This window comes from Halapricum salinum (genome assembly GCF_004799665.1).
GTDB lineage: Archaea > Halobacteriota > Halobacteria > Halobacteriales > Haloarculaceae > Halapricum > Halapricum salinum.
Window position 1 is genome coordinate 2,078,778 of record NZ_CP031310.1, and the last position, 54,949, is coordinate 2,133,726.

Sequence of the window (54,949 nt, forward strand, 5' to 3'; positions counted from 1 at the left end):
TGTCGACGTGTACGCCTGCCTCACGCAAGGCGATCGCGATGCTGGCGGTGGCCGCTGTCGCCAGATCGATCGCGCCGGCAGTCGCGCTGGTCGCGATCGTGACCGATCCCTCCGACTCGCGGCCGGAGAACTCCGTCACCATCAGGTCCTCGGGCCGTTTGGCCGTCGCCTTCCAGTCGACGTCCCGGAGGGAGTCGCCGGGCGCGTACTCCCGCAGCGAATCGAACTCCTCGCGCTCTGCGTTCAGCGCCTCGGCGAGCAGCCGCGAGAGGTCGCCGCCACCGCCGAGGGTGTACACCTCGGGATAGACGACGACCGAGGCCGCGGTGTCGACTGTCACTGTCCGTTCGAACAACCCGAGTACGTCCCGAACGCGGACGGTCGTCGGCCCCAGATCGTGTTCGCCTCGCCGCAGGTACTCGAGGTCGTAGGTCATCGTCGCCGGCGGCGCGACGCTGCCGTCGTTGCCGTCGGCCTCGAACCCCTCGCCGATCGCGTCGCGGACGTCGACGACGGTACTGCCCCCCTCGATATCCAGTGCGACTGTTCGGGTCTCGCCGGGGAAGCCGGGCTCGACTGGCCCCCGTTCGACCGTCGGATCGCTGGCGACTGCCATCTGGACGACGCCTGCTGCGAGCGCGACCAGCGCGGGTGCGGCGACGGCGTTCAGCGCGCGGTCGCCGAACAGCCACGCCAGCCCCGCCGCGACGAGCACGACGAGGACGAGCCCGACACCACGTAGCGTCGGCCGAATCATGGCACGGGGATCGTATCGAGCGCCGAGAGCACCAGCTGTGTCGGTGTCTGGTTCGTCGAACCGGTCTGGATCCGATGGGGGAAGACGACCGTCACCTCCTGCTGGACGTCGTCCGGCGTCACGTACTCGCGCCCTTCCAGGAGCGCGCGGCCTTGCCCGGCTCGCAACAGTGCCAGCGACGCGCGGGGACTCGCGCCGAGCTGGGCGTGTTCGCGCGTGTAGTTCGCCAGCTGTGTGACGTAGCGCTGGACCGGCTCTTCGACCGTGATCGCGGCCGTCGCCTCGCGGGCCGCTCGGAGATCCGCCAGTGTCGCTACGGGTGAGAGGTCCTCGATGGGGTGGTCACCGACGACGCGATCGAGCATCGCAACCTCCTCGTCGATCCCCGGATAGCCCAGGTGCAGCTTCGTCATGAAGCGATCCAGTTCGGCCATCGGCAGGTCGTAGGTCCGGTCCTGCTCGACGGTGTTCTGGGTCGCGATCACGGTGAAGGGCGTCGGGAGGGCCCGGGTCTCACCGTCGACGGTGACCTGCTGTTCTTCCATGGCTTCCAGCAGTGCCGACTGGGTCTTGGGCGGCGCGCGGTTGATCTCGTCGCCCAGGACGACGTTAGCGAAGATGGGGCCTTCGCGGAACTCGAAGCTCTGGCTCTGCTGGTTGTAGACGTTGACGCCTGTGACGTCGGAGGGAAGGAGGTCGGGCGTGAACTGGACGCGCTTGAACGTACCGTCGACGGACGCGGCGACGGCACGCGAGAGCATCGTCTTGCCGACGCCGGGGACGTCCTCCAGGAGGACGTGCCCGCGGGCCAGCATGGTGATGAGGAGGTGTTCGATCTCGTCGTGATGCCCGACGATGACCTGTTCGACGTTGTCGATGATGCGCTGGGCGGTCTCGCCGGCTTCGGTGGCGGCCGACCGCGACGTAGGTGGTTCAGTGTCCGTCATGGATTGGCTGTCGTCTGCGTCGTTCGAGCGGCTCGACCGAAACCCGGGTGAACGCGCCGAGACGCCGGGTCGACATCCCTCTGCGAGGAGACAGGAGGTCTAGCGGCTACAGTGACGTAACGTTGCTGGCTGTGAGCGCGGACCATACACACTGGTCGGCGATTAGCAGTCGTGGTACTTGTCAGTCACGGAACCTACAACGATCGTTTGTCTCTCTCACCAGGACTTGCACTCGACGCAGACGAACGTGTCCTCGCTTTCGTCCGCCGCCGTCTCGCGCCAGCGCCGCGTCACCGACGCTCCGCAGGCGTCACAGACTCCTCCCGCTGGATCCCAACGGCCGGTCGACCGCGCCGGCTCGACCGTCTGCGTTTCGGGGACGGCGTCTCCGTTTCCACTCTCGGTTTCGGGATCGGCGTCTCGGTCAGCCACTCCCCCTTCGGTTTCGGACGCGTCCGTCTCAGGCGTCTCGTCGGGCTCCTCGCTCGACGTAGTGTCGAGAAAGTCGTCGAGGGAGGCGTCTCGATCCATGGTGGTATCTGCGGGCCCAGAAATGAAAGGTCTGTCTCTCGGGACGAACACACACAAGTACTACCCGCCAGTACGGACGGACATGGTTTCACTGGAAACGCTCTTCACCCAGCTCGTCGACAGCATCGCCGATGTCGGACCGGAGTTTCTCGACGTCGCGACGCGAGACCCGATCTCCGCCGTCCTGATCGCGTTCGGCGCACTGTTCGTATTTGCGTCGGTCGGCGCGTTCGGCGCGCTCACGCTCGGCGCGCTCGTCGACCTGCTCACGCCGAGTCGAGTCGGCCGAAAACCGCCCCGAGAAGCTCGATAGCGCTCTCCAGGTCGGGCCCGAGCGGCGACCCAGCGACGAAGCTGTCGGCGTGTTCTAGCACGCCCTCGATCTTTTGCTCGACCGCGTCGGGCGTCCCGGCGATACAGAAGGCGTCGATCATCGCCGGCGTCACAGTCGAAAACGCCGCCTCGAAGTCCCCACGCGAGATGGCGTCGCCGATCTCGCTCGCCCGGTCGTGATCGAGGTCGTGTCGATCGAGCAGCGGCGGCGCGGCGCTCCCTGCAATAAAGGCGACCGGGGGCCGAGCAGCCTCCCGGGCCTCGGTCTCGTCCTCGGCGACGCTCACGCTGGCGTAGGCCGCGAAGTCGAACGCTCCGCGGTGATCGGGCCGGTCGCCCAGCCCGTGAGCCACCTGTTCTGCGGCCCACTCGTAGTCGCGCGGATGCGAGCCGTTGAACAGCACGCCGTCGGCGTGTTTGGCGGCCATTCTGGTCATGTGCGGTCCCTGTGCGCCGACGTAGACGGGGATCGACCCGACCTCGTAGTTCAGCGCCGCGTCTTCGGCCTGGAAGGTGCCGTCGTGGTCGACGCGCTCGCCGGCCCACAACTGCTGGGCGACCTTGAACGTCTCCAGCGTCCGTCGGAGCGCGCCGTCCTGGTCGAAACCGAGGTTGGCGAGCGTCGACTTGTCGCCGGGCCCGACGCCGAAGAGGCCGCGACCGCCCGAGAGCTCGTCGAGGGTGGCCATCCGGGAGGCCAGCGTCACGGGATGGGTCTCGTAGGGATTGGCGATGCCCGGGCCGACGAGCAGGTCGTCGGTCTCGCGGGCGACGTCCGTGAGGCTCATGAACTGGTCGCGGTTGTTGTAGTGGTGGCTGACGAACGCGGCGTCGAAGCCGGCTGCTTCGGCGTCCGCGGCGAGGTCAGAGAGCGTTTCGACCGGGTGTTCGGGGGTGAGTTCGAGTCCGTACATCAGTAACTCCACTGTCGCAGTGCCTGTCGAACGAAGTCCGATTCGAGATCGCGAAAGAGCAGGTCGTGGCCGTCGTGGTCGCCGAACTCCCACTCGCGAACTACGGCGACTGGGGTCCCGCCGTCGCCCTCGCCGGTGACGAGATTTGCGGTGCTGGCGAGTTCGTCGACCACCGACTGGACGGTGACACCGAGTTCACGGCCGTCGCGGTCGCGCTCGCCGCGCCAGTCGCGGTTGGCGTACATGCCAGCCCAGCCGAGCGCGACGGCCTGCTGGCCGTGGCGGAACGGCCGTCCCGAGGTGTCGGTGACGACGACCGAGACGTCCGCTGACAGGCCCTGGCGGATCGCCTCGGCGCTTGCCGTCGGGTCCTCGGGCAGCAGGAGCAGGTCGGCGTCCGGGACGTTCGAGCGGTCGATCCCGGCGTTCACGGTGATGTGGCCGAACCGCGTCACGGTGAGCAAGAACGGTGCGGTCATCACCAGCTCGTCGCTCTCTTCGAGGACGGCCTGGGCGAAGCGGGGATCTTTCTCGTCGCCGGAGATTCCTTCGAGTCGCCGAGCGATCGCCCGTGCACGGTGACCGGCCTCGAAGTCCGCGAGATCGTAGGCGCGGCCCTCGGCTTTCGAGACGATCGTGCTGGCGACACAGACCACGTCGCCGTCCCGGAGGGCGGCCTGCTCGTCGATCAGCGCGGCGACGTCGTCGCCGGCCTCGATTTCAGGTAACCCCGGGACTGCGAAGACCTCCATGCTCTGCCCTCGGGGAGGCCACACAAAAAGGAGTCCGATAGGAGCAGGCCCTGCCGACCGTGCGATATCGACACACACCTGACTACGATCTGTCCGGCGGGTTCTCGTCGGGTTGTTCGTCGAGTTTCCCGTACTCTTCGAGGTGTCGCTCTGTTGTGTAGCGACTGTTGTACGCCGGGTCGAGGTAGACGTCGCCCTCACCTTTGATCCGTTCGTCCGGATCTTCGACCGCCCACCACGACCGGAGGCGTTCGAGCAGGGCTCTGATCATATCTAGTCGTTCGGCGAGGACCCACAAGGAGTCTACCGTCGAACCGTTCCGACTGTGTCGATAGTTGTGAGAGTACGTTACTTTCTGTACCGGACGGCCGCTCACTCCCGGTGGACGGTCACGTCCAGGTCACCGTCGCCGACCTCGGCAGTCAGCATGGTGGCCTCGTCTGCGGGCGCGGTTCCGGTCACGCTGCCGGGATTGAGCAGCCGATGGCCGTCGACGACGTCGTCCAGTAGCTGGTGGGTGTGCCCAGAGACGCCGACTGTCGGGCCGTCGGCGGCGTGGTCGGCGACGATACCCGCGACGCGCTGCTCGTAGTTTCGCTTGCTCCCGGTTCCGTGGGTGACGACGAACGTCACGCCGCCCAACCGAATCGTCTCGACCGCTGAGAGCCCGACCCCGCGAGGGTCCATGTTGCCGGCGACGGCCGTCAGCCGGGGTGCGAGCTGGCGAACGTCTGCGAGCGCTTTCGTCGAGTCGAAGTCGCCCGCGTGGATCACGTGGTCGGCCTCGCTGATCCGCCTGCGGGCCCAGGCGGGGATCGACTGCGCCCGGGAGGGGATGTGCGTGTCGCTGACGATGGCAACGTCCATACCCGAGGATCGAACGCCAGCACCAAAAACGTCGGAAATACACACGTATATGTTGTTGGGGGACCTACACGTTGTGCTGGGTCCGCGGATCCAGTACAGTCAGAGGCGAAATCCGGCTGCGGCCGGATTTTGGCCGCACAGATGCGAAGATCCGTTTCGGTATCGGCGGCGCTTTTTCGTCGGTGGACGTGGTAGCGACGGTATGGACGAGACGGGTGTCGTGACCTGCTTCCTGCGCAACGACGGCCAGGTGCTTCTCTTTCGGCGGAGCGAGCCGGTCGGTTCGTATCCGGGCAAGTGGGGAACCGTCACCGGTCATCTCACACCCGAACGCGGCGCGCCGCCCGACGAGTCCGAGACAGCAGCGCGACGGGAGATTCGCGAAGAGACAGGGCTGGCAGACGCCGTGACACTGGTGCGAGAAGCCGAGCCGTTCGTCGTCGAGGACGCCGACAGGGGAACGCACTGGCGCGTCCACCCGCTGTTGTTCGAGTGTTCGCACCGAGAGATCGAACCGAACTGGGAGACCGACGACTGGGAGTGGGTCCATCCGACCGCGATTCGCGAGCGCGAGACTGTTCCTGACCTCTGGGGGTCCTACGACCGGGTGCGGCCGACGGTCGAGACGATCGCGACCGATCACGAACACGGGTCGGCCTGGCTGTCGATCCGCGCCCTGGAGGTGCTGCGCGACGAGGCCGCGCTGGCGGACTCCTGGGCGGACGCGGCAGCGATCGCACGCGAACTCAAGTCGGCTCGACCCTCGATGACCGTCGTGAAGAATCGGGTCGACCGCGCGATGTCGAGCGCGAGCGAGCAGTCGGCGGCGGCCGTCGAGACCGCGGCCCGGAAGACGATCGAGTCGGCCGTCCGCGCCGACCGCGAGGCCGCTGCTGTCGCGGCCGAACGCCTGGAGGGCCAGCGAATCTGTACGTTCTCGCGATCGGGGACGGTGCTGGACGCGCTCGAACGGGCCGACCCCGAGGCCGTCCTCGTCGGCGAGTCCCACCCCGGGAGCGAGGGTGTCGGCGTCGCCGAGTCGCTCGCGGAGAGCCACGACGTGACGCTGAGCAGCGACGCCGGGCTGGTGGGTCTGCTGGGTGAATGGGACGCCGACGCCGTCTTCGTCGGGGCCGACACGGTCCTCTCCGATGGCGGGGTCGTGAACAAGGTCGGAACGCGCGGGCTGGCGCTGGCGGCCGCTCGGGAGGACGTGCGGGTCTACGTGGCCACCGCGGCGGACAAGATCAGCCCCGACGAGGACGTCGAGATCGAACCGTCACCGGCGTCGATCTACGAGGGGACGGCACCGCTGAGGGTTGCAAATCCGTTGTTCGACGTGACACCGCCTGATCTGCTCGATGGAATCTGTACTGAGAAGGGAGTGCTCGACGCAGCCAGTGTCACGAGCGTCGCAGCCCGCCATCGCTCGAATCAGGACTGGTAGTCCCGACTGTCCTCTTCGAGGGCGTCACGGCGATTCTCGAACTCCTCGTCGGTGAGGTCGCCCCGGGCGTAGGCGAGACGAAGTTCTTCCATCGCCGCGTCGGTCGAGTCCTGGCGGCCGGTCACAGCCCTGTACAGCAGGTACGCGCCCAGGCCAAGCAACCCGAGGAACGCGAGCTGGCTGAGCGCCGCCAGCAGGAACACCCACGTGGGGAAGCCGCCGTCACCCCAGCCACCGCCGCCGCCCCACATCCCACCGCCCCACATGCCGCCGCCCATGTGGCCGGTCCCGAACAGCCCCATCGCGAGCGTCGGCAGGACCAGCAGGGCTGCGAGCAGGACGATACCGAGCACGACGAGTCGATTGTCGACGTTGGTCGCCATACGCGAACGTACGCCGGCCACGTTCATTGTGGTTGTCGTTTGGAAACCGAAGGCAAACGACGCAGAGACGACGATATCGAAAGTCGATCCCGTCGAATCGACATCGACGCTGGACTCGAACGATGGCGCTGGCGGAAGACTTAGGCGGCTCGTGGTTTCTGTTTGCAACAGTGACGGAGACGACCGGACAGCAGGCCCACGAGCGGTTCGGAACAGCCGTGCGTCGGCGGGTCGCGATCGACCTGCGAGCGCTCGCCGCCTTCCGGATCGCCCTCGGGCTGCTGTTACTCACAAATCTCCTGACACGGGCTCGCTATCTCGGCGTGTTCTACACCGACAGTGGCGCGTTCCCGCGCTCGACGTTGCTCGCGACCCACCCCGGTGCGAATCAGGTGTTTACCTATCTACCCGATCCATGGGGGCCGATCCTGCTGTTTCCGGTCGCGGGGGCGTTCGCGCTCGCGCTGGTGGTCGGCTACCGGACGCGACTGGCGACGGCGATCTCGCTGGTCCTGCTCGTGCTGTTGCACTTGCGCAATCCGCTGGTACTCAACAGCGGCGACCTCCTCCTTCGGTCGCTGCTCGTCTGGGCGCTGTTCCTGCCGCTGGATCGCCGCTGGTCTATCGACGCCCGGCGCTACGATCCCGGAACCGACACGACCGCGAACGTTGCGACCGCGGCGGTCCTGATCCAGGTCGTCCTCGTCTACGTGATCAACGCGACCTACAAGGTCGACGGGGAACTGTGGCGCTCGGGCGAGGCCGTCGCACACGTGTTTCAGGCCGACCAGTTGACCTACCTGCTGGGCGATCTCCTCGCCGAATTCCCGATGGTGCTGATGGCGGCCACGTACCTCTGGATGGTGCTGCTAGTTGCCTCCCCCCTACTGCTCGTGACGACCGGCTGGCGACGCACGCTGTTGACGTCAGTCTTCGTCGCGGTGCACGCCGGCATGCTGGTCTCGATGCCGATCGGGCTGTTCCCGCTGATCTCGATCGCGGGTCTGCTGTTGTTCTCCCCGCCGAGCGCCTGGACTACTGCGGGGCGTCTGGTCGGCGATTCCGCGCTCACAGACCGGGTCCGGAGATGGACAAATCGAGTCGAAGCGGCCGTCTCGCCGTCGGGGCGGCTGTGGCCGCAGTGGCCGGGAGTCGACCGGGTGGTCGGGGGAATCGCGACCGTGCTGCCGGCGATCCTGCTCGTACTCGTGTTGCTCTCGGCGGGGTCGATCGCGACCGACACTGCCCTCCCCGAGCCAGTCGAGAAGAGTCTCGACACGACCAATCTCCAGCAGCGCTGGCAGATGTTCGCGCCCTACCCGACCAGTACGACTCGATGGATGGCGTTCCCGGCGAACACGACTGCCGGGACGAGCGTCGACGCATTTTACGGCGGTCCGCCGGATCTGGACCGTCCGGCCAGCGTCGACAGCACCTATCCCTCGAATCGCTGGCGAAAGTTCTTCCAGTCTGTCCGGGAAGACGACGGCGGCCCGTATCGGACGGCGTTCGCGGCGTATCTCTGTGAGCAATGGAATCGCGAGCACGAGACCGACCTCTCTCGGGTCGCGATCTACGCGGGCGACGAGCGGACGGACCCGTTCGGTGGGGGGACGACAGACAGTGGTGGCCGCTATCTCCTGCGGCACGAGTGTCCGTGAGCACGGCTGGCGTGGATCTCGCGGTCGTCCCGACTCCCGGCGTGGGCGTCTCGGGGTAGCGCTTATCGTCGACCGTCGCGGCTGTGAGTGATTCAGATACTCGAATCAGATCAGGGCCAGAGACCACGAGCGTCGTGGGCCTCAGCGACCCGCGAGAGCGCCACGATGTAGGCCGCATCTCGCCAGGTCACTTCTCGAGCGTCGAACTCGTCTCTGACGACTCTCCAGGCGGCCAGCATCTCGTCTTCGAGTTCGTCGTAGACGCGCTGGAGCGACCACGCCCGGCGGTTGATATCCTGCAGCCACTCGAAGTAGCTCACCGTGACGCCACCGGCGTTAGCCAAGATGTCCGGGATGACGGGCAGTCCTCGATCTGCGAAGATTCGATCGGCCGCACTCGTCGTCGGTCCGTTCGCACCCTCGACGACGAGACCCGCCTGCACGTCCCGAGCGTTCTCGGTCGTGAGGACGTTCCCGACCGCAGCCGGAATGAGGACGTCGACGTCGAGTTCGAGCAACGCGTCGTTGGTGACGGTCTCCGGTGCGTCACGGTTCATCACTGCCTCCGGTTTCTCGTGATGTGATGGGATCGCGTGCGTGTCCAGCCCGCTTGGGTCGTAGATCCCGCCGTTCACGTCGCTGACGGCCACGACGTTCGCCCCCCAGTCGTCGAGGAGACGGGCGGCGTTCGAGCCGACGCTGCCGTACCCCTGGATCGCGACGGTCGTCTCACCGATCTCCTTCCCGTAGTACTCCAGCGCCTGGCGGGCGATGATTGCGACGCTCCGCCCGGGTGCACTATCGCGGCCCTTGCTGCCGCCGACGACGGGTGGTTTCCCCGTCACGACGCCGGGGATCGTCTCGCCTTCTTGCATCGAATAGGCGTCCATCAGCCACGCCATCGTCTGCGGATCGGTTCCCATGTCCGGCGCGGGAATATCCAGCGTCGGTCCGATCACGTCTCGAACCTCCTCGGCGAACCGTCGCGTGAGGCGTTCGATCTCTTCGTCGCTCAGTTCTTTCGGATTCACCGCGACGCCCCCTTTCGCACCGCCGAAGGGGAGGTCCATCACTGCGCACTTCCAGGTCATCCACATTCCGAGTCCGACACATTCGTCTCGAGAGACGTCCGGATGGTAGCGGAGACCGCCCTTGTACGGACCACGAACGCTATCGTGCTGGGCGCGATAGCCGGTGAACACCTCGACCGTTCCGTCGTCGCGCTCGATTGGGACCGTGACCTCGTGGACTTTCTTCGGATGTGCGAGTCGTTCGACGATGTTCCGATCGATGTCGACGAGGTCGGCGGCTCGAGAGAGCTGGCGACGCGCCGTTTCGAGCGCCGATTCTGACGTTCTCTCGTCCGTCACGTCGCCTGAATCGTCGTGGGCGCCGTCTGTTGTGGAGGCCATCGTCACTCTAGTGGTGTTCGACGATTCCGCATCGGCCCACCGCAATCGGGGCATCGATTGGGGCTGTCCGCGGTGATGAGTATTTTGCCACACTCGAAGCATTCGTACGGCGTTTCGTCGTCGGAGACTGGGTCGACATCCCTCATGATGAATTCACGAGTGCCACTGGCTGAACCGCGACACTCTGCTTTACACATAATGATTGTATAAGGGTATATCGAGAAGTTCACTACAGAACAACCCCCTCGATCTGTGGTTCGTTATTTAACCCTCTTCAGAACTAGGTTCCGTGGGGAGGTTCGTCTCTTCGAAGAGTGTCGCAAACAGCTTTCGCTGGACGGTCCGGGCGTGGGTGTAGAACGCGGGCGGAGAGATTCCGAGCGTCTCGGCGACGTCCTCGCCAGTGTTCTCGCGTGGGGATTCGAAGAAGCCGCTGTAGTACGCCGTCTGGATCACTTCGAGCTGTCGCTCGGTCAGCTTTTCGAGGAACGTCGAATAGAGGTCGTGATCTGCGGTCTGATCCAGTGTCTGCTTGGCGCGGAGTTCGACAGCCCGAAAGGTCTCGCGGACGAGCTGTGTGATCGTCCGGACGTCGCTGCTATCTGGAATATCGATCACGAGCGTCGCGGTCGTCGGATCAGCTGTCGCTTCTCTGAAGACGGCCCCGTGATCGGCCAGCTCCAGCGCGAGAAACGGCTGTGTCAGTCGCAGTCGCAAGACGCCGCGGTCTCTCTCTGTACTTATCTGCTGGACGTCGTCGATAGCGACCAGGTCTGTGGCGGCTTCCGTAACGGCGTCCGGCGAGGCGCCTTCGGCGGTGACGAACACGTGGTTCCCGTCCGCGGATTGCTGAACGCCACCCTGATACGAGAGTTGGCAGTCTGCCTCCCGGGCGAGTCGCGAGAGGACGAACGACGGGTCATCGATCTCGAACTCGACCCGCGTCATCGACGTCGTGAGCAGCGCGTTCTTTCGCTCGATCGCACTGCGTGCAGAGGCGATCGTTTCACCGAGTTCGGCCAGGACGGCCTTCGTCGTGTCGTCGAAGGCGTCCTGGGTCGGCGCGTAGACCGTCAAGACACCGTGTGAGAGGTCGTTATACACGAGAGGGATACTCAGGATGGACAGATAGTCGCGAGTGAGTGCTTCCTTGCGCCACGGTTCGTCCCGGAGACCGGACGCGACGTTTCGCACCATCGTCACGTCGCCGGTCGCTGCAGTTCGCCCAGCCGGCTCCGTCGCCGACGGGTCGACAGCGAACGACTGGCTATCCAGATACCCCTGTTCAGCACCGTTCCACGCCCGGGGGTCGACGGTCTCGGTCGCCGGGTCGACCGTTCCGATCCAGGCGAACTGGAACCGGTCGTCGCCGGTCAACAGCTCACAGACGGTGTGGTCGATCTCGTCTTGTGTTTCGGCTTGCACCAGCGCCTGATCGATCTCTCGGATCGTCTCGTTGATCCGATTCAGCGCGGTGAGCTGCTCGTTTTGCTGTTGCAGCGTCCGATCCTGTTCCCGGAGCTGTGATTCGCGCGTAACACGGTCGAGGGCGGCCTCTGCAGTCGCAGCGAGGAGATCTGCCAGCTCTCGGGTCACGTCGTCGAAGATCCCGACGCGGTTCGAGCCGGCGACGAACACGCCGTGATTTCCCAGGGGGATGTACGCCGCGCTGCGGAGGTCGGTCGCTCGGTTTTCGAGCAGGTCTGCCTCGTGGACGTCATCGAAAAACAACGCTTCGTCCTCGACGAAGGCGTACCCGGGGAGGGTGTCGCCGTCGGCGTGGACGGTGGGTAGCGGGCCGTTGCGTTCTCGCATCGTCACCGAGCGTGCTGCGGGTCGAAGATCGTTCGCATCGTTATCGAAGAGATAGACGGCACTCGCGTCTAGATCGAGAACGCCGGACGTATCGTCGACGACGTGCTGGGCGATCTCCTGGTGGGTCTCAGCGTAGAGGAAATCGCGAGCAGTCTCCTGGAGCGTCGCGAGCGCCTCCTCGCGCTGTTTCCGTTTCGTGATGTCCCGACAGCTGAACAGGAGTGTCCCGTCCTGAATCGAGACTTTCCGGACGTTGACCAGCAGCGTGTGCTCGCGACCGGCCTTGTCTGTCGCCGTCGCCTCGATATTCTTGAGGACGCCCGCTGTCGCGAGTTCCGAGCGGTCGAAGAGGTCCTCGCCGAGGAGGTCGCCGATCGTCCCTAAGTCGCGGATCTCCTCGGCCGTGTAGCCGAAGATGAAGTGCACGTTCGGGCAGACGTAGGTGTACTCGCCGTCCTCGTCGGTGATGAGGACCGTGTCGGTCATGTTGTTGAGCGTGACGCGGTGGAGTTCCTCCGATTGCCGGAGATCGCGTTCCAGACCGACGCGCTCGGTGATGTCGACGCCCTCGACGATGATCGAGACGAGTTCACCGCGTTCGTCCTCGACTGGATGCACGGACAGATCGATGACGCGCGGGTCCTCGACGTGTGGTGGCTGCTGAAAGACCGCGTTGACGAACGCTCCGTCGAGTGCTTTCGACACGATCTGTCGGATATCATCGTTCGAGCCATCGGGCTGGGACCAACACGAGAACGTCCAGAACGGCTCGCCGACGAGTGCTTCGACGGTTTCGTCGGTCATCGCCCGCGCTGTCTCGTTCGCCCGGGTGAGCGTCCCGGCCGGATCGAGCACCCACGTCGCAGTCCGCGAGTCGTCGAATATCGCGTCGAACTGCCTGGCACGCTCTCGCCGTGTGACCGATCGCTGTGCCGACCGGATCGCGCGTCCTGTCCGTTCGAGGAGCGCTTCGGCCGTCTGGTCTCCCGACTCCGTGAGTGCGATATAGTCGGTGACACCGGCCCGGATGGCCTCGCTGGCGAGGGCTTCGCTCCCCTCGGCAGTCCCGAGGAGTACTGGAAGCGTCGTGGTCTCGTCGCGAATGGCTCTGACGAGTTCGAGCCCAGTTGCCCCTTCGAGCGTCTGTCCAGTGACGAGACAGTCTACCGTTCGCCCGTGAACGATATCCATCGCTTCCGCGTTGCTCTGAGCGCGTTGGACCGCTGCGTCAGTCCGGGATTCCAGTGTCGTCGCGAATCGTGAAACCCAGCCGCTCGTCCCGACCAGCAACACCGTCGACGAATCGAGGACCGTCGGTGACGCGGACATCATTCCACTCCAGGGATCCAGCGAACGGAACTTCCGATACCGATCCGAGAAAGCGTCGGCTGGGTGATCAGGTCAGTATTCGAGGGCATAGCTAGTTTACTATCAAACCATCTGGGGATATAGGTGTTTGCTGTATAACCATCAGGCGTGCGTAGGGTGCGATGGGCCGTCCCACGCCACTGTGGATTCGAGCCCCGATCGCTCGAACCGCTGGCAGGCCGTTGCGGTCAGTGAACGCCTTCGAATCTGGGGGCTTTTCACGAACGAGCACATACGATTCGACGGTGGCGATGACGAGCCGTTACCCCCGCTCAGCCCCTTGTGATGATAGGTTTCGACCGAGCCACCCCATCTAGAGGAACAGCGCAGGGATCGTGTTGCGGAAGATGTTCAGCGAGATAACGAACAGCAGTGAGACGACGAACCAGTTGAACTTCGTCTCGTCGATCTCTAGCCGGCGGAGATAGGTTCCGATCAGGAGCCCGACGATCGTGACGACGGCGATGACCGACCCCAGCCAGATTCGATAGGTCGTCAGCAGATCCGTAAAGAGCGCCATCTGGAGGAGACGGATCGTGAAGACGACGCCGAGCACCATCGACAGACCACCGATGTACCGTTCGGTGTCCCGCTCGAACGTGTGGAAGTACGCCGGTAGTAGCGGCCCCAGGTTCGCGGCCGCCAGCAGGAATCCCTCGAGAAAGCCGGCCGTGCTCAGGCCCAGCGGATGGTGGGCCTTCTCGACGGTAACGAAGTTCTGGACGAGCTGGAAGACGACGTAGCCGAAGATGATCACCCCGATCAGGAACGGGACGATCGGTCCGGCGTCGAACTCCGCCAGGAAGACCACGCCGACGATCGTCCCGACTGCCGCAAGTGCGATCAGCACCCACTCTTCGCGGACGAAGGTGAGTCCGGTGTCGGTCTCACCGATCTGGAACATGTTGAGCATCCACGGCGGGATCGCCAGCACGACGACGGCCATCGTCGGATCGATCACCGACGCGAAGATCGGCGTCGTGATGAGCGCGTATCCGAACCCGATCATGCCCTTGACGACGCCAGCGACGACCGCGACGCCGACGAACAGCACGAGCAGTTCGACCGTCACCGTCGACTGGACTCCGGCAGTGAGATTCTCCCGACCCGGATAGAAGACGATCGACCCGGCGACGACCGCGAGCGTCGCGGCGACCATCATCAACTCCCGGTAGCGGAACTGCCGCAGATTCTGGACGAACTGTGCTGGATCGACCTGTGATTCGTTTGTAGCCATAGTAACGCCAGACGTTCGCGTATTTCCAGCGACGGTCTCGGGCGAGTAGTGTCTGTCTTCTGCGGACAGTCGTGCGGAGAGAGCTGACACTCCTGAACGACGATATCGACTGGCTCGCGGCCCGAACTCCCGAATCGACCCGAAGACGCGCGTCTCACGATGTCATCGATAAAAGAGGTATTCGCCGGTATCGAAAACCCCGACACTCACGGTGTGATGACGGCGCGCCCGTCGATCTCGCGATGTTCGAGTCGTTCGGCGACCGTGTTGACTTCGCTCAGCTCGTAGCGACTCGTGTGAAGGTCGACGTCACCCTGTTCGACGAGCGCGACGAGCTCCTGGAGTTCGGTATACTGACCGACGATGTTCCCGACGTAGGAGAACTCGCCGTTGACCAGCGCCTGCGCTGACTCGTGGATGTGACCGCCGTAGCCGATGATGTGATGATCGCCACCCGCGGCGGTGATGTCAGGTGCGTACTCCGTCGTCACGTCCGCACCCACGAAGTCAAGCACCTGCGTGGCCCCGTCGCCGTCGGTGATGCTGTCGACCGTCTCCCGGACGTCCTCGTCGTCGGGGTTGACGAGGTGGTCGGCACCACCCTCGGCGGCGAGTTCCAGCGCCGAATCCTTGAGGTCGACGGCGGTGATCTGTGCGGCGCTCATCGCGTCGAGACACTGGACGCCGATATGCCCCAGTCCGCCGATCCCGATGACGACGGCGTGATCACCGGGGTTCAGCCGGTCGACGGCCTTCTTCGCGGCGTGGTAGGCCGTGATCCCGGCGTCGGCGTGCGGGGCGATGTCGATGGGTTCGACGCCGCTCGGGAGCGGGATGACCGCGCGCTCGTTGGTGTGGAGGTACTCCGCGAACCCACCGTCGGTCGTCAGCCCGTTGAACGCCTGGTTCTCGCAGTACATCGTCTCGCCCTGTCGACACGCCCGGCACGTCCCGCAGGTCTGGACTGGATGGCAGATCACGGGGTCGCCCTCCTCGACGAGGTCGACCTCCGGCCCCATCTCGACGACCGTCCCGGCGTTCTCGTGCCCCAGTGTCATCGGCAACGGCTGCTCGACGTACTCGGCCCACATCCCCTCGATGATGTGGTTGTCTGTCTGACACCAGCCCGCGCCTTCGACCTCGACGATCACGTCGTCGGAACTCTCGACCGCCGGCCGGTCGATCACCTCGATAGTCAGCCCCTCGCTCATGTCGTCCGTGTACTCGTGAAGTCTCGCTGCTTCCATGGTACCACTAGACACTTGGTTCTGATCTAACAAATAGATCGGTCCGCGCGCGAGCGTCGCTTCAGAACGGTGCGTCGGGATCTGCGGGGGCGTCGCTCGTCTCGATCGGGCCGTCCCAGCCGGTGAGCCCCTCCGCGAGACTCTCGACCGGTGTCTCCTCGATCCCCTCGTAGGACTGAATGAGCCGGGCGGCCTGGACGCTGGACTTGCCGTGGGGGCAGACCGTCACGATCCGCTCGGGGTCGTCGTCGAGTTCGTCGACGCGGTCGACAAGCTGTGGGAAGGGGATGTTCCGGCTGCCGGGGATGTGTCCTCGCTCGAACGCCGAAGACGCTCTAATATCTACGATCTCGACGTCGTCGTCCTCGTCGAGGAGCGACTGGAGTTCGTCGACGTGAATCTCGCCGTCCATACGAGACAGTGCGAACTGCCCGGATAAACCTCCTCTGGAATCTCTGCCCGCAGCCACGAGCGTCACCCGCGAAAGACGCGGTCGGTTGTCGGCTCCTCTCATCTCGCGCTGGGACTGGCTATCTGCTCGAACTGCTCGTGCTCACGGTGTTCAGCTACGGCCTGTACCGGATCGTCAAGGCCCTGGTCGTCCATCAGCTTCCGAAGTCGCTGGACGAACTCGACGTGGCAGACGACCACGACGAGCCAGAAGAGAACGCCTAGAGCAGTCCCGCTTCTTTCGCGAGCAACAGCCCCTCGATCGTCGCGTCGTTGGCGGGGGCCTCACGAGCGCGGTCGAGCGCCTCCTCGACTGGGACGGGCCGAACCTCCAGGAATTCGTTGCTGTCGACGTCTCGCGCGACCGGTTCGAGCCCCTCGGCGAAGACGATTCCACGCTTGTGCCGGAGCACTCCTGTCGCCGTCCAGAACTCCTCTAAGAGCGCGGTCCCGGCGGGGTCGAAGCCGGCCTCCTCGCGGAGTTCCCGCGCCCCAGCGGTCGTGAACGACTCGCCGTCCTCGACGATTCCGGCCGGGAGTTCGAGACAGTGCTCGCCGATCGCGGGGCGGTACTGCTCGACCATCACGACCGTGTCGCCGGTGACGGGGACGACGACCGCCGCGGGCGGCAGTTCTGCCCAGTAGTACTTCTTCTGGGTGCCGTCGGGCTGTTCGACCAGATCGTAGCCGCCGGTGTACCAGCCGGTCTCGTATTCGACCTCGGATTCGAGGACCGGCCAGTCGTGCGCCCCGTCGCGCTCCGGTTCGTCACTCATGGTTTGGTCTGAGTCACGGTCAGGCGATAAACGGTTTCGTTCTGTCTGACGTAGACGCTCGATCCCTCGGTCGCGTTGGGGTAGCGCGACTGGAGCGAACTGCGCTCGTCGAACGGCGAGTGCGTGAACGAACCCTTGATCCCGAACGGCCCCTTCCAGTACGGTTCAGAGTAGCCCGTCCCGTTGGTCGCGTCGGCCAGCGCGGTCGTCGTGTACTCGAAGCGCCGCTCGGAGAGGTCGCTGGCGTTGATCGCTTCGTAACCGCCGCCGTCGCCCACCGCCAGCTCGCCGTCGGTGGGTGTGGCGCTCATGTAGTAGGGATCGCCGCTCTTGAGCAGTCCCGGCAGCGCCCCCAGCGCGAGCAGCAGGACGATCACGACGAGCAAGCCGATGAGGAAGTTCCGGGTGATCCGGCGCATCTCACTCCTCCGTCTCGGCCGTCGCGCTCTCGCCCGTCACGACGCCTCGATAGACCGAGCCGAAGACCTGCCGCCGGAGCGTCCCCATCGCCGCCTCGCGTTCGTCCTGGAACGTCGCAGCGACGACGACGTCCTCGAAGGGGACCGCGTGCCAGACGACGCGATCGACGTTCTCGTTGCCGATCTCTCGGACTTCGTAGTCGTCGTGGTCGGAACACCACTGCTCGAACTCCTCTCGCGTGCCCAGAGTGACTTCCAGTGTCTCGGCGAACATCGCGTCGCGGGCGGTCTCGACGACTGCGCCGGTGACGCGCTCGCGGTACTGTTCGCGGTCGAGTTCCATGGCTTTGGCGACCTCTTTGACGACGACCTGTGCCGTCGGCCCGAGCGACTCGTAGCGCTCGCGCGCCGCCGCGGCCGTCTCGGGCGCGAACGACCCCTCGCGTTCCATACCCGCCTCTCGGGGTTCGATCACCTACTCCGTTTCGCCTTCCGAATCTTCTTGCCCGGCGTCGCCAGCGTCTCCATCCTCCTCACCGTCTACTGCCCCCATCTGCCGGGTCAGTTCCTGGGCCTCGTCGAGAATCCGCTGTGCGTCGGCGTCGAGCGCGGCGTCACCCCGGGACGCCCGACTGTCGACTGCTGGATTTCGATGGCCCTGGTCGTGAGTGTGCTCGTCCGGGCCACCCTCGGAGGCGTCGATCGGATGGTCGATCTCGGCAACCTCGTCCAGGTCGAGCAGGCGCTCGGCCAGCGTGTCCTCGTCGTTCTCGCCCCATCCCGGAGCGTGCTCGTCGAGCCAATCCTCGTGGTCGCCCGACCGGATGACCGCCGTGAACGCCAGGTGGTTGGCCAGGTGGCTGGCGTCGACCTGGGGCTCCTCACAGACGGGACAGCCATACGCCATATCTCGACTGTGCGGGGCCAGCGTCAAAGGGGTTTCACTCGTCGGGCGGTTGTGATACCGCCCGACACAACCACTCCTCGGGCGGTTGTGATACCGCCCGAGACACTCACTCCTCGGGCGGTTGTGATACCGCCCGAGACACTCACTCCTCGGTCAGGAGCCACGCCGTGTCCCAGCCGGCTTTCGTGACGTAGCGACGGCCGGACCACTCGACCGGCTCGCCGTCGCGTTTCTTGAGCCACTCGAACTCGACGTACGTCCCAGCGGGCAGGTCGAACTCGCCCGTCCAGGTCGGGTAGTCCTCGCCGGACAGCGGGACGGCCGCCTCGACGTCCCAGTTGCCGAGCGCCTCGTGGCTGCCAGTCAGGAACAGCTCCTCGCCGTACTCGGACTCGACGTCGATCGCCACCCGCGTCGAGAGCTCCTCGCCGGTCCCGGCGTCGGTCGGTTCGAGCCAGCGGTAGCTGTAGGGTTCCAGCAGGATCCGACTGTCCGGATAGACGGCAGTCTCGTCCCGGAGCACCTCGTGATAGCTCCCGGCATCCCACTGCTCTGGGAGGTCCGCGAAGGCGACCGCCCGCGACTCGCCCGAGAAGTTCGAGACCGCGAGCAGTCGCTCGCCCTCGAAGGCGCGTTCGACGACGAACACGGAGTCGTCGGGCACGTCGTGGACGGTCTCCTCGCCGCGGTGGTGCAGCGCCGCGCGCCCCTCGCGGGCTTCCGAGAGTCGGGCGATCCCGTCGAACACTCGTTGCTCGACCGTTCCCTGCTCGGACCGGCGCTCGGCGGCGTCCCAGTCCATGGGCGGGCGGTGGACCCAGCGGTTGTCCTCGGCCTTGATCGGGTTGTTCAGGTACGAGAAGTCGTTGAGCTGGGCGATCTCGTCGCCGCTGTACAAAAGCGGCATCCCCTGCATGACGAACGCGCTGGCGTGCATGAGCAGGTACCGCTGGATCGCCGCGTCGACGTCTTCGGGGTCGCCCTCGATACGGGCGTTCTGGAGCCCGGTCAGGGCCGCCGCCGTCCCGGAGGTGCGCGCGACGCCGGTCGGCTCCTCCTGGAAGCGATACCCCTCGGCGTCGCTGTCGGGGTGGTCGCCCGCGTAGTAGTCCGAGCAGAACTTGCGCGTGCTCACGGGGTCCTGTCCGACCGCGCGGACGTCCTCGCTGTCGAGTCCCCAGCCGATGTCGTCGTGACAGCGGACGTAGTTGAGCCAGGAGGCTTCCTCGGGCGTCGGCGGCAACTGGTCGAGTGCCCGCTCCAGCAGTCGCGTGTTCTCGCTGGCCAGCGCGTGCCAGAGGTGGGCCATCAGCGGCGCGTTGTAGGCGATGTCACACTCCTGGCCCTCGAAGCCGCCGGTGCCGAGGTACTTGATGGTCTCCTCGGGCGCGACGATCGCCTCGGCTTTGAACAGGACGCCCGGGGCGGCGATCCGCATCAGCGCCCGGTAGGCCCGCAACAGCCAGTGGGCCTCGTCGAGATTCCGGCAGTCGGTCCCCAGTTCCTTCCAGAGGAACGGGACGGCGTCCAGCCGGAGGACGTCCGTCCCGGCGTTCGCGAGGTGGGCCATCTCGCGGAACATCTGGACGAATACGTCGGGGTTCGCGTAGTCCAGATCCCACTGGAAGTCGTAGAAGCTCGTCCAGACCCACTTCTCGAGTCCGTCGACGTAGGTGAAGTTCCCCGGTGCGAAATCCGGGAACACCTCCGGGAGGGTCTGTTCGTATTGGTCGGGGAGTTCGCGGTCCTCGTAGGTGAGATAGAAGTCCCTGAAACGGTCGTCGCCCTCGATCGCGGCCTGGGCCCACTCGTGTTCGCGGGCGGTGTGGTTCATCACGAAATCGAGCGCGAGCCGGATCCCTTCCTCGTGGAGGTCGGCCGCCAGTTCCCGCAGGTCCGCCATCGTCCCCAGGTCGGGATCGACCGACCGGTAATCTTTGACGGCGTAGCCGCCGTCGTTGCGCCCCTCACGTGGCTCCAGCAGCGGCATGAGGTGGAGGTAGGTCACGCCGAGCTCTTTCAGGTAGGGAATCTTCTCGCGGACGCCCTCGAGGTCGCCGGCGAACAGGTCCACGTAGCACATGTAGCCGACTTCCTCGGACCCCTGAAACCAGTCGTCGACCCCTGCGCGGTCGTCGTCGAGCGAGCGCAACTGTTCGGGTCGATCCTCGAAGGCCTCGACCGCCGCCTCGATCGCTTCGAGCACCCACGCGACCGCCTCGCGATCGTCGCCGTACACTTCGGTGTAGGCCTCCCAGAGCACGGGTAACTGGCGGTCGATCCGCTCGAGGACATCGTCCTGCCGGTCGGCGTAGCGATCCCGGAGAAACGACCGGAGCGTCTCGACGGGATCGTCCGGAGGCCAGCTTTCGACTGGCAACTCTCGATCGCTCGCGTTCATATACTACGCCTGTCGTCTGCCGGGGCAAAAACTCTTTACAACAGCTGTGGTTCGACATAGATAGCGGGAATCGACAGTACCCGCGGTCGTCTCGGAAATCGGTTTCATAGCCGAGTACGCTTCGGGAATCAAAAACATACAACTGATGTTGTAAATCGGTATAATTTAGACCCACGCGATCAATGTGTGTGAATATGAGCCGAACGGCAGACTGGTACGAAGACGCGATCATCTATACGTTAGACGTCAAGACGTTCAACGACAGCGACGGCGACGGGTGGGGTGATTTCCAGGGGTTGATCGACCGGCTCGGCTATCTGGACGAACTCGGCGTCGACTGTGTCTGGGTCCGGCCGTTCTTCCCGAGTCCACTCCGGGACAACGGGTACGACGTCGCAGATTACTACGGCGTCGACTCGCGACTCGGGACGCTCGGGGATGTCCGGGAGTTCGTCGAGCGCGCCCACGACCGCGGCATCCGCGTCCTGACGGACATGGTGTTCAACCACACGTCGTCCGACCACGAGTGGTTCCAGCGCGCTCGCCGGGACCCCCACTCGAAGTACCACGACTACTATCTCTGGAGCGAGTATCCCGACGAGGCCTTCTCTCATCCCAACATCTTCCCCGACCGCGAGGACGGTGTCTGGAGCTACGACGAAGTCGCCGACAAGCACTACTACCACCAGTTCTACAACCACCAGCCCGACCTCAACATCGCGAACCCGGCCGTCCGCGAGGAGATCTACGACGTCCTCCGGTTCTGGCTCGACATCGGCGTCGACGGTTTTCGAATCGACGCGGCCCATCCGATGCTCCACCCGAAGGGGCACAACGCGATCACGCCCGACCTCGGGATGGATCTCTTCCGAGAGATGAAAGCGGTCGTCCGCGAGAAGAAAGACGACGCCATCTTGCTCGCGGAAGCCGACGATCAGCCCGACGACCTGGGCGACTACTTCGCGGGCGGGGAGGGTTTCGACATGCTGTTCGACTTCGTCACCAACCAGCACCTCGTCTACGCCATCGCCGTCAAGGACATGTGGCCGCTCTATCGTTCCAACGAGATTCTGCCTGACGTCTCGGGCGTCGGCCACTGGGCGAATTTCCTCCGGAATCACGACGAGTTCAACCTCCTGAAACTGCCCTCCGAGACGTTCGATCACGCCCGGGAGTTCTTCGGCGACGACGAGGGCGACTCCTGGATCTTCGGGCGTGGCCACCGGCTCCGGCTGGCCGATCTCTACGCCCACGACCACGACCGGATCGCGATGGCCCACAGCCTCATGTTCTCGATCCGCGGCTCGCCCGTGATCCTCTCCGGCGACGAGATCGGCATGGGATCGGATCTCGATCTGCCCGAGCGTGAATCTGTCCGGACGCCGATGCAGTGGTCGGCCAACGAAAACGGCGGCTTCTCGACGGCCGCGCCCGACGAGTGCTACAATCCCGCCATCGACGACGAGGAGTACGGCTTCGAGACGATCAACGTCGCCGACCAGTTGAACGACCCCGACTCGCTGCTCGAACGGATCAAACGGCTCATCGACGCCCGGACGATGTGTCCCGAGATCGGCCACGGCGACTACCACATCGTCGACGTCGATCCCAAGGAGGTGTTCGTCCACCGCATGGACCATCGCAACACCGTCCTGATCGCCGCGCACAACAGCGCGACCGACCCACGGACAGTCTCCTGTCAGTTCGAGGTCCCGGACGAGACCGCCGTCGATATCGTCGGCCCCGGCGAGTACGAGATCGAAGACGGTCGGATCACGTTCGAACTCGACGCCTGTGCGTACGTCTGGGTCCGGGGCGACAAGCGCGGCGAGCGCGTGCCAGTCGGTGAACCTTGAGGGGACGATGACGACGACGTCGCCCCCTCCAAGAGTTAAGCCGCTTGCTCGCCAAGTCAACTGCAATTGTGATAGAGACACCAGTCGGTCGCCGTTCACACCGACCGTGACGAGCGCCTGTACGCGGCTCGGACGCGAGTCCTTTGACAGCGCCGTTCGGGCCGTCGATCTGCCGGTCGGCCCGGTCGTCTATCACCCCGTTTCCGGCAACCGAGTACACAACTCATGAGTTCGTACCCACTCCTCGATCGATTGCGTCGTCCCGAGTATACCGGGCAGAATCGCTGTCGGCCGTGCACCGTCCTCAATCTCGTGATTATCGCGGCCGTCGGTGTCGTGGTCGCCGTCTGGAACACTTTCGCGGCCGTCCTCGTCGTCGGCGTCGGGCTCGCGCTGCTCGCGCTTCGGGGCTACGTCGTCCCCGGAACGCCGCGGTTCGCGCCGCGGATCGCCGAGCGGCTGCCGTTCGATTTCGGCCACACCGGGCCGCCACGCGAAACCGAGACCCTCTCGGACACGGACGCGGGGACGGACGGCCCGGATTCGGAAGCCGTCCTCGAATCGCTCGTCGAAGCGGGCGTCATCGAGGGTGACGGCGAACAGCTGTTCCTGAACGACGCGTTTCGCGAGGCCTGGACCGACCGCATGGCGACGCTTCGGACCGCCGACGACTCCGAGTTGCTCGCCCGGGTCGAAGCCGCAGCCCCGGCGGATTTCGAGGTTCAGTTGCACGACGATCTCGTGCTCCTGGCTGGCGGTCGAGACGTCTGGGTGCGCCGTGCCGTCGCGATCGCAGAGACCGCTGCGGTCGAGACGCTCGAAGACTGGGAGCTGCCCGAAGCGATCCGAGTCCACGCCGCGCAGCCGTTGCGGAACTTCCTGGAGACGTGTCCGGTCTGTGGCGGCCCGGTGCGGGAGTCGACGCGCAAGAACTGCTGTGGCGGTCCCGGATCAGTGTACGAGAACCCGGAACAGCCGGTCCTCGCGTGTGCGGACTGCGGAACTGTCGTCATCGAGCTCTGAGCTTCAGCCGATACGAACTGTCACTCGTAGCTGACGTCTTCGATGACGATCCGGGTCGCTTCGTAGTCTTCGATCACGGCGCCCCAGCCACCGACTTTGCTAACTCCTTCGTCGGTCTCGACGATGATCGTCGCCTGCCCGCCGAGATACGAGAACAGCGAATCGCGGCCGGCGTCTTCGAGACTCGGATAGTCGATGTCGACGATCTCCCCTTCGAGCGTGACTTCTGCGCCCGATTCGACGTTGATCCCCTGTATGGTTGCGGTGATCGTCGCGCCGTCTTCGAGCAACGGTGCGATGTCGCGGATACAGTTGCGGATGTTGACGTACGTCCGCGGCACGGATTCGCCCTCGTCCGTAAAGAGCGGTTCCGTCGACTCCCAGAGTCCGGCCATAAAAAACCAGTGGAAGACGTAGGCGTGCGTCCGGTCCTCGACGATGATGCCGTAGCGGTTCGTCGAGAGGTTGTGCGGGGCAAAACAGGTCGCGGTCCGATCGACGAGGACGATCAGCGGCATCGGGATCGACCGGTGCCGGACTTCCGTCGCGACCGTTCTGAATTCCGACTCGGGAGGCAGCGAATGATTTGACGAGTCTTCCGCGTATATCGCCAGCCGCACGTGGACCCCGCGGTCGTGTGCGTCCTGTAGGGCGTCCCGAAGCCGGACGTACTGACTCTGGCTGACGGCAACCAGGACCTGATTTTCCGCCGCACGGATCTTCGCCTCCGCCTTGTCCAGGACGGTGTCGATCCGCTTGACCAGACTCACGGTGTGGGAGTCTATCTCCGGGGATTCCCAGAGCCCCTCTATCTCCTTTGCGGCGTCCTCGAACCGCTCGGCGCGCCCACGAAGGTCCTCGAGGACCGATTCGGGGCTGTAAGCTCTGACGTGGAGACTGTCCTGTTCGTACGTCTCGACGTAGCCACGCTGCTCGAGATCTCGGAGCACGTCGTAGATTCGCGGATCGGGAACACCGCTCTTGTCGGCGACATCGGTCGCCGATGCTGATCCCAACTCTAGGACCGTCACGTACGCCTCTGCCTGGTACGGCGAAAGGCCGGCATCCTCGAGTACTGTCGTGAGTGTCGATTCGTTCATTGTCGGTATCGGTGTGTTATCAGCGTTATAAACCGCCCGCTTTCGTATCACTCTACACGGTGCCACGCTGTTGGTCTGGTCGGTTCGCCTCGAATAGTTTGATACCTGTCACCTCCCTCCTCCCTGTGAGAACTTCGGCGCGGCGATTCGGTCGCCACCCTCGCGGCTATTCGTGTGGTCATCGACCGCCCACTCCGCGTCGCTCCCGAAAGGCAGACAGTCCCGACACAGACGCGATAGCTCTCTCTCGTCTGTGCGGAACGTCGTATACCACACCGCGCCGCTGTCCATGTCATGCATATACAACCCACGTTGTAAATATCTTGCCACGGTGTGGTTGCCGCGGGTGAGTGGCTGTTTCTCACTGTGTGTGGAAAAACAGCCAGACAACGGTCGATCTGGCTAATTCAGTTCACGCGATAGACACGTGCTTCGTAGGGGCGAAGCGCGAGAGAGCCGAGGTCGGTTCCCGGGTCGTCGTAGTTGCAGGCCAGGACCGACCGGACGGTATCGGCGTCTCCGAGGGCGACTCGTGAGGGTCGGCCGGCCCAGTTCAGCACGACCAGGATCGTGTCCTCTTCGAGCGTGCGCTCGTAAGCCCACACGCGGGGGTGGTCCTCGGCGAGGAGATCGTAGACGCCGTAGGCGAGCGCCTCCTCGTCGTGGCGAAGGTCGATCAGGTCCTGGTAGTACGACAGAATCGAGTCCTCGCGACCGCGCTGGTCGGCGGCGTTGATCGCCTCGTGGGCCGGATTGATCGGAATCCAGGGCTCGCTCTCGGTGAAACCAGCCTGCTCCCGATCGGACCACTGCATCGGCGTTCGAGCGTTGTCCCGCGACCGGTAGCGCACCACGTCTTGCACGTCCGCGAAGTCCTCGGCGCGGCCCTCCTCGAGGGCGAGTCTGACCCGGTTGGTCGCGTCGGCGTCGCGCATCTCCTCGCGACTGGACCAGGGGTAGTTCGTCATGCCGAGTTCGTCGCCCTGATAGACGAACGGCGTCGCCGGGAACGTCGACAGGAGCGTCGCGAGCATCGTCGCCGACTCGTAGTGATACCGGTCGTCGTTGCCGAAGCGCGAGACGATCCGCGGGGTGTCGTGCGTGCCGAGATAGACCGTGTTCCAGGCGTCGGTCACCTCCAGTTGCTGGACCCATCTCGTCAAGACTTCGCGCATCTCCTCGACTTCCCAGTCGACGATATCCCACCAGCCGTCTTCGCCGTAGTCGAGCAGGGTGTGGCCGTAGTGGTAGGTCATGTTCAGGCCGTCGCCGCTCTCCCCGCAGTAGCGTTTGGCTTCGCGCGGCGAGAGATTCATCCCCTCGCCGACGGTCATGACGTCGTAGTTCGAGATGACCTCGTCGTAGAGGTCGCGGTAGTACTCGTGGATGTTCGGGCCGTCGGCGAACTGATCCATCCCGACCCAGTCGTCTTCGGGGTCACCGTCCGGATAGCCCTCGGGCTTGGACATGATGTTGAACACGTCCAGTCGGAAGCCGTCGATCCCCTTTTCGAGCCAGAACTCGACGACGTCCTGCATCTCCGCCCGGACCTCGGGATTGCGCCAGTTCAGGTCGGGCTGTTTCTCGTGAAAGAGGTGGAGGTACCACGCTTCGCGCACCTCGTCGTACTCCCAGGCAGAGCCGCCGAAGCCGGAGGTCCAGTTGTTCGGTGGTTCCTCGGGGTCGCCGTCGACCCAGTGGTAGTAGTCCTCGTAGCCCTCGACCTCCCGGCGGGACTGCTCGAACCACTCGTGCTCGTCGGAGGTGTGGTTCAGCACCATGTCGAGGATCAGCCGGATGTCCCGGTCGTGGAGTTCCGCGAGCAGGCGCTCGAAGTCGGCCATGTCGCCGAAGTCGTCGAGGATCGAGCGATAGTCGCGGATGTCGTAGCCGTTGTCGGCGTGTGGGGAGTCGTAGGGCGGGGTCAGCCAGACGACGTCGATCCCCAGGTCGTCGAGGTAGTCGACCTTCTCGATGATACCGGGGATGTCACCGATCCCGTCGCCGTCGCTGTCGTTGAAGCTCTGCGGGTAGATCTCGTAGACGACGGCTTCTTTCCACCAGGCTGGTTCGCCGTCGCCGACGGTCGCGCTGTCAGGTTCGATCGTGCGTGGGTTGTCTCGTGGTTCGGGCATAGTGATCTTCTGGTATCGTGCGTTAGTCGTTCTGTCGTGTCCAGACGACTGCCTCGCCGTTGTCGAGCGAGAGGCTGTCGGTGTCGGCCGACTCGACTCCCGGCGACGCGAGTGCGACCTCCCAGCCACTCTCGGGGATCGATTCGTCGAGCGCCGTCGGTTCGACCGTCGTCTCTGGCCCCTCCATGTTGCCGACGAACAGAATTTGCTCGTCGCCGTCCGGTGATTCGCGGAAGCCGTAGTAGACGACCGTCCCGTCGACCGGGTGGACGTAGTCGAACGCCTCCGTACCGTCGACGTCGATGTCTTCGAGCAGCCACGGTCGGTCCTGGCGGAACTCCCGGACGCGGTGCATGAACTCGGCGCGGTCTTCGTCGAGGCTATCGAGCCAATTAGCGAGATTTGCGAACTCGTTGACGTCGGCCATCCAGTGTTCGCCGAAACGTTCCAGATCCTCGGCAGTGACAGTCTCGACGTCCAGCGGCGTACCGAGTGCCTCGACAGTCGCGGCCATGTCCTCGAGTTCCCAGTCGGTCGCTTCACCGACGTCACGCAGAACGTGGACGAAGTGATCGAGATCGTCGCGTTCGTCGATACCCAGATCCTTCAGACGGCGGAAAAAGCGCTCGTCGTCGTACAACTCGGCGGGGACGTGCCAGTCGAGGACGTTGTCCTCTTCGGCGACGACCTTGACGTTCCACAGGTCGTCGGTATCGCGCATGAACGACCAGGGAGCGTGGGCGTTGGCGTTGAGGAAGTCCATCGGCACTCCCGGAAGCAAGCAATGGAGGAGCATGTTCGTCGAGGGCTGATCGTAGGCCTCGTCGATGATCTCCGGTCCATCGTCACCCAGGTAGGGGTTGATCGGGTCCTCTTCCCAGCCTTTCGGCAGGGGTTGCTGGGTCCCCCGGCGGAGCGTGTCGTGATTGGCGACGCCGGTGATCCAGTTCTCGCCGAAGTCCGCGACCTCGAAGACGCGCCACCACTTGCTCGCCCAGAAGGTCAGCAGCGCGGGCTTGTTGTGCGCGAAGGTGATCGGCGACCACTGGAAGGAGTGGGGGTGTTGCTTGATGAGTTCCCGATACGTCGAGGCCAGTTCCCAGTCCCCGCGGGGCCAGGGCCGGCCGTCCTCGTAGATCATCCAGGGGCGGTACTCGGTGCCGCCGACCTCCTGGGTGACCGCGTCCATCTCCGCGAGGAACTCGTCGTCGTGGAACAGTTCGTCCGGCCCGGGGTCGTGGTACTTGAAGTCCTGCGCGCCGTCGACGCGGATGCCGTCCGCGCCGAAGTCCATCTTCCGCCGTTGCAGATCGAGGACGATGGCGCGGACGACCGGATGGAGATAGTCCAGTTCCAGGCCGTACATCCCGGGCCCTTCGATGAACTCCGAGTTGAGCAGTTCGTCCGCGCGACCCTCGGCGTGGCCCAGTGCGATGTCGAAGACGACCCGGATCGGATCGGGGAGGTCGTGGCAGGCCGCGATGAAGTCGACCAGTTCGTGCGGCCGTCCCGTCTCCAGAATCGCGGGATTCGGTGCGGAGAACGCCCTGATGACGATATCGTAGCCCCAGTTTATCAGGTCGGGCTGTTCGGCGATGAGTTCGGCCGTCTCACCGCCCTGTGGGGCGACGCGCTCGCCCTCGACACGCCAGAAGTCGTGGTTGTCGCGGTGCTCGGTGATCGGCTCGATCGGCATCAACTGGATCGCGTCGTAGCCCAGGTGGATGTGCTCGCCAGCGGTGAGCGTTTCGTCCGAGCGGAGTTTTTCGCCGATTCGCTCGTATCGTCGGGCGAGGCCGCCGAGTGACCCGTTCTCCGTGGCCGTCCCGGGGTGGATCTCCACCATGCTCGTCGCGGGGTCGATTCGCGGCAAGCCGTCGTCCTCGTTCGTCGGGATCGGCTCCTCGTCCGTTCCCAGGGTCTGGAAGTATTCGCGGTCGGACCGCTCGGCGTCGAGCGTCTCCAGGTCGATCAGTTCCGCCGGGCCGAACACCCCGAACGGAACTGAGTAGGCCAGCGGGTCCTGGATCGTGTGCCACTCGCCGTCCTGGCGGTAGACCAGCTGGTAGAGGGCGCCGAACTGCTCGCGCGTCCCAGGTTGCATCCCCTCGACGACCGCCCAGTGGTACTCCCCCTCTCGATAGATAGGGAGTCGGTCACGTCGGACTTCGATCGTCTGTTGGTCGACGCCGTCGTCGAACACCTCGACGGATTCGGTCGGCGTCAACACCTCCAGGTACACGTCGTCGTGCGGGACACCGTCTTTGACGATTTCGGGCGTCCAGAAACCGATCTCGGCTACCCCGTCTCTGTAGTGTGCGCCCAGCCGGGAGACGATCTCTTTGGCCACCTCGAAATCGTCGTCGTGCTTCTCCCGGCGCTGTCGATGCCACTCGCAGAGGTCTTCGGTCGGTCCGGTTAGTAGTTGAATGTGTTCTGCCACGAATATACAACTCCTGTTGTAACACTATTCTCCGTCCATCCTAAAAACACCTCGTGTGTTCGACGACACACGGACTATTCCTGATGAAATCCGTGGTAGGCGACCTCTCAGACGATCCTGTGCGTGATCGCCTGCTCGCTGGCCGAATCGAAGAGGTGGACGTTATCCTGGTCGAAAACGACCTCGATGTCCTGGCCCTCTTCGACCGGAGTCTGCGGGTCCAGACTGAGGAGGAGTTGTCCCTCCCCGCGGCCTTCAGCGCTGGCCTCGACGTCCGAGCCGAGTACCAGATACGAGAAGACCTCGTCGCCCATCGGCTCGAGGACGTCCACTTTCGCCGTGATCGTGTTCGACGGTCTCGTCGCCTCGGACCGGTTCCGTTCGAGGTAGACGTCTTCGGGGCGGATACCCAGCACGATGTCCTGTCCGACATCGACGTCGTTGGCGTCGGGATCGAACTCCATCTGGATGTACTCCGAGTCGAACCCGTCTTCGGCTCCCTCGCCGTGGAAGAAGTTCATCGCAGGCGACCCGATGAACCGGGCCACGAACAGGTTGTCCGGCGTGTTGTAACAGGTCAGTGGCGGATCGACCTGCTGGAGATTCCCGTTGTTGATGACGGCGATGCGATCGGACATCGTCATCGCCTGGGCCTGGTCGTGGGTGACGTAGATGATCGTCGTGTCCAGTTCCCGGTGGAGTCGCTGGAGCTGGGTGCGCATGTGGATGCGCAACTCGGCGTCCAGATTCGCCAGCGGTTCGTCCATCAGGAACACGTCGGGTTCGCGGACGATCGCGCGTGCGATGGCGACGCGCTGGCGCTGCCCACCGGACATCTCCGAGGGCATGCGGTCCATCATTCCTTCGAGCTGGACGATCTCGGCCGCGCGATCGACGCGCTTTTCGATCTCTGTCTGATCGTACTTTCGGAGTCGAAGCCCGAAGGAGATGTTGTCGTAGACGTCCATGTGCGGGAACAGCGCGATGTTCTGGAAGACCATCGCGATCCCGCGATCCTTCGGTGGCTTGTTCGTGACGTCTCGATCGCCGATGTACACCGAGCCTTCGGTCGGCTGGGTCAGCCCGGCGATCGTCTGCATCGTCGTCGACTTACCACACCCCGAGGGACCGACGAGTGTGAGGAACTCGCTGTCTCTCACCTCGAGGTTCATGTCTTCGACTGCGATCTCGTTCCCGTACGCCTTCGTAATGTGGTCTAGTGTAACTGATGCCATCTGCGATCACTCCTTGAGCGCTCCTGCGGTGAGTCCGCTGACGATCTTTTCCTGTGCAACGATGACCAGTATCGCGACCGGGAGCACGGCGACGATACTCGCCGCCGCCATGAGGTTGAACAGCACCTCGTACTGCCCCCGGAACGCGAGGATTCCTTCGAGCATCGGGGCCCACTTCTGTGGGTCACCACTCGTCATCAGCGACGAGAAGAAGTACTCGTTGTAGACGGTGATGAACGTCAACACGCCGGCAGTCGCGACGCCGGGTGCCGACAGCGGCACGATGACCCTGAACAGTGCGCCGAGCCGCGTGGTCCCCTCGACCCGTGCTGCGTCTTCGAGGCCATCGGGGATCTGTGAGTAGAACGTCATCAGGATGAAGATCGACAGCGGCAGGTACAGCGCCGACACCGGGATCATGATCGCAAACGGCGTGTTGAACAGCGACCCGTCGGCCAGCAGCGGCCGAAGCACGTCGAAGTTCTGGTTGAACAGCCGGTTCAGCGGGATGAAGAACGCCGCTGGCGGGAAGAACGACACGACCAGCACTATCAGCAACAACGGGGTCTTGCCGCGGAAGCGCAGGCGGCCGAAGACGTATCCCGCGAGGCTGGCGACGAATAGCACCAGGACGGTCGAGACCGTCGCGATCAGGAAGCTGTTGAAGATGTACCGGTGGAACGGAATACCGAACCCGACGAAGATGTCGATGAACGCTTCAGGGTTGAAGCCCCCGGGCGTCAACACCCCGACGTCCCCGATACTGTTGCTCGGTGTAATCGCCACCATGAACAACCAGTAGAACGGGAACAGCGTGGTGACGAGGAAGAAGATCGTCGCGACGTAGAACGACGCCTTGTAGGCGCGGTCAGGGTTCGAGATCATCTTCGCTGCCCACGCCTCGACGATCCCGCGGTCGAGGTCAGGCTCTTCGCTCCGCTCCTGTGCGGCTAGATCCGGGTGCTCTGGTTCAGATTCACTCATGCCATACCACTCTCCGAGTCACGCAGGCCGATCAGATAGACCAGCACGATGACGCCGATCGTCACGGCCGTCAGGAACGCGACGGCGGATGCAGTCGCCCAGCGTCTGGACTCGTTGAACGCCGTGACCACCAGACAACTCATCGACGGGACTGTCTGACAGCCGGCCGTCGAGTCGATCAGCCCGTAGATACGCATCGCGTCCATCGTCCGGAACAGCATCGCGACCAGCAGCGCCGGCGCGATCAGTGGCAGCGTGATGTACTTGAATCGCTGCCACGGCGACGCGCCGGTAACTCTCGCGACGTCGTACAGCTGGCGATCGATACTCTGCAAGCCTGCGAGGATCAGCAACGCCATGAACGCTGACGTCTTCCAGACGTCGGCGACCAGGACGATGAAGAACGACTCGGTCGTCGACGACAGCGGGTTCGAGCCGAACAGCCCGAGCGACTGCATGAACTCCGTCGCGAAGCCGACACGCGGGCTGAACATCAGGTAGAAGATCATCCCCTGAATGACGATCGGAATCGCGTAGGGGATGATGATCGCGACGCGCACCCATCGACGGCCGTAGAACTCCTTGTCGATGATGAGCGCCTGTCCGAACCCGATGAGTGTCTCGAACAGGACGCTGAGAATCGCGAACGCGAGCGTCACGAACAGCGCCTGCTGCAGGATGGGCGTCTCGAACGTCAGGTCGAGAAATTGCTGGGGCAGTAACGCCTCTCCCGTCAACAACGCCTCGTAGTTGTCCAGCCCGACGAACGCACCGAACGGGTCTGCCGACCGAATCGCGTCCTCGCGCAGCGAGAACTCGAACGTTCGGACGAGTGGGTAGAACGCGACGACCGCTAGCAGCAGGAACGCAGGTGCTAGCAGGACGTACGCGAACACGGCGTCGCCCTTGGTTTCGAGCCAGTTGAGCGGGCGCGCCCAGAGTCGTGTGTTCTGCTCTGACGTGTCTGGTGTCACGGTTTGGACACTCCGTTATCCCTGTTCGAAGTTGTTGAGTCGACCTTCGAGGTCGGACATCGCCCCTTGCGGTGATTTCTCACCGAGGTAGGCGGCGTGGACCTCTTCGGCGACGACGGCCTCCTGGTCCGGCCAGACTGCCGTCACCGGACGCGCGACCGTGTTCTCGCCCGCGACGGCCAGCGTCTCGAGGTGTGGACCGATCGGTCCGACGTTGTCCGGGTTCGCGTTCGCCGTGACCGACGGCACCGGCGGCAGGTTCCCGACCTCTTCGAGGATCGTGAGCATCACGTCCTCGTTGGCGAAGGATTCGAGGACCGACGCGGCGTCGCTGACGTTGTCGCTGTTGGGGTTGACAGTCAGGTGCCAGCCACCGAGGGCGTGGGCCGGCCCACCGGTTCCCTCATAGTTGCCCTGGCCATCTTCGACGCCGTACGGCAGCGGCATCGTGCCGTAGGTTTCCTGAGTGATCGGCGAGTCTTCCGCGCCCAGCGTCGACGCGATCGCGTACGGCCAGTTGCGCATGAACACCGCGTCGCCACCGGTGAACGGCTCTCGGGCGTCTTCTTCGGTGAACTCGAAGATGTCGGTGTTCGTGATCTTGGGGTACCCCGAAAGGGTGTTGTTGGCGTCCGGCCCGCGGACGAACGACCGCATCATCCGGATCGTGTCGTGGACCGGCTGTTCGTTGACCGTGATCGGCCGGTCGCCGACGGGGCCAAAGAGGTTGCTGTGATCGCCGAAGTACGACCCGCCCCACGACGTCATCGTCTCACTGAACGTACAGCAGGCCAGTCCGAGGTACTCGGCGGCCTGTGTCGTGAACCCGTATTCGACGCCGCTCTGGTCCCAGACGTCGGCCGCGATCTCGGCGAACTCCTGCCAGGACATCGGCTCGGTCGACCAGTTTTCGCCTTCCGGATCGTAGCCGGCCTCTTCGACGAGGTCCTTTCGGTAGTGCATCACCGGGTAGTCCGGGAACAGCGGGAGTCCGTAGAGGTCTCCCGAGTCGGGATCACTCGCAGTCTGGACCGACGAGGACAGGTAGTCGCTCTGAACGAAGTCCAGCGTGTCCTGGGACAGCTCGTCGCTGAGGTTGACCAGCTGATCGCGGACGATGAACGGAATCGTCCATCCCGAGTCCATCATGAAGATGTCCGGGTCCGACCGGCCCGCGTCCAGTGCGGAAATGAACGAAGACCGGCGCGCGCCCGACTCGAAGTCGCCCGCGTTGATGGTAACGTCGATGTCCTCACTGAGGCCCGCATCGTACAGCGCGTCGGTGACCGCGCCTGACGCGTCAGCGTATTCTTGATCGGCCGTGATCTGGATACCGCCGCCGCCACCACCACCGCCACAACCTGCAAGAGTCAGCGCAACACCAGCTGCACCGGTTGTTTCGATAAATCGTCGGCGCGACACTCCGGAACCTTTCTCACCGCTCTCTGAGCGATTCATTACAGGTGTTGTTATTGAGTACTTCCTATTTATTTGTTTTGTTAATTATTATCCAACACACCCTTTCTATCGTACAATAAATGGGGCTAATCAATCCATGTGGGTTGTCACCAACGCACTGGAAGAACTTAAAACACTCGCGAGGAAAGGGTCTGCTATCCGTGTCGAGCACACCAATCGCACGTCGTCTGCGAGGAGCGTGGTGAGCGTGGGAGTGCGTGCGTGGTTAGGACAGGTATTCTTCGGCGGAGCGGAGCTGTCGGTCCTCTCGACCCCGAGCTTCGCTGTCGTCGTGTTCGCTCAGATACTGTATCCCGACGCCGTGCCCCTGGCAGGACTGACCGCGATCGTCTCGGGAAGCATCGCTCTCGCCGCGTTTCGGGGCGACTCGCCGAACGTCGGCAAGTGGCCACGTCGGTCGGAACTGACGTCGATGCCGCTGCGCGTCAGCTACTTCAGTGTCGTGTTCTTCCTGGCTTCGATGGGCGTCGGCTTCGTGGCAGTTTCGCTGGACGCGCTCTGGCTCACGCCGCTGGGCGGGGTCGTGCAAGTCCTCGGACTGGCTGCGTTCCCTGCTGTCTATCACGCAGTCTATGGCGAACCCGTCCAGAAGCCGGTCGAGCAAATCTGACCGACTTCGCTACTCCTGGTCTGCCAGAAAGTCCTCGGTCGCGAACGGTTCGTCCTCGCCTTCGACCGCGAGCACGTCCAGTGCGGTCACGACCGCATCCGTCTCGAGCAGGCCCGCGAGACTCGGCTCCGTCCGTCCCTCGTCGCCCGAGACCAGTTCTTTGACGTAGAGGCCACCTTCGCCGTGGAGTTCGATCGTGGCGTGGGTGTCGTCCTCCAGTTCGCCCTCGACGTCGTAGACCTCTCGCGTGCGGTCGATGTCCGCCCGGCGGTGGTCGACGCGCTGGGGCGTCCGCTGGGTGATGGTCGCTCCTCGAAGCTCGTCCAGCGCGTCCTGCAGCGTGTCCTCGCTGACGGGCGCGTCGAACTCGACGGCCATCCGGTAGGTCTTCGAAGCGTCGTGTTCTTTGACGCGCTCGACCATCTCGTAGGTCGGAATCGCCAGGTCCGTGACCTCGACTTTCCCCTCGGCGAATGCGTTGATCTCCCGTTCCAGGGCCTCGGGGTCGACGGCTCGGGTGTGGGGATCGTCGACCTCGATGACGAACGGGCGTCCTGTGCCGAGCATCAGCGCGTCGACGTCCTCGCGACCCGCGCCGTGGAAGGTCGCGGACTCGCCCGCGTAGGCCTCGACCACGGGCGGGGCGGTGAGTTGCTCGACGCTCTCGGGGTAGCGAAAGCCCCGTCCGTCACAGCCCGGGCACTCAGCGCCGCGTTTGAGCCCGGAGCCACCGCACTCGTTGCAGGGCCACTTCGTCTGGGGGATATCCCGCTCTAATTTCTTGTAGCGGCCGTAGACAAAGGCGGAGTTGACCTGCAGCTCGACCTCGTCCGTGCCCAGATCCAGGAGCAACTGAACGTCGGGCCGCTCGAAGTCGACTTCGGTCTCCGTCTCGCGGCCGAAGCGCTTGCCGACTTCCCTGTTGAGTTCGGACTTCAACAACTCGCCCGCTTCTTCGTCCAGCCCGACGTCTTCGCGCAGGAGGACGTCGTTCTCTTCGAGCATGGGCGGGACGCGCGAGCCGACCTGGTAGGTGTCGAAGTCGTACTCTGCGACGGCTTGGACGGCACGCTCGGCCCAGACGTCGATCCGGTCGCACTCGCCTTCGCAGACCCAGCACGACTCCTCTGGTTCTTCGTATGGCTCGTCGTCTTCGAGCGCGACGGCCGTCCGGAGTGCCCGGCCACGTTCGTCGTTGCCGAGGCCGAAACTCCGGTCGGCGACCAGCCGCCCGAGACAGGCGTTACAGAGCGGCCCGGTCGCCAGCGCGTCGCGTGCGATGTCGAGAACAGTCATTACCCGTCTGTGGCCGTCGCCGACGTAATTCCCTTTCGAGTCGTGGCGTCGCTGGCGCTCCCTGGTCGTTCACTCCACGACCAGTGGGAGGACGTACTCGCCCGTAACCGATGAGCCGAGCGCACCAAAAGACACAGTATTCTGTGTCTCCTGTGTATACATATGCCGACGATTACGGTCAACGTCGACGACGATCTCAAAGACAGGATGGAACGACATCCCGAGATCAACTGGAGCGAGGTGACACGGCAGGCAATCGAAGACAAGATCGAGAAACTCGAATTGGTGGACGAGTTGACTGCTGACAGCGAATTCACCGAGACAGACGTCTCCGAGATCGCTGCTGCCATCAACGAGCGCGCTCGCGAACGAGTCGAATCCGAGGCGGAGTAGACGAGCGATGAGACTTGTCGTCGATGCGAATGTCTTGCTGTCAGCGCTAATTACGGATGCGAAAACACGTGAGCTACTGGTCACGCTCGAACCGGACTTACTTACACCGGAAGTGATCGAAGACGAACTCGAAAAGTACGATGATCTGATCGTCGAGAAATCCGGGATGAGCATGGAGAAGGTATCGAAATTCCTCGACTTGCTGTTTCAGTACATCGAGATCGTCCCGACAGAGGAGTTGGTCCCGGAAATCGATCGTGCTGACGATGCACTCTGTGATACGGATCCGGACGACGTGCTGTATCTCGCCTGTGCACTCGCCCGCGACGCTGCCATCTGGAGTGATGACTCTGATTTTGAGGCACAGTCGCTCGTCTCAGTCTATCCGACAGCAGCGGTAGTCGAATCGTTCGAAACAAAATGAGGCGGTGAGCAGCGACTCATTCGACGACCAGTGGGAGGACGTACTCGCCCTCGAACGGCGACTCGTAATCGATTCCCACCTGTTCGTAGACCACCGCCGGAATCCCGATGTCGCCGAGGTAGAGCGGCCCGTCGAGGTCGGTGAGGCCAGTTTTGGGCAGCGCGAGCGTCAGCGTGCGGTCGGGCTCGACGGCCACGCCGGGTCGCTCGCCCGTCGTGGCGTCCACGCCCGACGGGACGTCAAGTGAGACGAGATACGCGGCTTTGGCAGCGATGTCGACGAATTCGCCGATCCGGTCGTCGGGCGCACCGTCGAGACCGTATCCGAGCAGTGCGTCGATGACGACGTCGGCCTCGACCACGGCCGCGGTCGCGTCCGTGGTTCGCTGGACGTCCATCGCCTCGAGCGTCTCCCACTGGGTCGCCGTCGCGCCCGAGAGGTCGTCCGGGTCGCGGTCCAGAACGACCGTCACGTCGATCCCGTGGTTGGTGAGGTGACGTGCAGCGCACAGTCCGCCGCCACCGTTGCCGCCCGGGCCCGCGAGGACGGTCACGCTTCGGAGCCCCGGTCGGGCGGCCATCGCGTTTCGAGCGAGGTTGCGGCCCGCGTTCTCCATCATCTGGAGGAGTTGGGGGCCGGTTTCCGAAACGGCGACGTCGTCGACGCGGCGCATCTGGGCGGCCGACACGGCGGCCACGCGCTGGCCGCGCTCGGTTCGAAACGGTGTCTGGGCCATAGTCGTCCAAAGAGTGCGGGCGGGAAAAGGTCAGTCGTCGACTGCTTCCGGGACACCCTCGCCGTGCGAGAGCGGGGCCTCGGGAGATTGCTCGTCGCCGAAGCTGACCACGCGCTGGGGGAACGGGATCTCGATGTCGGTCGCCCGCAGGGCCTTGTAGACCTCGGTGTTGAGTTCGTGGGTCGCCCGCCCGCGCAAGACGGGATCGTTGACCCAGCACAGCAGTTCGTACTGCAGCGCCGAGTCGCCAAAGGAGCGCAACCGCACGCGGGGTTTGGGCCGCTCGATCGCCAGTGCCTCGGCCTCGGCGACACCGAGCAGCGTCTCCTCGACGGCGTCGGGGTCGCTGCCGTAGGCGACGCCGACGGCGATCCGGACGCGTCGCTCGCGTTCGGGCGTCGACTCGTTGATGATCCGGGCGGCGTTGAGCACGCTGTTGGGGACGGTCACGAGCATGTCGTCGCGCGTTCGAATGACGGTCGAACGGATCGAGATGTCCTCGACCCGCCCTCGCTCACCGGATTCGAGGACGATGTAATCTCCCACTTTGTAGGTGCCGTCGAAATAGAGCGCGATCGAGCCGAAGAAGTTCGCGATGGTGTCGCGAGCGGCGAAGCCGATGACGATCCCGATGATCCCCGCGCTGGCGAGAAACGGCGTCGGGTCGATCTCCCAGAACGCGAGCAAGAGATAGATCGACACGGCGACGACGAGCACGCTCCAGATGTTCTGGAAGATGGGGACGACCTGCGCGTCGACGTGGCTGTTCTCGGTGAGTTCGTTCGAGACCTTTCGCCCCAGCTTCGTCAGCGTCAGCGCCCACAGGACGACCAGAATCGACAGCACCAGCGCTTCGACCTGTGCCGTCGTGTCCGGTGCCATCCCGAGGCCGAGCACCGAGAGATAGCTGCCCACCAGAACCACCGTCACGTACAGCGGCGGGTGAATCGTCTCGAAGACGATGTCGTCGACCTCGGTCGGAATGCGTTTCGTAGCACGTCGGATCAACAAGTCACCGCCGATCTGGACGAGTTTCGCGAGAACCACTGTCCCCAGCACCAACAGGAGAAACCCTTGCCACCGCGGGAGCGAGAGAATCCACTCCCAGGCCGCGTTTACGTAGGAAGCCGCGTTCGCCATGCCCCTCTAGTCGCGGCCAGGTGATATAACGACTCTGTCGTGCCCGGGATTGGCACGGCAGCGAGGAACCGAACCCTCTTTTCGTCCCGGGCACACCGCCTTCGGTATGGACGAGTGGCTGGTTGCGGTGCTGCTGGGGCTCATTCAGGGCACGCTGGAGTGGCTCCCGGTGTCGAGTGAGGGAAGCGTCGCGCTGGCGCTGACCGCGCTCGACGTCGGCGAGTCAGCTGTCGCAGACACGCAGTTCGCCCTCTTCTTGCACCTCGGGACGGCCGTCGCGGCGATGGTCTACTACCGCGCGGAGGTCGGCGAGCTGCTGGCCGACGTTCCCTCGTGGCGTCCTGGTGATTGGTTCGCGGCCGAGCAGGCGACGCTGACCTTCGTCGTCGTCGCGATGGGCGCGTCGTTCGCGACCGGCGGCGTGGCCTACCTCACGCTGGAGACGGTCGTCTCCTCGCTCTCCGGCGGGGCCTTCGTCGCCCTGATCGGCGCGCTGCTAGTTGGGACCGGACTCTTGCAGTGGACTGCACAGGACCGCGCGATCGAGCGGCGTACGGAGATCGATCTGCTCGATGCCGTGCTCGTGGGCGCACTCCAGGGACTAGCGATCCTCCCGGGCGTCTCCCGGTCGGGGACGACCGTGAGCGCACTCCTCCTCCGGGGCCATCCCGGCGAGGACTCGCTGCGGCTCTCGTTTCTCCTCTCGATCCCCGCGGCGCTGGCGGCCGGCGCGCTCGTATTCGTCGAGGTCGGCGTCCCTTCGATCGCGCCCGGTCCGGCCGCGCTGGCGCTCGCCGTCAGCGCGGTCGTCGGCTTTCTGACCGTGGGGGCACTGGTCGCACTCGTCAGGCGGGTCGCCTTCTGGGCGGTCTGTGTCGGGTTCGGGGGGCTCGCGGTCGTCGGTGGTGCGCTGCTGATCGTGTGAGATCGACCGAGATGCCACAGTATCAGCTACCAGAACCGTCGACGTCCGCCGGGACCAGTGAAAACCCGTGCGTGCGTCAGTCGCTGTCCAAGGCCAAGAGGTGGTCGATACCGCGCTCGTCGGCGATTACGCTGGTCGCGTCGAACCAGACCTGACCGACAGCGATCACTCTCGAATCCGCGTGCCGAGTCGCCGTGCGATCAGTGCGACGACCACCGTCATGACCGTGAACACGAGCGTCGCTACGATTGGACTGGACGGGGCCGTCGGTAGCGGAGCCGTCAGCAGTACGACGCCCGCGGTCAGGACGAGTGCGAGCAGGACGCCGACCACGCCAGCGTACCCGAGGAGGCGATACCAGGTGTCGCCGTGGTCGTCCATCTGTCGTGGGTAGTGTACCATGGGAGACAAATCGTCGGACGTCGATTTAAACGGTGTCGGGATTCTCACTCGTCTGGAACCAGGGTTCGACTGGAGTTGAGCACGACGATGGTGCTGCTCGCGGCCATCGCGAGCGCGGCGAACAGCGGGTTCAGCGCCCCGGTCGCGGCGAGGGGGATCGCGACCGCGTTGTACCCGAACGCCCACCCGAGGTTCTGCCTGATCCGCGAGCGCGTCCGCTCGGCGACGCGAAACAGCGTCGGGACGGCGTCGAGTCGCCCGCCGATCACCACCGCGTCGGCGGCGTCGGCGGCCAGGGTACCGTCCCGGGCGAGCGCGATCCCCACGTCCGCAGCGGCCAGCGCGGGCGCGTCGTTGGCACCGTCACCGACCATCGTGACCCGGCCTCGATCTCGGAGGCGCTCGACAGCGGCGACTTTGCCGTCCGGCGGGACCCCGGCGAAGACCTCCTCGACCGCCGGGTGTGCCCTGAACCGGTCGGCCGCGGCGGTGTCGTCGCCGGTCAGGACCACCACGTCGCGGCCGTCAGCGGCGAGCGCGGTGACGACGTCCTCCCAGTCGTCGCGTGGCTGGTCGCTGACGACCAGGAGCCCGCGGCACCGCCCGTCCCAGCCGACCGCGACCGGGACCTGTCCGGCCTCGGCGGCGGCTGTCGCGGCCTCGCGGTACTGCTGTGGGATCGTCAGTCCGCGGTCGGTCAGCAGGTCCGGGTGGCCGACGACCGTCCGGACGCCGTCGACGGGGCCGACGACCCCCCTGGGCTCGATGGAGACTCCATCGGGGACGGCGACCCCGGGACTGTCGTCTCCCGGTTCGCCTCGCTCCGTCACCGTCGCGTTCCGGCCGCCGTCGGTCCGGGACGCGTCGCCGGCGTGGGCGACGACCGCGTCCGCCACCGGGTGGTTCGAGTATCGCTCCAGTGCGGCCGCCCGGTGGAGGGCCGCGTCGTCGTCGAGGCGGCTGTCGACGACCGTCATCCGGCCGGTCGTGAGCGTCCCGGTCTTGTCGAGGACGACCACGTCGGTTTCCGGCAGCGTCTCGAAGAGGGTCTCGGAGGCGACGACGACCCGGTCGGCGGCCGCGCGCCCGACGCCGACGGCCACGGCCAGCGGCGTCGCCAGTCCGAGCGCACACGGACAGGAGACGATGACGACAGTGAGCCCGATCAGGAACGCGCCGGTCGCCGTCCCGCCGGTCGCGACGACGACGAGCGCCGCCAGTACGGCCAGCGTCGCCACAAGCGGGACGAAAACCGTCGCGAGTTTGTCGGCCAGCCGCTGTGCGCCGGGGCGTGCGCTCTGGACGTCCCACAGCAGGCCGACGATCCGATCGAGCGTGCTCGTGGCCGCCTCGGAGACTTCGACGACCAGCGGACTGTCGGTGACGACTGCGCCGCCGGGGACAGTCTCGCCGGGCCGCCGTGTCACCGGGAGCGACTCGCCGGTGACCAGCGCCTCGTCGACGGCGGCGACGCCCTCGACGACCGTGCCGTCGAGCGGGACGCGCTCGCCGGGTTTGACCAGCAGTTCCGCACCCGGCTCGACTTTCTCGATCGGAACGGTCTCGCCGTCGCGACGGCGGGCCTCCGAGACGGACTCGCTCGTCAGCTCCGAGAGCAGCGAGACGGCGCTTCGCTTCACACGCTCCTCGTAGTAGTTGCCGGCGGTCACGACGAGGACGATGGCGATGGTCACGTCGAAGTAGACGTCGATGCCGCCAAGGAGCACGACTGCGGTGCTGTATCCGTAGGAACCCAGGGCCGCAAGCGAGACGAGCAGATCCATGTTCGGCTGGCCGGCGCGGAGACTGACGTACGCTCCTCGCAACAGCGGGAACCCGGTGTAGCCCAGGACGATCGTACTGAACAGCCAGATCTGCCCGAGGAGGTACAGCCGACCGTAGGTCCCGAACTCCACGACGGGTTCGAACCCGAAGTGCTGGGGGTAGATGAACAGGACGTACCACAGCATCGTCATCATCCCGAAGAAGCCCCCGCCCAGCAGGAACCGGACGGCCGGGGAGTCGGGGTCGTCCGGGTCCGGATCGGACCGTCGTCTGGCCTCGTACCCGGCCCGGGAGACCAGCTCCGGAAGCGCCGATTCCTGGACGGAGTCGGGATCGTAGACGACTTTCATCGTGTCCGTCGCGTAGCTGGCCGACGCGGCCGCGACCCCTGCCTGGCGAGTGGCGGTGTCCTCGAGGAACAGCTCGCAGGTCCCGCAGTGCATCCCGTCGACCGACAGGTAGGCGACCTCGCCGTCGGCGTCGTCGACGTCGGCGGTATCCACTTCGTCGGCCGGGTCCTCGACGTCCGCAGGCGCCTCGTCCAGCGATCGAGCGACTGCCAGACAGCCGCGACAGCAGTACTGTCCGTCGACGTCGTCGCCGGTGATCGGCTCGGCCGGCAGGTCGAGTCCGCAGAGCGTACACCCCGTCATAGCGGCTGATAGTACGGTACGTCCGGGTACGGAAGGTCGACGCCGAACAGCATCAGGCCGTGAGCGAGCGGCAGGTAGCCGAGGACGACGAAGACGCCGCCCATCACCCGGTGCAGGCGCGTTCTGTGGCCAGCCGAGAGCGATCCGAGAGCCAGTCCGTACGGGAGCAGCGTCAGGATGGTCCCGAGGCCGAGCACGCCGAGTGCGAGCGCGCCCCGCACCGGGTCGCCGAGCGCGAGCGCGTAGAGGTACGCCGGGTACAGGATCGGGCACGGAAGCAGGGCGTGGACGGCCCCGAGGCCGACGATCCCCGGCGAGTTGACCAGCCGGTCGAGTCGCCCGGCGAGCACCCCGGTAAAGCGCCCGACGGCCGCGTTCAGTCCGGGCAAGACCGACAGCGTCCCGGTCGCGGTTCCCGACCTGAGGTAGCCGACGCCGACGAGGACAATCGCCGACCCGACGACGATCCCGACGCCGCCGCGGACCGCCGAGGAGACGGGTTCGATCGCTGCCGCATCGACGGCGACACCGCCGAGCAGTCCGAGCACCGCACCGACCCCGGCGTACCCGGCCGTCCGCCCGAGGTTGAACAGGGCGTGCTGGCGAACGTCGCGAGTGGTGAGACGACCGTCTCGTCGCTCGCGGCCGTCGGTCATGCGGTCGGCGTAGGTCGTCACCAGTGGTCCACACATCCCCAGGCAGTGAGCGCCGCCCAGGACCCCGATAACGGCGAACAGCAAGAGATCGACGTTCCCGGTGAGGAGTGCACCGTCCGCTGCCAGTACGACTGTCCCGGTGGCCATGCTACGTTCCGTTCGGGGCCGTGTCCGTCGGGGGTTCGTGCGGCGAGAGCGCGATCGCGAGGCTCGCGGCGATGAGGACGACGTTGAGTACCGCGACGACGGCGATCAGTTCGTCGAACACCACGTACGCTCCGACCGGGGCGATCGCGAGGAGAGCCAGTAGGCCGACGACCCGTGGGGTCACGTTCATGCGAGAAACCCATCGTTTGGTGTATTAATGCGTTGTGGTCGTTCCAGCACTCTGAGAAGAGGGATACTTATTATTTTGCCCAACATATCAGGGTGATTTATGAGCGATGGGCCATCGTCGATCGAGGAGCGAACTGCACCCGTGACACAGCCCGAACGGAGTGTGTCCGCGCCGCCGGACCAGTCGGAACAGGTCCGAGAACTCACCCACGAGGAGTTCGACCCGAAAGGGACGCTGGCGCTGATACTGCTTTACTTCGTGATCCTGGCGGTCATGTGGGCGTTCATGTACTTCGTCGAGTTCCTCGGAAACGATCTCGTCGTCGTGGGGTGATCAGGCATGCACATTCACGACTACGAGAAACTCTGGCTGGGCCTTTCACTCGTCATGATAGTCGGGTTCATCGCGACGGTCACCTACGGCGCGGTCGGTGCCGGCGTGGAGATGATCGACGACAGCGGCGACACGGTCGATCCGAACTCCCTGGCGGACCATCCCGAGTTCGGGGATCCGGGCGTCGAGCAGGTCGGCCCGAACGAGTACGACGTTCACGTCATCGCCCGGCAGTTCGTCTTCCAGCCCGACCCGATCGTGGTACCAGCCAACAGTACTGTCACCTTCTACGTCACGTCAGCGGACGTCACCCACGGGTTCGAGGTCGTGGGGACCAACGCGAACGCGATGGTCATCCCCGGCGAAGTAGCGGAACTGACTGTCGAAGTCAACGAACCGAACGAGTACGGCATCATCTGTCACGAGTACTGCGGCAGCGGTCACCACGACATGGAGGGATTGCTCAGAGTCGTTCCCGAGGACGAGTACGACGGAGGTGACCGATGAGTTCGCAGACCGGAACGCCGACGTTCGTGGATCGCTACCCCGAGGAAGCCAGCGTCGTCCGCCAGGCGTTCCTGGTGTCGTTCGTCGCGTTAGGGCTGGGCGCGCTGTTCGGGATCATCCAGGCCCTCCACCGGACGAACGTCCTGCGACTGATCGACTCGGCGGATTACTACACCGTCCTGACGGCTCACGGCGTGTTGCTCGTGATCGTCTTCACGATTTTCTTCCTCGTGGGACTGTACCAGTGGGCCATCACGCGCAGTCTAGACAGGCCCGCGGAGAACATCACGTTCACGCGGGCCTGGCTCGGGTTGATGTCGCTCGGGTCGGTGCTCACCGGCGGGACGATCCTGCTCGGGTTCGTCGACGAGATCGGAATCAGCGCTGACGTGCTCTTCACGTTCTACGCGCCGCTTCAGGCACATCCGCTGTTCTACACCGGACTGGCCGTGTTCCTGATCGGGACCTGGCTGGCCGGCGTCGACTGGTTCCGGTCCTACCTCGCCTGGCGCGGGGACAACCCGGGCGAGCGCATCCCGCTGCAGACGTTCATGGTTCTCACGACGATGGTGATGTGGTACATCGCGACGATCGGCGTCGCGATCTCGGTGCTGTTCTTCCTGTTGCCGTGGTCGCTCGGGCTCATCGACACCGTCAACCCGCTGTTGACCCGGACGCTCTTCTGGTTCTTCGGACACCCGGTCGTCTACTTCTGGCTGCTGCCGGCGTACCTGCTGTGGTACACCGTCCTGCCGAAGATCGCCGGTGGACGGCTGTTCAGCGACCCGCTCGCTCGCGTCGTGTTCGTCCTCTTCGTGCTGTTGTCGACGCCGGTCGGCATCCACCACCAGTACCTCGATCCCGGCATCGCCGAGGGGTTCAAGTTCATCGCGATGACCAACACGATGTTCCTGCTGTTGCCCAGCCTGCTCACGGCCTTCACCGTGGTAGCCAGCATGGAACACGGCGCACGCCAGCGCGGCGGCACCGGACTGTTCGGCTGGCTGAAAGCGCTCCCGTGGCGCGACCCGGCCTTCACGGGGATGGCGCTCGCGGGGTTGATGTTCGCCGCAGGCGGGTTCTCCGGGATGATCAACGCGGGGATGAACATCAACTACCTCGTCCACAACACCCTCTGGGTGCCGGGTCACTTCCACCTGACCGTCGGGACGGCCGTCGCGCTGACGATGATGGCCGGCACCTACTGGCTGTGGCCCCAGCTCACCAACCGGCCGCTGTACTCCCGTCCGATCGCACTCGCCCAGGTCGTCATCTGGTTCGGTGGGATGGGGCTGATGTCCAACGCGATGCACGTCTCGGGACTGTTCGGGATCCCCCGGCGGACGGCCGAACCGCAGTACGAGGGGTTCGACTTCGCGACCTCCTTCGGCAGCGTCTCCGAGTTGAACCTCCAGCTGGCTATCGGCGGGTCGCTACTGTTCGTCTCGACGGTCCTGTTCCTCGGGAACCTGGCGCTATCGATGGGCACACCCACCCGTGACGGGCTCGGCCAGACGCTGCCGCCGGCACTCTCCGGTCCCACAGACAGCCCGGCGGTGCTCGACAACCTCCGACTGTGGACCGTTATCGCACTGGTACTGGTCGTCCTGGCCTACGCCCTGCCGCTCGGTTCGATCGTCGCCGAGAGCGGGCTGTTCGGCTCGGGCGGGAATCCGTACCCGGTGGTGATCGAGCCGCTCGTCGGCTGGATCGATCCCGGAGCCGTGATCGAGATATTCCACGATCTGCTGGAGGTGCTCCCATGACGAAGACGACCCCGTTCGCCGGGACCCGGGGCGGCATTCTGGTCGGGACTGTCGTCGTCGGGATCATCGCCTTCGAGATCAGAACGGTCCTGGGGATGCTCTTCGGGATGGACGTCCCGCTGGAGCCGTACGCGATCGCCGTCCTCGTGGTACTCGGGGTGTTCACGTTCCTGGCCGATGTCCTCGGACGACTGCCGGAGCGAGCGAAACGGAGTGAGTGACGTGCACACCACGGGGTTCCGACCGCCGCTCTCGCGCGGACAGGGCGTCGCTGCTGCGCTCGTCGGAATGGTGATTGGCTACGGCCTCGCGGTCGATCCGGTCGTCCACTCGGCAGAACAGGTCCTCTATCCGCTCCTGTGGCTCGTCGCGAGTGCGATCGCGCTCCGGTATCTCGTCGCGCCGCAGTTGGGCTCGCTCTCGCTCCGTAGTGCCGCCGCCGGGGTGAGCTACGCGCTGGTCTTGCTGTCGATTGCCGGACTCGTGGGTCCAGCGAGCGGTCACCAGGGGCTGAGCGTTCACCTCGGGATCCCTGGCTGGGGGCCGGCGGTGTTCTACACGGGGCCCCTGCTGTCGGTGTCGATCATCCCGTTTCTGACCGTCGGCTATCTGACGCTGGGGTTGCTGGTGGCCGTCACGATCGATCGGAGCTGGAAGGCGTCGGGCGCGGGACTGCTGGGAGTGTTCGCCTGCGTCGGGTGCAGCGCCCCGCTGCTGGCCGGCGTCGCCGGATCGGTCGGAGCCGGGTCGCTGTCGGCCACGCTCTCGCAGGCACAGTACCCCATCGCCACGGCGGCGTTTCTGCTCAGTATCGCGGGCCTGGGGCTGGCGCTTTCACGGATCGATCCGTAGCACCTCGCCACTGATCGCGAATACGCGCATGTTTCGGTGCGCCCGCACATCCGGAATGGCGACGCCGAATCGTGGATACAGCACGTCCCCTTCTGGTGAGAATTTATAACCGCTGGCGAACCTACGTTCCAGCAACGACGCCCTCATGAGCGGCGACGAACGCAAGATCCTCGATTCGGCAGGCGATGTCTGTTACGTGGTACGTAACGGCGAGTCCGTCGCCAGCCCCGAGTGGACCTCCTGTCGACTCATCCTGACGAACAGACGACTCCTCGTCGCCGAGAACGGTTCGAAACAGACCATCCCCCACGCCAAGGTGACCATCCCCCGGGGAGAGTCGCCCGTCCCCGAGGACGTCGACACGACCGGCGCGGTGACACTCAGGTTCGGCAATGCGGTCCTCGTGGTGGCCGCGACCGACGTCGACGATTTCGTCGACACCTACTGCCGGGCGAACCTCGGCGGCGGCGTCATCCTCGCGAAACACCCGGCGATCGTCGGCGGCGTCGTCCAGGACGAGGCCTCGTGGTCGAAAGCCCGCTTCGCCATCGAAGACGGCCTGTTCACGCTGCAGTTTCCCGACGGCGACAGCATGGCCTGTGAACTCGACGACGTCGGGACGATCGAGGAGCGCAGCGGCGAGGTCATGGGCGAGCACCGCGACGTCGTCGCCATCGAGCACACCGACGAGGAGGGTCGCAGCATGGAGACCCACCTCTCGGGCAACGCTCGCCACACCACCGTGCTGGCGACGCTGTTCGAGCACATCGTCCAGTCGCGCGAGGACGACTACGAACTCTCCGAGGCAGAGAGTCAGGTCCTGATGGCGCTCTACTCGGGCGTCTCGCCGTTCGAGATGGCCGACTTCGTGGGGCTGAGCGTCGACGAGGTCGAGGAGATCTACCAGCACTTGCTCGAAGTCGGGGCTGTAGACGAGGTGCGGACACGGACCGAGGTGACGCTGAACGCCCAGGGGCGGAACATGGCGAGCGAAGCGATGAGTGAGAAGTAGGTCTGGCATACGCCGCCGAAGGCGGCGTTTCACCGGACGCGAGCAGTGCGCGGTTCCGAACCTGTGAGGAACCGCGAAAGCGAACGGCGTAGCCGTGAGCAGGGAGCGTCCGGCTCGTTTTTCCCCAAGTTTTTACGACGAGTGGTGGCCGAACTACGTGAGGCCACCCGAGGAAGTAAAAAGTGGTTGCACGAGGTCCGGACGCGAACCGAGGTGACGCTGAACGCCCAGGGGCGGAATATGGCGAGCGAAGCGATGAGTGAGATAGCGAGACTCTGACCGAAGGGAAGAGTCTCGAACCGGACGCCCGAATCAGTTCGGCGGCGTGTCGGACTCGCCGGGGACGCCGCGGCCCTGGTAGAAGTCCCCGGCCCACTGGCCGATCCAGATGTCCTGGTTGGCGAGATAGAGTGCGCCTTCGGTGTCGAACGAATCGTCGGTGACCGACCACTCGTCGGCCGTCGTGTCGTACTCGATCTCGGCGTTGTAGACGGCGGCCTGGCCGTGCTCGCCGCCCGCCGCGGGCGGGAGCGGCAGCGTGTACTCGGCGCTCTCGTCGCGTGATTGTGGTCGCTCGGCGCGCTGGAGGCGGCCGCGGTTGAACGTCTGGTTGAAGTACCGGGCGTAGATGTCCCTGACGTCCATGTCGAGGACGGCGTCGGCGGCGTTGATCCCGCCGGTGACGTCGCCGGCGTCCCGGGCCGTGATCGTGTAGACGTCGTCGTCGGTCCCGGTCGCGAACGTTCCTGCTTGCTCGTCCCAGAGCTCGTCGATCATGTAGCCGAGGACGTCGCTGGCGAGTGGTTCGCGGTCGACGCCGTCGAGTTGGCCGGCCCACAGCAGGCCCTGGCCGACGATCCCCTGGGTCGCGGCCTGGTTGGCCGCGCCGTCGGCGACGCGGCCGTCGCCCTCGACGTGGGTCGCGAGTTCGTCGGCCAGCGCGTTGGCGTAGTCTGCGGCGCTCTCCGTGGCTTCCTCGCTACCGGCCTGGGTGCCGTAGTAGCCGATCGCGGCCAGCATGAGCCCGACCGACCGGGTCGACTCCATCTCGACGATCTCCGCGGGCGTAAAGAAGTTCATCGTCGCCTCGGCGACGCCGTCGGCGATCTCCTGAATCCCGATGTCCATATCGAAGACGCCGTCAGCGCCGGCCTCCTTCGGAATGAGCGGGCGGGGGTTGACGTAGCCGAACCAGCCGTTCTGGGCGAGGCTGGTGATGTCCGAGAGGAACCAGACCATCGCGGCGTGGTGGTGCGGTCGGCGCGTCTCGTCTTCGATCTGCCCTTCGGCTGGCCGATACTCCGAGAGGAACTCGAAGGAGTCGCCATGGGTGAGCGCGCCGTTGCCGCGGGAGCCGCCGACGAGGATCGCGGCGTTGATCCCGACCTGTGCGAGCGTCGTGAGCAACTGCGCGCGGAACTTCGCGGCGATCTCGGCCGGCAGGGTCTCGAAGTGCGTCTCGAAGTTCTTCGCCCAGGTGACGCCCTTGAGGTGCGTCCAGGCCAGCGACGAGGGGCTGACGACGCCAGAGGAGTTCGATTTGTCCCACGCGAGCGTCGTCCCGTCGGGCCGCCCGGTGTCGTCTTCGAGCACCGGCTGCTGGGTAAAACTCGGGTCGCCCTCGGTGAACGCCGCGAACGTCAGGTTGGGCTGGTTGATCGGCGGCCGGTCGGTGTCGGCGGCCTCCAGCATCGCGGGCATGCGCTGGGACTGTAGCTCCTCCATCTGCTCGTTGAGCGGGAACGGAACCCCGTTGCCGCTCATCGCGATGTTCGTGCTCATGTTGTACAGCGAGTACCAGTACGAATCCCAGGTGGCGTCCTCCCAGCCGTAGTCGCTGGTGTCGCCGTCGTCGGTGTCGTCCGCCTCGCTGCCCTCGCCAACGACGACGACGCCTTTCATCCCGGACTGTCGATGTGGGTTGCAGTAGTACTTGACCGTCGCGTCGTCCTCGAAAGTCTGTTCGAAGGTGTTGCCGGCGTCGCCCGTCGGGTCGCCGCTCCGGAAGTCCATGTTCTCGCCGACGACGTTGTGTACGCCGCCGTCGCCCGTCCACTCCCAGACGACCGTCGTCCCGGGGTCGACAGTGACGACTGGCGGTGCGAAGCCAAACGAACCGCCGTTGGCCGACGCGCCGACGTCGATGGTGACCTGGCTCTCGCCAGTCGCGTCGACGACCGTCCCGTCGAAGTTGTCCGTGCCATCGAGCCAGCCGTCGAACGACGCCGTCCCGTCGCCATTTCCGTTGCCGTTTCCGTTCCCGCTGTCGGTGGTCGTGGTGGTGTCACCGTTGCTGTTCCCGTTTCCATTGCCGTTGCCGTTTCCGCCGGTGGACGAACAGCCAGCGATCGCGGCGAGCGCGGCTGCGCCACTGAGGTGGAGGAATCGTCGTCTGTTTTGTTGCATCGTCTATACAGTGATGGCAAGTTGTTAAACTGGTACCTCGAATGGGTGTGTGGGTAACAGACGGGCGATTTCCCCAAACGGATTTATACTGGAAAGGGGCCAAACGCTCATTACTCGACGAACGGAATAGACGTCTCATGGCCGAACCGCTCGTCGTCACGCCTGGGGAAGTATCGCCCGAAGAGATGCTCGACGCTCTCAACGACGGCCAGCGGGTCGTCGTCAATACCGAGTTTCTGGGGTCCGAACACGAGGTGACGCTCCGGTGGGACGGCGAGACCTACTACTGCGACACCCCGACGCGGCTCCACAAACACGAGACCGAGGCGGAGATGCGGGCCTGCCTCGAACGGCAGGGCTACGTCGAGGGCGCCGCCGAGCAGGACGGGTGAGGTCGAGGTAACGAGGGTGTTTATTTCACTGGCTACCGAAGCAACAGGCAATGTCACAGGCCGACCTCTCCCCCGATCGGTTCCGGGAGCTCCTCCGTGAGTCCGAACCGTCTTTCGAGGAAGTGCTCGCGTGTGTCTTCGACCTCCAGCCACACGAGGTCCGGACCTACGAGACTCTTCTGGACCAACCCGCGAGTACGGTCGAGGAACTGGCGACCGAACTCGATCGCGATCGAAGTAACGTCAATCGCTCGCTCTCGACGCTGCGGGAGAAGGACCTGGCTGATCGGACCCGCCGACTGCTCGACAGCGGGGGACACGTCTATCAGTACAGGGCGACCGACATCGAGGACACGCGCGAGCTGATGCACGAGACGCTGGATGCCTGGGCGGCGTACGTCCACGACCGTATCGACACGTTCGGTAACGGGAACTGACCGCGGCACCCCGAGGTACCGTCGTTCTCAGAAGGTAATAACCTCGTAGTCGTCGGCGACGAGCGATCGGATACTCGGATGACCGTCGTGGTCGTCGAGCGTGACGACGCCGGAATCGGAGACAGCGTCCTCGACACCGAACGCACCGGCACAGAACTCACAGACGGCCGTATCGTCACGCACAGCCTGGTAGAGATCGTGGTAGTCGCTGTCCTCGTCTTCGAGTTCCGGAATCCACTGCGTCCCGGCACCATCGAAAATCAGTTCGACCTCGTCACCCGCCGTCTCGGCGAACTCCTTGGCCGTCTCCAGTCCGTTGACGAGTCGTCCGGTGTCCGCGTGCGATTCCGTTCCGGCGAGAATGATGACTGCTACCTTTGTCATTGCAAGCGATAGTAGCACTGTGCCCAGCAAAAGGTCACGCGAACACGCGAGTAACCGAGTAACACTCGTGTTATCGTCCCTTCCGAGTCAGTTGTGGTGCTGGTGGTCGTGGCTGCTGCCGCGGCTGAACTTCCCGGCGAACGCCCGGTCGACGACTTCGGGTAGCGCCGGGTGGATGTGGACCGCGTTCCGGATATCCTGTACTGTTCCGGAGCCCGATTTCATGGCGACGACGACCTCCTGAATCAGCGTCGAGGCTTCCGGCCCGATGATGTGACAGCCAAGAATCTCGCCGTTCGGATCGATGAGGACCTTCACGAACCCGTCTGCTTTCATCGCGTCACCGCGGGCCGTATCCTCGTACTGGTAGGTGTTGACCGCGTAGTCGCGACCCGACGACTGGAGCTCCTCTTCGAGCGCGCCGACGCCGGCGACCTCCGGGGAGGCGAAGACGGCGAAGGGCATCGCGCTGTAGTCGACCGCCGAGAGCCCCTCGCCGAAGATGTTCCGCGCCGCCGTCCGGGCCTCGTGGTTGGCGCTGTGTTTGAGCAGGTACTCCCCGACGATGTCGCCCAGCGCCCAGACGCCCTCGGCGGTAGTCCGGAGGTACTCGTCTGTCTCGACGAACCCGCGCTCGTCGGTCTCGACGCCGGTGGCCTCGACGTTCAGGACGTCTGTGTTGGGCACGCGACCCGCAGCGACGAGAAGCTCGTCGCCCGTAACGGTGACCCCGTCTTCGCCCTCGACGACACCTGCATTCTCGCCGTACTCGTAGGGCTGGGCCTCGACAGTGAATTCCCCGTTCGACTGGGAGACGGCGGTCGCTGCGTGGCCGGTGTGGAGCGTGAACCGCTCCGCGTAGCGGTCGGTAAAGGCCGCGGCGACCTCGTCGTCAGCCTCGGGCAGCAGGTTCGGGCGACGGCCGACGATGGTCACGTCGCTCCCGAAGGTCCCGAAGAAGTGGGCCAGCTCGGCCGCGATGTAGCCGCCGCCGACGATCACGAGGCGCTCGGGCGGCGTCTCCAGCTGGAGGGCCTCGGTGCTGGTCAGGTAATCGACGTCCTCGATGCCGTCGATCGGTGGCACTGCCGGACGCGTCCCCGCGGCGATGAGCACCGTTTCGGCCCTGAGCCGAGCACCGTCGTCTTCGCCGCCCGAGATCTCGACGGTCTTCTCGTCGACGAACCGGGCTTCCCCGTCGAACAGGTCGTGCTTCGCGGAGGACGTGAGCCCCCGGCGGATCGACTCGGCGTCGCCGCTGACCTCCTCGTTGACCTCCCGGACGATCTCCGCGAAGTCGACGTTCTCGACTGTGGCATCGATCTTGAACTCGTCGGCGCGCTCGACGGTCTCCAGGACGTCGGCGTGATACAGCAGGAGTTTCGAGGGGATACAGCCGCGGTTGAGACAGGTCCCGCCGAGCGGCCCCTTCTCGACGATAGCGACCGACTGGCCCTGGTTGGCCGCGACGTTGACGACGTCCAGGCCCGACCCCGAGCCGATGACCATGAAGTCGAAGGTTTCCATACCACAACTACCCGTGGCCTCGCTAATGAACGTCAAGTTACGTTGCGGTAAGCCGATCGACGACGAACTCTCCCGGAGCGGCCCGGGGCTTGACGGTGGTGAGGCCCCTCTCCCCACACATGAACGTCCGCCAGGTCCTGCCGCGTGACGCGATTCCGAGCGTCGACGACCCGACGTTCGGCGACCAGTACGCAGGTGACCCCGACGATCAGATAGTCGTCGTCGAGTCACCCGACTCCTCCCGGGCCTATCCCGTTCGCTATCTCCACTACCACGAGATCGTCAACGACGCGATCGACGGCGACCCGATCGCGGTGACGTGGTGCCCACTCTGTGGCAGCGCCGTCGTCTACGAGCGCGAGCACGCCGGCCGGACCCTTGAATTCGGCGTCTCCGGGAAACTCGCCGACGACGACCTCGTGATGTACGACCGCGAAACTGGCTCGGAGTGGAAACAGTCCAGCGGCGCGTGTATCGCCGGCGAGTTCGCGGGCGATTCGCTCTCGGTGCTGCCGGCCTCGATGCTGTCCTGGCAGCGGTTCGAGGCGGCCTATCCCGAGGGGGTGGTCCTCCAGCGGCCCGGTGGGAAGAGCGAAGCCGCAAGTGAGGACGACACGCCCGAGTCGATCGACTACGACGAGACGCCCTACGAGACCTACTTTGAGATGGACGGGTTCGGCCTGGACGCCCACCGCAGTGGTGATGGGTCTCGTGAGTGGGATCGCGAGGACGACATCGAACCCAAGACCGCCGTCCTCGGGGTGGAGACAGACGACAGCGCGCTCGGATTCTCACTGCCCCGAGTGCTGGACGCTGATGGAATCGTCCAGACGACGGTGGGCGACCGAGATGTCCTCGTTGTCGCTAGCCCCGACGCCGGTATCCACGGGTTCGCCGATCCGGGCCACGACTTCGAGTGGTCTGGGGGTGACCTCGTCGGCGACGGGACGACCTGGGATCTGGCAACCGGACGGGCGCCCGATGGGCGGCGGCTGGAACGACTCCCCTCGAGGCGGGTGTTCGCGTTCGCCTGGCAGGACGATCACGGGCCCGAGGTGTTCTACAACGACACTGCCTAGCCACTTTTCAGAACGGAATGCGTTTGGTTACACCGTCTCGTCCGACCGTGCGCGGCGGCCGACAGCCCCCAGTAGTATTTAGCCCAGTGCGACTGACTGGCAAGTGTGCTACTGGGGCTCTCGCCCGGACTGCTCGTCGCTATGACCGTCGTCATCGTCGTCGCGGGCGCGGTCAACGGCCTCGCCGGCTTCGGCTTCGCCCTCGTCGGGACGATGGCGCTGGCGACGGCGATCGATCCCGCGACGGCCGTCGTCTTCATGATCGCGCCGATTCTGGGCGTCAATCTCTCGTTGATCCGGGACCTCTCGGTCGCAGAACTGACGACCTGCGGCCGCCGGTTCGCGCCACTGATGCTCGCCGCACTGGTCGGGACGCTCCTCGGACTGGTCGTCCTCGACCGCCTCCCGCAGGCCCCGCTCAAAGTCGGCCTCGGCGTGATCTCGCTCGCGTTCGTGATCAGTGCCCAGGACACCGTTCCGGTTCCGGGTCTCGACCGCGCGAAGGAGGGCTGTTTCGTCGAGTCGACGCCGGCGATGATCGGCGTCGGCGGCGTCTCGGGGCTGCTGTTCGGCGGGACGAACGTCGGCGTCCAGTTGATCGCGTATCTCCGTAGCTGTGACCTCTCCCATGGGACGTTCGTCGGGGCCGTCGCGATGGTCTTTCTCGGTCTCAACGGCGTCCGGATCGGCGCGGCCGGCGCGCTCGGCCTCTATCCGAGCACCGCCATCGCGCTCGCCTCCGCCGTCGCCGTCCTGCCGGCCGTCGCGGGCGTCGCCGCCGGCAAGCGACTCCGCTCGACCGTCGGCGAATGCTACCGCAAGATGATCGTCCTGGGGCTGTTGACCGCGATCGGCGTCCGCCTCGTGCTCGGCGGCCTCGGGATCGCGTAGGCCGTCAGTACGGTTTTGTCGTGCGGTCGACAACGCACAGATATGACACGCACAGCAGTCATCGCTGGCGTCGGCCCCGGACTCGGCGAATCACTCGCGCGAAAGTTCGCGGCAGAGGGCTGTCAGGTCGCGCTGTTCGCCCGGTCGAGCGAG

At 65.0% G+C, this 54,949-nt stretch carries 58 protein-coding genes (2 of these 58 only partly in view); 21 read left to right on the forward strand and 37 right to left on the reverse strand.

Features of this window, described 5'->3' with window-relative positions; translation table 11 throughout:
* From DV733_RS10380 to DV733_RS10390, 3 genes are all read right to left on the reverse strand, one after another.
* Positions 1 to 757: the 5' portion of a DUF58 domain-containing protein gene (locus DV733_RS10380; RefSeq protein WP_049994760.1), read on the reverse strand. 260 nt of this gene lie to the left of the window's left edge; the window shows 757 of its 1,017 coding nt (coding positions 1-757); the start codon lies at positions 755 to 757; its stop codon lies off the left edge, out of view.
* Complete coding sequence (locus DV733_RS10385; RefSeq protein WP_049994759.1) at positions 754 to 1,704, reverse strand: AAA family ATPase; 951 nt, start codon at positions 1,702 to 1,704, stop codon at positions 754 to 756. The genes DV733_RS10380 and DV733_RS10385 overlap by 4 nt, the downstream gene beginning before the upstream one ends.
* Positions 1,705 to 1,920: 216 nt before the next feature.
* Positions 1,921 to 2,235 carry a DUF7573 domain-containing protein gene (locus DV733_RS10390; protein ID WP_049994758.1) on the reverse strand — a complete coding sequence of 105 codons (315 nt, stop codon included), beginning with the start codon at positions 2,233 to 2,235 and terminating at the stop codon, positions 1,921 to 1,923.
* A gap of 82 nt (positions 2,236 to 2,317) precedes the next feature.
* Between DV733_RS10390 and DV733_RS10395 the strand changes: the two genes are divergently transcribed.
* A complete protein-coding gene (locus DV733_RS10395) occupies positions 2,318 to 2,548 on the forward strand; it encodes a hypothetical protein (protein WP_237560518.1) in 231 nt (76 codons plus the stop codon).
* Here the strand turns inward: DV733_RS10395 and DV733_RS10400 are convergent.
* The 4 genes from DV733_RS10400 to DV733_RS10415 form a co-directional block, all read right to left on the reverse strand.
* On the reverse strand, positions 2,502 to 3,482 hold the full coding sequence (locus tag DV733_RS10400; protein WP_049994756.1) for a 5,10-methylenetetrahydromethanopterin reductase: 981 nt from the start codon (positions 3,480 to 3,482) through the stop codon (positions 2,502 to 2,504). The genes DV733_RS10395 and DV733_RS10400 overlap by 47 nt on opposite strands.
* Entirely contained in the window at positions 3,482 to 4,234 is a 753-nt protein-coding gene (locus tag DV733_RS10405; RefSeq protein WP_049994755.1) for a coenzyme F420-0:L-glutamate ligase, read from the reverse strand. The genes DV733_RS10400 and DV733_RS10405 overlap by 1 nt, the downstream gene beginning before the upstream one ends.
* Before the next feature lie 82 nt (positions 4,235 to 4,316).
* Positions 4,317 to 4,505, reverse strand: a complete 189-nt coding sequence (locus DV733_RS10410) for a hypothetical protein (protein ID WP_049994754.1) — start codon at positions 4,503 to 4,505, stop codon at positions 4,317 to 4,319.
* A 101-nt stretch (positions 4,506 to 4,606) separates the two neighbouring features.
* Positions 4,607 to 5,101, reverse strand: a complete 495-nt coding sequence (locus tag DV733_RS10415) for a metallophosphoesterase family protein (RefSeq protein ID WP_049994753.1) — start codon at positions 5,099 to 5,101, stop codon at positions 4,607 to 4,609.
* Between the two features lie 202 nt (positions 5,102 to 5,303).
* Here DV733_RS10415 and DV733_RS10420 point away from each other — a divergent pair, with 202 nt between their 5' ends.
* The gene (locus DV733_RS10420; RefSeq protein WP_049994752.1) at positions 5,304 to 6,548 is read left to right on the forward strand and encodes an NUDIX domain-containing protein; all 1,245 of its coding nucleotides are present in this window, start codon (positions 5,304 to 5,306) and stop codon (positions 6,546 to 6,548) included.
* Here the strand turns inward: DV733_RS10420 and DV733_RS10425 are convergent.
* Complete coding sequence (locus tag DV733_RS10425) at positions 6,536 to 6,931, reverse strand: SHOCT domain-containing protein (protein WP_049995342.1); 396 nt, start codon at positions 6,929 to 6,931, stop codon at positions 6,536 to 6,538. The two genes, DV733_RS10420 and DV733_RS10425, sit on opposite strands and share 13 nt — an antisense overlap.
* 170 nt (positions 6,932 to 7,101) lie before the next feature.
* On the opposite strand from DV733_RS10425, the gene DV733_RS10430 reads away from it, so the two are divergent.
* A complete protein-coding gene (locus DV733_RS10430; RefSeq protein WP_161569350.1) occupies positions 7,102 to 8,592 on the forward strand; it encodes an HTTM domain-containing protein in 1,491 nt (496 codons plus the stop codon).
* A gap of 110 nt (positions 8,593 to 8,702) precedes the next feature.
* On the opposite strand, the gene gdhB is transcribed toward DV733_RS10430, so the two are convergent.
* From gdhB to DV733_RS10460, 6 genes are all read right to left on the reverse strand, one after another.
* Entirely contained in the window at positions 8,703 to 10,004 is a 1,302-nt protein-coding gene (gene gdhB / locus DV733_RS10435) for a glutamate dehydrogenase GdhB (RefSeq protein ID WP_049994750.1), read from the reverse strand.
* Positions 10,005 to 10,006: 2 nt separating this feature from the next.
* Complete coding sequence (locus DV733_RS10440; RefSeq protein WP_136342331.1) at positions 10,007 to 10,150, reverse strand: rubrerythrin-like domain-containing protein; 144 nt, start codon at positions 10,148 to 10,150, stop codon at positions 10,007 to 10,009.
* Positions 10,151 to 10,268: 118 nt separating this feature from the next.
* Complete coding sequence (locus tag DV733_RS10445) at positions 10,269 to 13,148, reverse strand: bacterio-opsin activator domain-containing protein (RefSeq protein ID WP_049995341.1); 2,880 nt, start codon at positions 13,146 to 13,148, stop codon at positions 10,269 to 10,271.
* A 352-nt stretch (positions 13,149 to 13,500) separates the two neighbouring features.
* Positions 13,501 to 14,424 (reverse strand): sulfite exporter TauE/SafE family protein, encoded by a 924-nt coding sequence (locus DV733_RS10450; RefSeq protein ID WP_049994749.1) that lies wholly within the window; start codon positions 14,422 to 14,424, stop codon positions 13,501 to 13,503.
* 206 nt (positions 14,425 to 14,630) lie between these two features.
* The gene (locus DV733_RS10455) at positions 14,631 to 15,671 is read right to left on the reverse strand and encodes an NAD(P)-dependent alcohol dehydrogenase (RefSeq protein ID WP_049994748.1); all 1,041 of its coding nucleotides are present in this window, start codon (positions 15,669 to 15,671) and stop codon (positions 14,631 to 14,633) included.
* Between the two features lie 61 nt (positions 15,672 to 15,732).
* Positions 15,733 to 16,083 (reverse strand): rhodanese-like domain-containing protein, encoded by a 351-nt coding sequence (locus DV733_RS10460; RefSeq protein ID WP_049994747.1) that lies wholly within the window; start codon positions 16,081 to 16,083, stop codon positions 15,733 to 15,735.
* Positions 16,084 to 16,091: 8 nt separating this feature from the next.
* Between DV733_RS10460 and DV733_RS10465 the strand changes: the two genes are divergently transcribed.
* A complete protein-coding gene (locus DV733_RS10465) occupies positions 16,092 to 16,346 on the forward strand; it encodes a hypothetical protein (protein WP_049994746.1) in 255 nt (84 codons plus the stop codon).
* Here DV733_RS10465 and DV733_RS10470 read toward each other — a convergent pair.
* The 5 genes from DV733_RS10470 to DV733_RS10490 all read right to left on the reverse strand — a co-directional run bounded on the left by DV733_RS10470 (position 16,343) and on the right by DV733_RS10490 (position 20,624).
* On the reverse strand, positions 16,343 to 16,897 hold the full coding sequence (locus DV733_RS10470) for an NUDIX hydrolase (RefSeq protein ID WP_049994745.1): 555 nt from the start codon (positions 16,895 to 16,897) through the stop codon (positions 16,343 to 16,345). The genes DV733_RS10465 and DV733_RS10470 overlap by 4 nt on opposite strands.
* Positions 16,894 to 17,316, reverse strand: a complete 423-nt coding sequence (locus DV733_RS10475) for a hypothetical protein (protein WP_049994744.1) — start codon at positions 17,314 to 17,316, stop codon at positions 16,894 to 16,896. The genes DV733_RS10470 and DV733_RS10475 overlap by 4 nt, the downstream gene beginning before the upstream one ends.
* 1 nt (position 17,317) lies before the next feature.
* Positions 17,318 to 17,767, reverse strand: coding sequence for a DUF5809 family protein (locus DV733_RS10480; protein WP_049994743.1), 450 nt, complete (start codon positions 17,765 to 17,767; stop codon positions 17,318 to 17,320).
* A gap of 24 nt (positions 17,768 to 17,791) precedes the next feature.
* A complete protein-coding gene (locus tag DV733_RS10485; RefSeq protein ID WP_174876517.1) occupies positions 17,792 to 18,223 on the reverse strand; it encodes a DUF5810 domain-containing protein in 432 nt (143 codons plus the stop codon).
* A 142-nt stretch (positions 18,224 to 18,365) separates the two neighbouring features.
* Complete coding sequence (locus tag DV733_RS10490; protein WP_049994742.1) at positions 18,366 to 20,624, reverse strand: alpha-amylase family glycosyl hydrolase; 2,259 nt, start codon at positions 20,622 to 20,624, stop codon at positions 18,366 to 18,368.
* Positions 20,625 to 20,818: 194 nt separating this feature from the next.
* Between DV733_RS10490 and DV733_RS10495 the strand changes: the two genes are divergently transcribed.
* Together DV733_RS10495 and DV733_RS10500 are read left to right on the forward strand one after the other, a co-directional pair.
* Positions 20,819 to 22,480 carry an alpha-amylase family protein gene (locus DV733_RS10495; RefSeq protein ID WP_049994741.1) on the forward strand — a complete coding sequence of 554 codons (1,662 nt, stop codon included), beginning with the start codon at positions 20,819 to 20,821 and terminating at the stop codon, positions 22,478 to 22,480.
* A gap of 225 nt (positions 22,481 to 22,705) precedes the next feature.
* Entirely contained in the window at positions 22,706 to 23,503 is a 798-nt protein-coding gene (locus DV733_RS10500) for a hypothetical protein (RefSeq protein WP_049994740.1), read from the forward strand.
* Positions 23,504 to 23,523: 20 nt separating this feature from the next.
* On the opposite strand, the gene DV733_RS10505 is transcribed toward DV733_RS10500, so the two are convergent.
* The 8 genes from DV733_RS10505 to DV733_RS10540 all read right to left on the reverse strand — a co-directional run bounded on the left by DV733_RS10505 (position 23,524) and on the right by DV733_RS10540 (position 33,832).
* Positions 23,524 to 24,603, reverse strand: coding sequence for a TrmB family transcriptional regulator (locus tag DV733_RS10505; protein WP_049994739.1), 1,080 nt, complete (start codon positions 24,601 to 24,603; stop codon positions 23,524 to 23,526).
* A gap of 108 nt (positions 24,604 to 24,711) precedes the next feature.
* Positions 24,712 to 24,894 (reverse strand): hypothetical protein, encoded by a 183-nt coding sequence (locus tag DV733_RS10510; protein WP_049994738.1) that lies wholly within the window; start codon positions 24,892 to 24,894, stop codon positions 24,712 to 24,714.
* A 116-nt stretch (positions 24,895 to 25,010) separates the two neighbouring features.
* Positions 25,011 to 26,738 carry a glycoside hydrolase family 13 protein gene (locus DV733_RS10515; protein WP_079979511.1) on the reverse strand — a complete coding sequence of 576 codons (1,728 nt, stop codon included), beginning with the start codon at positions 26,736 to 26,738 and terminating at the stop codon, positions 25,011 to 25,013.
* A 22-nt stretch (positions 26,739 to 26,760) separates the two neighbouring features.
* A complete protein-coding gene (gghA, locus tag DV733_RS10520) occupies positions 26,761 to 29,181 on the reverse strand; it encodes a glucosylglycerol hydrolase (RefSeq protein ID WP_237560517.1) in 2,421 nt (806 codons plus the stop codon).
* A gap of 107 nt (positions 29,182 to 29,288) precedes the next feature.
* Positions 29,289 to 30,416 carry an ABC transporter ATP-binding protein gene (locus DV733_RS10525; RefSeq protein WP_049994736.1) on the reverse strand — a complete coding sequence of 376 codons (1,128 nt, stop codon included), beginning with the start codon at positions 30,414 to 30,416 and terminating at the stop codon, positions 29,289 to 29,291.
* 6 nt (positions 30,417 to 30,422) lie between these two features.
* Complete coding sequence (locus DV733_RS10530) at positions 30,423 to 31,400, reverse strand: carbohydrate ABC transporter permease (protein WP_049994735.1); 978 nt, start codon at positions 31,398 to 31,400, stop codon at positions 30,423 to 30,425.
* Complete coding sequence (locus tag DV733_RS10535; protein WP_049994734.1) at positions 31,397 to 32,374, reverse strand: carbohydrate ABC transporter permease; 978 nt, start codon at positions 32,372 to 32,374, stop codon at positions 31,397 to 31,399. The genes DV733_RS10530 and DV733_RS10535 overlap by 4 nt, the downstream gene beginning before the upstream one ends.
* Before the next feature lie 15 nt (positions 32,375 to 32,389).
* Positions 32,390 to 33,832 carry an extracellular solute-binding protein gene (locus tag DV733_RS10540; RefSeq protein WP_174876518.1) on the reverse strand — a complete coding sequence of 481 codons (1,443 nt, stop codon included), beginning with the start codon at positions 33,830 to 33,832 and terminating at the stop codon, positions 32,390 to 32,392.
* A 202-nt stretch (positions 33,833 to 34,034) separates the two neighbouring features.
* Between DV733_RS10540 and DV733_RS10545 the strand changes: the two genes are divergently transcribed.
* Positions 34,035 to 34,463 (forward strand): hypothetical protein, encoded by a 429-nt coding sequence (locus DV733_RS10545; protein ID WP_202594303.1) that lies wholly within the window; start codon positions 34,035 to 34,037, stop codon positions 34,461 to 34,463.
* Positions 34,464 to 34,472: 9 nt separating this feature from the next.
* Here the strand turns inward: DV733_RS10545 and DV733_RS10550 are convergent, their stop codons facing one another.
* A complete protein-coding gene (locus tag DV733_RS10550) occupies positions 34,473 to 35,759 on the reverse strand; it encodes a tRNA pseudouridine(54/55) synthase Pus10 (protein ID WP_049994732.1) in 1,287 nt (428 codons plus the stop codon).
* A 162-nt stretch (positions 35,760 to 35,921) separates the two neighbouring features.
* On the opposite strand from DV733_RS10550, the gene DV733_RS10555 reads away from it, so the two are divergent.
* The gene (locus DV733_RS10555) at positions 35,922 to 36,152 is read left to right on the forward strand and encodes a hypothetical protein (protein ID WP_049994731.1); all 231 of its coding nucleotides are present in this window, start codon (positions 35,922 to 35,924) and stop codon (positions 36,150 to 36,152) included.
* 7 nt (positions 36,153 to 36,159) lie between these two features.
* Complete coding sequence (locus DV733_RS10560; RefSeq protein WP_049994730.1) at positions 36,160 to 36,576, forward strand: PIN domain-containing protein; 417 nt, start codon at positions 36,160 to 36,162, stop codon at positions 36,574 to 36,576.
* A gap of 16 nt (positions 36,577 to 36,592) precedes the next feature.
* Here the strand turns inward: DV733_RS10560 and DV733_RS10565 are convergent, their stop codons facing one another.
* Both DV733_RS10565 and DV733_RS10570 read right to left on the reverse strand, forming a co-directional pair.
* A complete protein-coding gene (locus DV733_RS10565; protein WP_049994729.1) occupies positions 36,593 to 37,312 on the reverse strand; it encodes an NAD(P)H-hydrate epimerase in 720 nt (239 codons plus the stop codon).
* Between the two features lie 30 nt (positions 37,313 to 37,342).
* Positions 37,343 to 38,452, reverse strand: a complete 1,110-nt coding sequence (locus DV733_RS10570; protein ID WP_049994728.1) for a mechanosensitive ion channel family protein — start codon at positions 38,450 to 38,452, stop codon at positions 37,343 to 37,345.
* A gap of 106 nt (positions 38,453 to 38,558) precedes the next feature.
* Here DV733_RS10570 and DV733_RS10575 point away from each other — a divergent pair, with 106 nt between their 5' ends.
* Entirely contained in the window at positions 38,559 to 39,377 is an 819-nt protein-coding gene (locus tag DV733_RS10575; RefSeq protein ID WP_049994727.1) for an undecaprenyl-diphosphate phosphatase, read from the forward strand.
* Between the two features lie 165 nt (positions 39,378 to 39,542).
* Here the strand turns inward: DV733_RS10575 and DV733_RS10580 are convergent, their stop codons facing one another.
* Genes DV733_RS10580 through DV733_RS10595 form a run of 4 tightly spaced genes read right to left on the reverse strand, consistent with a single transcriptional unit; the run spans position 39,543 to position 43,210 of the window.
* Entirely contained in the window at positions 39,543 to 39,779 is a 237-nt protein-coding gene (locus DV733_RS10580; protein WP_049994726.1) for a hypothetical protein, read from the reverse strand.
* 44 nt (positions 39,780 to 39,823) lie between these two features.
* A complete protein-coding gene (locus DV733_RS10585; RefSeq protein WP_049994725.1) occupies positions 39,824 to 42,217 on the reverse strand; it encodes a heavy metal translocating P-type ATPase in 2,394 nt (797 codons plus the stop codon).
* Positions 42,214 to 43,020 carry a sulfite exporter TauE/SafE family protein gene (locus DV733_RS10590; protein WP_049994724.1) on the reverse strand — a complete coding sequence of 269 codons (807 nt, stop codon included), beginning with the start codon at positions 43,018 to 43,020 and terminating at the stop codon, positions 42,214 to 42,216. Before DV733_RS10590 ends, DV733_RS10585 begins: the two co-directional genes overlap by 4 nt.
* Position 43,021: 1 nt before the next feature.
* Positions 43,022 to 43,210 (reverse strand): hypothetical protein, encoded by a 189-nt coding sequence (locus tag DV733_RS10595; RefSeq protein WP_049994723.1) that lies wholly within the window; start codon positions 43,208 to 43,210, stop codon positions 43,022 to 43,024.
* Between the two features lie 162 nt (positions 43,211 to 43,372).
* Between DV733_RS10595 and DV733_RS10600 the strand changes: the two genes are divergently transcribed.
* The 6 genes from DV733_RS10600 (at position 43,373) to DV733_RS10625 (ending at position 47,680) form a co-directional block, all read left to right on the forward strand.
* Complete coding sequence (locus tag DV733_RS10600) at positions 43,373 to 43,543, forward strand: cytochrome oxidase (RefSeq protein ID WP_136342397.1); 171 nt, start codon at positions 43,373 to 43,375, stop codon at positions 43,541 to 43,543.
* A gap of 6 nt (positions 43,544 to 43,549) precedes the next feature.
* Positions 43,550 to 44,050 (forward strand): cytochrome c oxidase subunit II, encoded by a 501-nt coding sequence (locus DV733_RS10605; protein ID WP_049994722.1) that lies wholly within the window; start codon positions 43,550 to 43,552, stop codon positions 44,048 to 44,050.
* Positions 44,047 to 45,816 (forward strand): b(o/a)3-type cytochrome-c oxidase subunit 1, encoded by a 1,770-nt coding sequence (locus tag DV733_RS10610; protein WP_049994721.1) that lies wholly within the window; start codon positions 44,047 to 44,049, stop codon positions 45,814 to 45,816. The genes DV733_RS10605 and DV733_RS10610 overlap by 4 nt, the downstream gene beginning before the upstream one ends.
* Entirely contained in the window at positions 45,813 to 46,037 is a 225-nt protein-coding gene (locus tag DV733_RS10615; RefSeq protein ID WP_049994720.1) for a hypothetical protein, read from the forward strand. The genes DV733_RS10610 and DV733_RS10615 overlap by 4 nt, the downstream gene beginning before the upstream one ends.
* Entirely contained in the window at positions 46,030 to 46,668 is a 639-nt protein-coding gene (locus tag DV733_RS10620) for a DUF7546 family protein (protein ID WP_049994719.1), read from the forward strand. Before DV733_RS10615 ends, DV733_RS10620 begins: the two co-directional genes overlap by 8 nt.
* A gap of 145 nt (positions 46,669 to 46,813) precedes the next feature.
* The gene (locus tag DV733_RS10625) at positions 46,814 to 47,680 is read left to right on the forward strand and encodes a CheF family chemotaxis protein (protein WP_049994718.1); all 867 of its coding nucleotides are present in this window, start codon (positions 46,814 to 46,816) and stop codon (positions 47,678 to 47,680) included.
* Between the two features lie 312 nt (positions 47,681 to 47,992).
* Here the strand turns inward: DV733_RS10625 and DV733_RS10630 are convergent, their stop codons facing one another.
* On the reverse strand, positions 47,993 to 50,086 hold the full coding sequence (locus DV733_RS10630) for a halocyanin domain-containing protein (RefSeq protein WP_049994717.1): 2,094 nt from the start codon (positions 50,084 to 50,086) through the stop codon (positions 47,993 to 47,995).
* A gap of 137 nt (positions 50,087 to 50,223) precedes the next feature.
* Here DV733_RS10630 and DV733_RS10635 point away from each other — a divergent pair, with 137 nt between their 5' ends.
* Positions 50,224 to 50,478: a hypothetical protein gene (locus tag DV733_RS10635; protein ID WP_049994716.1), complete on the forward strand. Its 255-nt coding sequence runs from the start codon at positions 50,224 to 50,226 to the stop codon at positions 50,476 to 50,478.
* Positions 50,479 to 50,528: 50 nt separating this feature from the next.
* Positions 50,529 to 50,915 carry a helix-turn-helix domain-containing protein gene (locus tag DV733_RS10640; protein ID WP_049994715.1) on the forward strand — a complete coding sequence of 129 codons (387 nt, stop codon included), beginning with the start codon at positions 50,529 to 50,531 and terminating at the stop codon, positions 50,913 to 50,915.
* A 27-nt stretch (positions 50,916 to 50,942) separates the two neighbouring features.
* On the opposite strand, the gene DV733_RS10645 is transcribed toward DV733_RS10640, so the two are convergent.
* Together DV733_RS10645 and DV733_RS10650 are read right to left on the reverse strand one after the other, a co-directional pair.
* On the reverse strand, positions 50,943 to 51,299 hold the full coding sequence (locus tag DV733_RS10645) for a DsrE family protein (RefSeq protein WP_049994714.1): 357 nt from the start codon (positions 51,297 to 51,299) through the stop codon (positions 50,943 to 50,945).
* Positions 51,300 to 51,386: 87 nt separating this feature from the next.
* Positions 51,387 to 52,826: a dihydrolipoyl dehydrogenase gene (locus DV733_RS10650; RefSeq protein ID WP_049994713.1), complete on the reverse strand. Its 1,440-nt coding sequence runs from the start codon at positions 52,824 to 52,826 to the stop codon at positions 51,387 to 51,389.
* Positions 52,827 to 52,945: 119 nt separating this feature from the next.
* On the opposite strand from DV733_RS10650, the gene DV733_RS10655 reads away from it, so the two are divergent.
* The 3 genes from DV733_RS10655 to DV733_RS10665 all read left to right on the forward strand — a co-directional run.
* Entirely contained in the window at positions 52,946 to 53,905 is a 960-nt protein-coding gene (locus DV733_RS10655; protein ID WP_049994712.1) for a DUF3179 domain-containing protein, read from the forward strand.
* Positions 53,906 to 54,046: 141 nt separating this feature from the next.
* The gene (locus DV733_RS10660) at positions 54,047 to 54,796 is read left to right on the forward strand and encodes a sulfite exporter TauE/SafE family protein (RefSeq protein WP_237560515.1); all 750 of its coding nucleotides are present in this window, start codon (positions 54,047 to 54,049) and stop codon (positions 54,794 to 54,796) included.
* 42 nt (positions 54,797 to 54,838) lie between these two features.
* Positions 54,839 to 54,949: the start of an SDR family NAD(P)-dependent oxidoreductase gene (locus DV733_RS10665; RefSeq protein WP_049994710.1), read on the forward strand. Its footprint extends 609 nt past the window's final position; only the first 111 of its 720 coding nucleotides appear in the window; the start codon lies at positions 54,839 to 54,841; its stop codon lies beyond the right edge, outside the window.

Excerpts from the sequence above, each read along its gene's own strand:
- DV733_RS10385 (WP_049994759.1), bottom strand. The coding sequence starts at position 1,704 with ATGACGGACACTGAACCACCTACGTCGCGGTCGGCCGCCACCGAAGCC.
- DV733_RS10390 (WP_049994758.1), bottom strand. The coding sequence starts at position 2,235 with ATGGATCGAGACGCCTCCCTCGACGACTTTCTCGACACTACGTCGAGC.
- DV733_RS10395 (WP_237560518.1), top strand. The coding sequence starts at position 2,318 with ATGGTTTCACTGGAAACGCTCTTCACCCAGCTCGTCGACAGCATCGCC.
- DV733_RS10400 (WP_049994756.1), bottom strand. The coding sequence starts at position 3,482 with ATGTACGGACTCGAACTCACCCCCGAACACCCGGTCGAAACGCTCTCT.
- DV733_RS10405 (WP_049994755.1), bottom strand. The coding sequence starts at position 4,234 with ATGGAGGTCTTCGCAGTCCCGGGGTTACCTGAAATCGAGGCCGGCGAC.
- DV733_RS10410 (WP_049994754.1), bottom strand. The coding sequence starts at position 4,505 with ATGATCAGAGCCCTGCTCGAACGCCTCCGGTCGTGGTGGGCGGTCGAA.
- DV733_RS10415 (WP_049994753.1), bottom strand. The coding sequence starts at position 5,101 with ATGGACGTTGCCATCGTCAGCGACACGCACATCCCCTCCCGGGCGCAG.
- DV733_RS10420 (WP_049994752.1), top strand. The coding sequence starts at position 5,304 with ATGGACGAGACGGGTGTCGTGACCTGCTTCCTGCGCAACGACGGCCAG.
- DV733_RS10425 (WP_049995342.1), bottom strand. The coding sequence starts at position 6,931 with ATGGCGACCAACGTCGACAATCGACTCGTCGTGCTCGGTATCGTCCTG.
- gdhB (WP_049994750.1), bottom strand. The coding sequence starts at position 10,004 with ATGGCCTCCACAACAGACGGCGCCCACGACGATTCAGGCGACGTGACG.
- DV733_RS10440 (WP_136342331.1), bottom strand. The coding sequence starts at position 10,150 with ATGAGGGATGTCGACCCAGTCTCCGACGACGAAACGCCGTACGAATGC.
- DV733_RS10445 (WP_049995341.1), bottom strand. The coding sequence starts at position 13,148 with ATGTCCGCGTCACCGACGGTCCTCGATTCGTCGACGGTGTTGCTGGTC.
- DV733_RS10450 (WP_049994749.1), bottom strand. The coding sequence starts at position 14,424 with ATGGCTACAAACGAATCACAGGTCGATCCAGCACAGTTCGTCCAGAAT.
- DV733_RS10455 (WP_049994748.1), bottom strand. The coding sequence starts at position 15,671 with ATGGAAGCAGCGAGACTTCACGAGTACACGGACGACATGAGCGAGGGG.
- DV733_RS10460 (WP_049994747.1), bottom strand. The coding sequence starts at position 16,083 with ATGGACGGCGAGATTCACGTCGACGAACTCCAGTCGCTCCTCGACGAG.
- DV733_RS10470 (WP_049994745.1), bottom strand. The coding sequence starts at position 16,897 with ATGAGTGACGAACCGGAGCGCGACGGGGCGCACGACTGGCCGGTCCTC.
- DV733_RS10475 (WP_049994744.1), bottom strand. The coding sequence starts at position 17,316 with ATGCGCCGGATCACCCGGAACTTCCTCATCGGCTTGCTCGTCGTGATC.
- DV733_RS10480 (WP_049994743.1), bottom strand. The coding sequence starts at position 17,767 with ATGGAACGCGAGGGGTCGTTCGCGCCCGAGACGGCCGCGGCGGCGCGC.
- DV733_RS10485 (WP_174876517.1), bottom strand. The coding sequence starts at position 18,223 with ATGGCGTATGGCTGTCCCGTCTGTGAGGAGCCCCAGGTCGACGCCAGC.
- DV733_RS10490 (WP_049994742.1), bottom strand. The coding sequence starts at position 20,624 with ATGAACGCGAGCGATCGAGAGTTGCCAGTCGAAAGCTGGCCTCCGGAC.
- DV733_RS10495 (WP_049994741.1), top strand. The coding sequence starts at position 20,819 with ATGAGCCGAACGGCAGACTGGTACGAAGACGCGATCATCTATACGTTA.
- DV733_RS10500 (WP_049994740.1), top strand. The coding sequence starts at position 22,706 with ATGAGTTCGTACCCACTCCTCGATCGATTGCGTCGTCCCGAGTATACC.
- DV733_RS10505 (WP_049994739.1), bottom strand. The coding sequence starts at position 24,603 with ATGAACGAATCGACACTCACGACAGTACTCGAGGATGCCGGCCTTTCG.
- DV733_RS10510 (WP_049994738.1), bottom strand. The coding sequence starts at position 24,894 with ATGGACAGCGGCGCGGTGTGGTATACGACGTTCCGCACAGACGAGAGA.
- DV733_RS10515 (WP_079979511.1), bottom strand. The coding sequence starts at position 26,738 with ATGCCCGAACCACGAGACAACCCACGCACGATCGAACCTGACAGCGCG.
- DV733_RS10525 (WP_049994736.1), bottom strand. The coding sequence starts at position 30,416 with ATGGCATCAGTTACACTAGACCACATTACGAAGGCGTACGGGAACGAG.
- DV733_RS10530 (WP_049994735.1), bottom strand. The coding sequence starts at position 31,400 with ATGAGTGAATCTGAACCAGAGCACCCGGATCTAGCCGCACAGGAGCGG.
- DV733_RS10540 (WP_174876518.1), bottom strand. The coding sequence starts at position 33,832 with ATGAATCGCTCAGAGAGCGGTGAGAAAGGTTCCGGAGTGTCGCGCCGA.
- DV733_RS10550 (WP_049994732.1), bottom strand. The coding sequence starts at position 35,759 with ATGACTGTTCTCGACATCGCACGCGACGCGCTGGCGACCGGGCCGCTC.
- DV733_RS10555 (WP_049994731.1), top strand. The coding sequence starts at position 35,922 with ATGCCGACGATTACGGTCAACGTCGACGACGATCTCAAAGACAGGATG.
- DV733_RS10560 (WP_049994730.1), top strand. The coding sequence starts at position 36,160 with ATGAGACTTGTCGTCGATGCGAATGTCTTGCTGTCAGCGCTAATTACG.
- DV733_RS10565 (WP_049994729.1), bottom strand. The coding sequence starts at position 37,312 with ATGGCCCAGACACCGTTTCGAACCGAGCGCGGCCAGCGCGTGGCCGCC.
- DV733_RS10570 (WP_049994728.1), bottom strand. The coding sequence starts at position 38,452 with ATGGCGAACGCGGCTTCCTACGTAAACGCGGCCTGGGAGTGGATTCTC.
- DV733_RS10575 (WP_049994727.1), top strand. The coding sequence starts at position 38,559 with ATGGACGAGTGGCTGGTTGCGGTGCTGCTGGGGCTCATTCAGGGCACG.
- DV733_RS10580 (WP_049994726.1), bottom strand. The coding sequence starts at position 39,779 with ATGGTACACTACCCACGACAGATGGACGACCACGGCGACACCTGGTAT.
- DV733_RS10585 (WP_049994725.1), bottom strand. The coding sequence starts at position 42,217 with ATGACGGGGTGTACGCTCTGCGGACTCGACCTGCCGGCCGAGCCGATC.
- DV733_RS10590 (WP_049994724.1), bottom strand. The coding sequence starts at position 43,020 with ATGGCCACCGGGACAGTCGTACTGGCAGCGGACGGTGCACTCCTCACC.
- DV733_RS10595 (WP_049994723.1), bottom strand. The coding sequence starts at position 43,210 with ATGAACGTGACCCCACGGGTCGTCGGCCTACTGGCTCTCCTCGCGATC.
- DV733_RS10605 (WP_049994722.1), top strand. The coding sequence starts at position 43,550 with ATGCACATTCACGACTACGAGAAACTCTGGCTGGGCCTTTCACTCGTC.
- DV733_RS10610 (WP_049994721.1), top strand. The coding sequence starts at position 44,047 with ATGAGTTCGCAGACCGGAACGCCGACGTTCGTGGATCGCTACCCCGAG.
- DV733_RS10615 (WP_049994720.1), top strand. The coding sequence starts at position 45,813 with ATGACGAAGACGACCCCGTTCGCCGGGACCCGGGGCGGCATTCTGGTC.
- DV733_RS10625 (WP_049994718.1), top strand. The coding sequence starts at position 46,814 with ATGAGCGGCGACGAACGCAAGATCCTCGATTCGGCAGGCGATGTCTGT.
- DV733_RS10630 (WP_049994717.1), bottom strand. The coding sequence starts at position 50,086 with ATGCAACAAAACAGACGACGATTCCTCCACCTCAGTGGCGCAGCCGCG.
- DV733_RS10635 (WP_049994716.1), top strand. The coding sequence starts at position 50,224 with ATGGCCGAACCGCTCGTCGTCACGCCTGGGGAAGTATCGCCCGAAGAG.
- DV733_RS10640 (WP_049994715.1), top strand. The coding sequence starts at position 50,529 with ATGTCACAGGCCGACCTCTCCCCCGATCGGTTCCGGGAGCTCCTCCGT.
- DV733_RS10645 (WP_049994714.1), bottom strand. The coding sequence starts at position 51,299 with ATGACAAAGGTAGCAGTCATCATTCTCGCCGGAACGGAATCGCACGCG.
- DV733_RS10650 (WP_049994713.1), bottom strand. The coding sequence starts at position 52,826 with ATGGAAACCTTCGACTTCATGGTCATCGGCTCGGGGTCGGGCCTGGAC.
- DV733_RS10655 (WP_049994712.1), top strand. The coding sequence starts at position 52,946 with ATGAACGTCCGCCAGGTCCTGCCGCGTGACGCGATTCCGAGCGTCGAC.
- DV733_RS10660 (WP_237560515.1), top strand. The coding sequence starts at position 54,047 with ATGACCGTCGTCATCGTCGTCGCGGGCGCGGTCAACGGCCTCGCCGGC.